This window comes from Marinomonas sp. GJ51-14, assembly GCF_055808695.1.
The window spans coordinates 172808-230478 of sequence record NZ_CM147879.1 but is presented as its reverse complement, the minus strand read 5'-3'; the positions used below and the strand labels follow the sequence as shown (position 1 = coordinate 230478).

57 protein-coding genes, 1 other RNA gene and 4 pseudogenes (2 of these 62 running past the window's edge) are annotated in these 57671 nt (G+C 40.2%); 43 read left to right on the top strand and 19 right to left on the bottom strand.

Features of this window, described 5'->3' with window-relative positions:
- The 7 genes and pseudogenes from rpoE to AC0L3Y_RS01105 form a co-directional block, all read left to right on the top strand.
- A protein-coding gene (gene rpoE / locus AC0L3Y_RS01135; RefSeq protein WP_473467746.1) for an RNA polymerase sigma factor RpoE crosses the window boundary here: on the top strand, positions 1–213 show its 3' end. It extends 375 nt beyond the left edge of the window; only the last 213 of its 588 coding nucleotides appear in the window; its start codon lies off the left edge, out of view; the stop codon is at positions 211–213.
- A 2-nt stretch (positions 214–215) separates the two neighbouring features.
- Positions 216–839, top strand: coding sequence for a sigma-E factor negative regulatory protein (locus tag AC0L3Y_RS01130; protein ID WP_473467744.1), 624 nt, complete (start codon positions 216–218; stop codon positions 837–839).
- 3 nt (positions 840–842) lie between these two features.
- Positions 843–1396, top strand: a pseudogene (locus AC0L3Y_RS01125) (sigma-E factor regulatory protein RseB domain-containing protein); the annotation flags it as partial.
- The gene (locus AC0L3Y_RS01120; RefSeq protein ID WP_473470570.1) at positions 1388–1813 is read left to right on the top strand and encodes a MucB/RseB C-terminal domain-containing protein; all 426 of its coding nucleotides are present in this window, start codon (positions 1388–1390) and stop codon (positions 1811–1813) included. The pseudogene AC0L3Y_RS01125 and the gene AC0L3Y_RS01120, both read left to right, overlap by 9 nt.
- A complete protein-coding gene (locus tag AC0L3Y_RS01115) occupies positions 1806–2126 on the top strand; it encodes a SoxR reducing system RseC family protein (protein ID WP_473467741.1) in 321 nt (106 codons plus the stop codon). Before AC0L3Y_RS01120 ends, AC0L3Y_RS01115 begins: the two co-directional genes overlap by 8 nt.
- A gap of 2 nt (positions 2127–2128) precedes the next feature.
- Entirely contained in the window at positions 2129–2269 is a 141-nt protein-coding gene (locus AC0L3Y_RS01110; RefSeq protein WP_473467740.1) for a hypothetical protein, read from the top strand.
- A 61-nt stretch (positions 2270–2330) separates the two neighbouring features.
- Positions 2331–3740 (top strand): DegQ family serine endoprotease, encoded by a 1410-nt coding sequence (locus AC0L3Y_RS01105; protein WP_473467738.1) that lies wholly within the window; start codon positions 2331–2333, stop codon positions 3738–3740.
- 89 nt (positions 3741–3829) lie between these two features.
- Here the strand turns inward: AC0L3Y_RS01105 and argA are convergent, their stop codons facing one another.
- Together argA and argE are read right to left on the bottom strand one after the other, a co-directional pair.
- Positions 3830–5140 (bottom strand): amino-acid N-acetyltransferase, encoded by a 1311-nt coding sequence (argA, locus tag AC0L3Y_RS01100; protein ID WP_473467736.1) that lies wholly within the window; start codon positions 5138–5140, stop codon positions 3830–3832.
- Between the two features lie 15 nt (positions 5141–5155).
- Positions 5156–6316, bottom strand: a complete 1161-nt coding sequence (gene argE, locus AC0L3Y_RS01095) for an acetylornithine deacetylase (protein WP_473467733.1) — start codon at positions 6314–6316, stop codon at positions 5156–5158.
- Between the two features lie 177 nt (positions 6317–6493).
- On the opposite strand from argE, the gene AC0L3Y_RS01090 reads away from it, so the two are divergent.
- The 3 genes from AC0L3Y_RS01090 to AC0L3Y_RS01080 all read left to right on the top strand — a co-directional run bounded on the left by AC0L3Y_RS01090 (position 6494) and on the right by AC0L3Y_RS01080 (position 10832).
- Complete coding sequence (locus AC0L3Y_RS01090) at positions 6494–7441, top strand: CYTH domain-containing protein (RefSeq protein WP_473467731.1); 948 nt, start codon at positions 6494–6496, stop codon at positions 7439–7441.
- A gap of 45 nt (positions 7442–7486) precedes the next feature.
- Positions 7487–10420: a bifunctional [glutamate--ammonia ligase]-adenylyl-L-tyrosine phosphorylase/[glutamate--ammonia-ligase] adenylyltransferase gene (gene glnE, locus AC0L3Y_RS01085; protein ID WP_473467730.1), complete on the top strand. Its 2934-nt coding sequence runs from the start codon at positions 7487–7489 to the stop codon at positions 10418–10420.
- A 202-nt stretch (positions 10421–10622) separates the two neighbouring features.
- A complete protein-coding gene (locus AC0L3Y_RS01080) occupies positions 10623–10832 on the top strand; it encodes a hypothetical protein (RefSeq protein ID WP_473467728.1) in 210 nt (69 codons plus the stop codon).
- Positions 10833–10931: 99 nt separating this feature from the next.
- Here the strand turns inward: AC0L3Y_RS01080 and sbmA are convergent, their stop codons facing one another.
- The 3 genes and pseudogenes from sbmA to AC0L3Y_RS01065 form a co-directional block, all read right to left on the bottom strand.
- Complete coding sequence (gene sbmA, locus AC0L3Y_RS01075) at positions 10932–12197, bottom strand: peptide antibiotic transporter SbmA (RefSeq protein ID WP_473467726.1); 1266 nt, start codon at positions 12195–12197, stop codon at positions 10932–10934.
- Between the two features lie 244 nt (positions 12198–12441).
- Positions 12442–13625: pseudogene (locus AC0L3Y_RS01070) on the bottom strand (aspartate aminotransferase family protein).
- 91 nt (positions 13626–13716) lie between these two features.
- Entirely contained in the window at positions 13717–18534 is a 4818-nt protein-coding gene (locus AC0L3Y_RS01065) for an NAD-glutamate dehydrogenase (protein ID WP_473467724.1), read from the bottom strand.
- Between the two features lie 295 nt (positions 18535–18829).
- On the opposite strand from AC0L3Y_RS01065, the gene AC0L3Y_RS01060 reads away from it, so the two are divergent.
- The 5 genes from AC0L3Y_RS01060 (at position 18830) to AC0L3Y_RS01040 (ending at position 23052) form a co-directional block, all read left to right on the top strand.
- A complete protein-coding gene (locus AC0L3Y_RS01060; RefSeq protein ID WP_473467721.1) occupies positions 18830–19849 on the top strand; it encodes a GlxA family transcriptional regulator in 1020 nt (339 codons plus the stop codon).
- 212 nt (positions 19850–20061) lie between these two features.
- Entirely contained in the window at positions 20062–20829 is a 768-nt protein-coding gene (locus AC0L3Y_RS01055) for an ABC transporter ATP-binding protein (RefSeq protein WP_473467719.1), read from the top strand.
- A 72-nt stretch (positions 20830–20901) separates the two neighbouring features.
- Complete coding sequence (locus AC0L3Y_RS01050) at positions 20902–21660, top strand: transporter substrate-binding domain-containing protein (protein ID WP_473467717.1); 759 nt, start codon at positions 20902–20904, stop codon at positions 21658–21660.
- Between the two features lie 75 nt (positions 21661–21735).
- Positions 21736–22425: an ABC transporter permease gene (locus AC0L3Y_RS01045; RefSeq protein ID WP_473467714.1), complete on the top strand. Its 690-nt coding sequence runs from the start codon at positions 21736–21738 to the stop codon at positions 22423–22425.
- Positions 22426–22428: 3 nt separating this feature from the next.
- On the top strand, positions 22429–23052 hold the full coding sequence (locus AC0L3Y_RS01040) for an ABC transporter permease (RefSeq protein WP_473467712.1): 624 nt from the start codon (positions 22429–22431) through the stop codon (positions 23050–23052).
- A 153-nt stretch (positions 23053–23205) separates the two neighbouring features.
- Here AC0L3Y_RS01040 and AC0L3Y_RS01035 read toward each other — a convergent pair whose 3' ends face one another.
- A complete protein-coding gene (locus AC0L3Y_RS01035) occupies positions 23206–23544 on the bottom strand; it encodes a P-II family nitrogen regulator (RefSeq protein WP_473467709.1) in 339 nt (112 codons plus the stop codon).
- 145 nt (positions 23545–23689) lie between these two features.
- On the opposite strand from AC0L3Y_RS01035, the gene AC0L3Y_RS01030 reads away from it, so the two are divergent.
- Positions 23690–24091, top strand: a complete 402-nt coding sequence (locus AC0L3Y_RS01030) for a hypothetical protein (protein WP_473467707.1) — start codon at positions 23690–23692, stop codon at positions 24089–24091.
- A 42-nt stretch (positions 24092–24133) separates the two neighbouring features.
- On the opposite strand, the gene hemE is transcribed toward AC0L3Y_RS01030, so the two are convergent.
- The 3 genes and pseudogenes from hemE to AC0L3Y_RS01015 all read right to left on the bottom strand — a co-directional run bounded on the left by hemE (position 24134) and on the right by AC0L3Y_RS01015 (position 26690).
- Entirely contained in the window at positions 24134–25234 is a 1101-nt protein-coding gene (gene hemE / locus AC0L3Y_RS01025; protein ID WP_473467705.1) for a uroporphyrinogen decarboxylase, read from the bottom strand.
- Between the two features lie 154 nt (positions 25235–25388).
- Positions 25389–26167: pseudogene (locus AC0L3Y_RS01020) on the bottom strand (DUF2927 domain-containing protein).
- Positions 26154–26690: an NUDIX hydrolase gene (locus tag AC0L3Y_RS01015; protein WP_473467702.1), complete on the bottom strand. Its 537-nt coding sequence runs from the start codon at positions 26688–26690 to the stop codon at positions 26154–26156. The pseudogene AC0L3Y_RS01020 and the gene AC0L3Y_RS01015 overlap by 14 nt, the downstream one beginning before the upstream one ends.
- A 252-nt stretch (positions 26691–26942) precedes the next feature.
- On the opposite strand from AC0L3Y_RS01015, the gene astE reads away from it, so the two are divergent.
- The 9 genes from astE (at position 26943) to traF (AC0L3Y_RS00970) (ending at position 35893) form a co-directional block, all read left to right on the top strand.
- Complete coding sequence (astE, locus tag AC0L3Y_RS01010; protein ID WP_473467698.1) at positions 26943–27959, top strand: succinylglutamate desuccinylase; 1017 nt, start codon at positions 26943–26945, stop codon at positions 27957–27959.
- A 119-nt stretch (positions 27960–28078) separates the two neighbouring features.
- Positions 28079–29125, top strand: coding sequence for a zinc ABC transporter substrate-binding protein (locus AC0L3Y_RS01005; RefSeq protein ID WP_473467695.1), 1047 nt, complete (start codon positions 28079–28081; stop codon positions 29123–29125).
- A gap of 116 nt (positions 29126–29241) precedes the next feature.
- Positions 29242–30219 carry a KpsF/GutQ family sugar-phosphate isomerase gene (locus tag AC0L3Y_RS01000; RefSeq protein ID WP_473467691.1) on the top strand — a complete coding sequence of 326 codons (978 nt, stop codon included), beginning with the start codon at positions 29242–29244 and terminating at the stop codon, positions 30217–30219.
- A gap of 68 nt (positions 30220–30287) precedes the next feature.
- Positions 30288–31160 (top strand): 3-deoxy-8-phosphooctulonate synthase, encoded by an 873-nt coding sequence (kdsA, locus tag AC0L3Y_RS00995; RefSeq protein WP_473467688.1) that lies wholly within the window; start codon positions 30288–30290, stop codon positions 31158–31160.
- Positions 31161–31163: 3 nt separating this feature from the next.
- Positions 31164–31748: a KdsC family phosphatase gene (locus AC0L3Y_RS00990; RefSeq protein WP_473467686.1), complete on the top strand. Its 585-nt coding sequence runs from the start codon at positions 31164–31166 to the stop codon at positions 31746–31748.
- A complete protein-coding gene (gene kdsB / locus AC0L3Y_RS00985) occupies positions 31745–32551 on the top strand; it encodes a 3-deoxy-manno-octulosonate cytidylyltransferase (RefSeq protein WP_473467680.1) in 807 nt (268 codons plus the stop codon). Before AC0L3Y_RS00990 ends, kdsB begins: the two co-directional genes overlap by 4 nt.
- Before the next feature lie 323 nt (positions 32552–32874).
- Positions 32875–34332, top strand: coding sequence for a conjugal transfer protein TraF (traF, locus tag AC0L3Y_RS00980; RefSeq protein ID WP_473467677.1), 1458 nt, complete (start codon positions 32875–32877; stop codon positions 34330–34332).
- Between the two features lie 107 nt (positions 34333–34439).
- Complete coding sequence (locus AC0L3Y_RS00975) at positions 34440–34682, top strand: hypothetical protein (RefSeq protein ID WP_473467674.1); 243 nt, start codon at positions 34440–34442, stop codon at positions 34680–34682.
- Positions 34679–35893 carry a conjugal transfer protein TraF gene (gene traF / locus AC0L3Y_RS00970; protein WP_473470569.1) on the top strand — a complete coding sequence of 405 codons (1215 nt, stop codon included), beginning with the start codon at positions 34679–34681 and terminating at the stop codon, positions 35891–35893. The genes AC0L3Y_RS00975 and traF (AC0L3Y_RS00970) overlap by 4 nt, the downstream gene beginning before the upstream one ends.
- A 15-nt stretch (positions 35894–35908) precedes the next feature.
- On the opposite strand, the pseudogene AC0L3Y_RS00965 reads toward traF (AC0L3Y_RS00970), so the two are convergent.
- From AC0L3Y_RS00965 to AC0L3Y_RS00955, 3 genes and pseudogenes are all read right to left on the bottom strand, one after another.
- Positions 35909–36501, bottom strand: a pseudogene (locus AC0L3Y_RS00965) (5-formyltetrahydrofolate cyclo-ligase).
- A gap of 4 nt (positions 36502–36505) precedes the next feature.
- Positions 36506–36683, bottom strand: a non-coding RNA gene (gene ssrS, locus AC0L3Y_RS00960) — 6S RNA.
- Between the two features lie 129 nt (positions 36684–36812).
- On the bottom strand, positions 36813–37112 hold the full coding sequence (locus AC0L3Y_RS00955) for a cell division protein ZapA (protein WP_473467671.1): 300 nt from the start codon (positions 37110–37112) through the stop codon (positions 36813–36815).
- 144 nt (positions 37113–37256) lie between these two features.
- Between AC0L3Y_RS00955 and prfB the strand changes: the two genes are divergently transcribed.
- The 3 genes from prfB to hisC all read left to right on the top strand — a co-directional run bounded on the left by prfB (position 37257) and on the right by hisC (position 41136).
- Positions 37257–38352, top strand: a protein-coding gene (prfB, locus tag AC0L3Y_RS00950) for a peptide chain release factor 2 (RefSeq protein ID WP_473467667.1) whose coding sequence is annotated in 2 segments (ribosomal slippage) — positions 37257–37328 and positions 37330–38352 — 1095 coding nt in all. Because the reading frame shifts where the segments join, the coding sequence is not laid out codon by codon here.
- A 48-nt stretch (positions 38353–38400) separates the two neighbouring features.
- Entirely contained in the window at positions 38401–39900 is a 1500-nt protein-coding gene (gene lysS / locus AC0L3Y_RS00945) for a lysine--tRNA ligase (protein WP_473467664.1), read from the top strand.
- A gap of 168 nt (positions 39901–40068) precedes the next feature.
- Positions 40069–41136: a histidinol-phosphate transaminase gene (gene hisC / locus AC0L3Y_RS00940; protein WP_473467660.1), complete on the top strand. Its 1068-nt coding sequence runs from the start codon at positions 40069–40071 to the stop codon at positions 41134–41136.
- Between the two features lie 83 nt (positions 41137–41219).
- Here hisC and AC0L3Y_RS00935 read toward each other — a convergent pair whose 3' ends face one another.
- The 3 genes from AC0L3Y_RS00935 to AC0L3Y_RS00925 are packed head-to-tail and all read right to left on the bottom strand — an operon-like array spanning position 41220 to position 43486.
- Entirely contained in the window at positions 41220–41990 is a 771-nt protein-coding gene (locus AC0L3Y_RS00935; protein WP_473467657.1) for an endonuclease/exonuclease/phosphatase family protein, read from the bottom strand.
- A 42-nt stretch (positions 41991–42032) separates the two neighbouring features.
- The gene (locus AC0L3Y_RS00930; RefSeq protein ID WP_473467655.1) at positions 42033–42353 is read right to left on the bottom strand and encodes a phospholipase D-like domain-containing protein; all 321 of its coding nucleotides are present in this window, start codon (positions 42351–42353) and stop codon (positions 42033–42035) included.
- Between the two features lie 8 nt (positions 42354–42361).
- The gene (locus AC0L3Y_RS00925; protein WP_473467653.1) at positions 42362–43486 is read right to left on the bottom strand and encodes a phospholipase D-like domain-containing protein; all 1125 of its coding nucleotides are present in this window, start codon (positions 43484–43486) and stop codon (positions 42362–42364) included.
- 224 nt (positions 43487–43710) lie between these two features.
- On the opposite strand from AC0L3Y_RS00925, the gene AC0L3Y_RS00920 reads away from it, so the two are divergent.
- The 11 genes from AC0L3Y_RS00920 to AC0L3Y_RS00870 all read left to right on the top strand — a co-directional run bounded on the left by AC0L3Y_RS00920 (position 43711) and on the right by AC0L3Y_RS00870 (position 50490).
- Positions 43711–45333: a methyl-accepting chemotaxis protein gene (locus tag AC0L3Y_RS00920; RefSeq protein ID WP_473467649.1), complete on the top strand. Its 1623-nt coding sequence runs from the start codon at positions 43711–43713 to the stop codon at positions 45331–45333.
- Positions 45334–45465: 132 nt separating this feature from the next.
- Positions 45466–45876: a hypothetical protein gene (locus AC0L3Y_RS00915; protein ID WP_473467647.1), complete on the top strand. Its 411-nt coding sequence runs from the start codon at positions 45466–45468 to the stop codon at positions 45874–45876.
- 101 nt (positions 45877–45977) lie between these two features.
- On the top strand, positions 45978–46343 hold the full coding sequence (locus AC0L3Y_RS00910) for a DoxX family protein (RefSeq protein WP_473467644.1): 366 nt from the start codon (positions 45978–45980) through the stop codon (positions 46341–46343).
- Positions 46344–46432: 89 nt separating this feature from the next.
- A complete protein-coding gene (locus AC0L3Y_RS00905) occupies positions 46433–46885 on the top strand; it encodes a DUF302 domain-containing protein (RefSeq protein WP_473467642.1) in 453 nt (150 codons plus the stop codon).
- 79 nt (positions 46886–46964) lie between these two features.
- Complete coding sequence (locus AC0L3Y_RS00900; RefSeq protein ID WP_473467638.1) at positions 46965–47534, top strand: DUF6151 family protein; 570 nt, start codon at positions 46965–46967, stop codon at positions 47532–47534.
- Positions 47535–47644: 110 nt separating this feature from the next.
- Positions 47645–47896, top strand: coding sequence for a TIGR03643 family protein (locus tag AC0L3Y_RS00895; protein ID WP_473467634.1), 252 nt, complete (start codon positions 47645–47647; stop codon positions 47894–47896).
- Between the two features lie 43 nt (positions 47897–47939).
- Positions 47940–48185, top strand: a complete 246-nt coding sequence (locus AC0L3Y_RS00890) for a Rho-binding antiterminator (RefSeq protein ID WP_473467632.1) — start codon at positions 47940–47942, stop codon at positions 48183–48185.
- A 108-nt stretch (positions 48186–48293) separates the two neighbouring features.
- The gene (locus tag AC0L3Y_RS00885; RefSeq protein WP_473467629.1) at positions 48294–48626 is read left to right on the top strand and encodes a YnfA family protein; all 333 of its coding nucleotides are present in this window, start codon (positions 48294–48296) and stop codon (positions 48624–48626) included.
- A gap of 180 nt (positions 48627–48806) precedes the next feature.
- Entirely contained in the window at positions 48807–49130 is a 324-nt protein-coding gene (locus tag AC0L3Y_RS00880; RefSeq protein ID WP_473467625.1) for an EamA family transporter, read from the top strand.
- Between the two features lie 8 nt (positions 49131–49138).
- The gene (locus AC0L3Y_RS00875; protein WP_473467621.1) at positions 49139–49696 is read left to right on the top strand and encodes a DMT family transporter; all 558 of its coding nucleotides are present in this window, start codon (positions 49139–49141) and stop codon (positions 49694–49696) included.
- 53 nt (positions 49697–49749) lie between these two features.
- Positions 49750–50490, top strand: coding sequence for a DUF1499 domain-containing protein (locus AC0L3Y_RS00870; protein ID WP_473467617.1), 741 nt, complete (start codon positions 49750–49752; stop codon positions 50488–50490).
- A 63-nt stretch (positions 50491–50553) separates the two neighbouring features.
- Here AC0L3Y_RS00870 and AC0L3Y_RS00865 read toward each other — a convergent pair whose 3' ends face one another.
- Entirely contained in the window at positions 50554–51054 is a 501-nt protein-coding gene (locus AC0L3Y_RS00865) for a lactoylglutathione lyase family protein (RefSeq protein WP_473467613.1), read from the bottom strand.
- Between the two features lie 90 nt (positions 51055–51144).
- Between AC0L3Y_RS00865 and AC0L3Y_RS00860 the strand changes: the two genes are divergently transcribed.
- Positions 51145–52017: a LysR family transcriptional regulator gene (locus AC0L3Y_RS00860; protein WP_473467609.1), complete on the top strand. Its 873-nt coding sequence runs from the start codon at positions 51145–51147 to the stop codon at positions 52015–52017.
- Between the two features lie 81 nt (positions 52018–52098).
- Here the strand turns inward: AC0L3Y_RS00860 and dxs are convergent, their stop codons facing one another.
- The 3 genes from dxs to AC0L3Y_RS00845 all read right to left on the bottom strand — a co-directional run bounded on the left by dxs (position 52099) and on the right by AC0L3Y_RS00845 (position 55203).
- Entirely contained in the window at positions 52099–53985 is a 1887-nt protein-coding gene (dxs, locus tag AC0L3Y_RS00855) for a 1-deoxy-D-xylulose-5-phosphate synthase (protein WP_473470567.1), read from the bottom strand.
- A gap of 97 nt (positions 53986–54082) precedes the next feature.
- A complete protein-coding gene (locus AC0L3Y_RS00850; protein ID WP_473467607.1) occupies positions 54083–54964 on the bottom strand; it encodes a polyprenyl synthetase family protein in 882 nt (293 codons plus the stop codon).
- Positions 54961–55203: an exodeoxyribonuclease VII small subunit gene (locus tag AC0L3Y_RS00845; protein ID WP_473467604.1), complete on the bottom strand. Its 243-nt coding sequence runs from the start codon at positions 55201–55203 to the stop codon at positions 54961–54963. Before AC0L3Y_RS00845 ends, AC0L3Y_RS00850 begins: the two co-directional genes overlap by 4 nt.
- A 173-nt stretch (positions 55204–55376) precedes the next feature.
- On the opposite strand from AC0L3Y_RS00845, the gene pomA reads away from it, so the two are divergent.
- The 3 genes from pomA to dapB all read left to right on the top strand — a co-directional run.
- On the top strand, positions 55377–56132 hold the full coding sequence (pomA, locus tag AC0L3Y_RS00840; RefSeq protein WP_473467600.1) for a flagellar motor protein PomA: 756 nt from the start codon (positions 55377–55379) through the stop codon (positions 56130–56132).
- A 40-nt stretch (positions 56133–56172) separates the two neighbouring features.
- Positions 56173–57165: a flagellar motor protein MotB gene (locus AC0L3Y_RS00835; protein ID WP_473467597.1), complete on the top strand. Its 993-nt coding sequence runs from the start codon at positions 56173–56175 to the stop codon at positions 57163–57165.
- Between the two features lie 174 nt (positions 57166–57339).
- Positions 57340–57671: the start of a 4-hydroxy-tetrahydrodipicolinate reductase gene (gene dapB / locus AC0L3Y_RS00830; RefSeq protein WP_473467595.1), read on the top strand. Its footprint extends 469 nt past the window's final position; the window shows 332 of its 801 coding nt (coding positions 1–332); its start codon is at positions 57340–57342; its stop codon lies off the right edge, out of view.

Genomic DNA, 57671 nt, shown 5'->3' with positions numbered 1-57671 from the left:
AGTGACCGGCTTGAAGAGGCGATTAATCAGGCAATCAAGAGTTTGCCTGAAGAGTTACGAAGTGCATTAACTTTACGTGAATTTGATGGCTTAAGTTACGAAGATATTTCTTTAATTATGGACTGTCCTGTTGGGACAGTTAGGTCGCGAATTTTTCGAGCTCGAGAAGCGATAGAAAAGCAAATACATCCGTTAATGGATGCAGGAGAGTAATCATGGCTGCTTTAAACGATCATCCCCTAGATAAACGTTCTAGTTTATCCGCGATGTTTGATGGCGAAGCGACTGATAAAGATGTGGAATGTTTATTAAACGCGGATAGTGGCGAGCTTAGTCGTCAGTTAGAAAGCTTTCACTTAATACAGCAAACACTACATAAAGATTCAAAAGTAGCGGTAGGGCTTGAAGACAGTTTGCTCTTGAGTATCCGTGCACAAATTGACGCGGAAGATCTAGTTGCTGAAAATTCTGAGGCTGATAAGAAGCTTATTCCTTTTGCTTTACAGTCTGAAAAAGCGAATGTGAAGGCATCTAAATCTGCTTGGAAAGTAATGTTTTCCAGTGTAGCTGTCGCTGCGAGTGTTACTTTTATTGTGATTTTCGGTGGTGGCGAATTATTAACATCAGACACTGAAAAGCTTAATTTAACTGCAGAAATTCAGCCTTTCGTTAAAAACAATACGGTTACATCATTAGCAGAATTAAATAAAGATGGGCTGCAGGTAGATAATATTCGATTGCAAAATTACCTACGTCAGCATGCTGAACAAGCATCAATGACTGTAGGTCAAGGCATGATACCTATGGCCCGTGTCGTTAGTTATCCAGTGAAAGAGTAGTTTATGGCATTGTTCTTACCGTTACGCATTTTTGTTGTTGCATTAAGTTTTGTTATTGCTGGAAACGCTGCAGCAAGTAGCTCTACGTCAGAAGCACTGCAATTACTGCGTAATATGACTCAATCATTTTCTACTTTAAGTTATGACGGCGTGTTTGTTCATTCTGAATCAATGCATATGAACAGCATGCGAGTTCGTCGTGATTCAATGGGTGGTATTGAGTATGAAAGCCTGGTGGATTTGGACGGCGATAAAATTGAAGTGTTGCGTATAGACGATAAAATTATTTGCGTTTATCCCAATGAGTTAGTGGCCAATATGCAAGCGCCATTGAAACCACCTTTTAAGCGATTCAAAGAGGTTGAAAGCGATCGCTTGATGAAGGGGTATGAAATGCAGGTTGATTCACACGGAAGTCGTATCGCAGGACGTGACGCAACGGTGATAAGACTTATTCCAAAAGATGTTTATCGTTATGGACATGAATTTTGGTTAGATAAAAAAATCACTTTTTGTTGAAACATGACATGATTCAAACGGATGGGAAGTTGCTTGAGCGTATTCAATTTACCTCTGTTAATTTCTCTCCTGACTTGAAACACGATGATTTTGTCCCCAAAAAAGGGAGTTATTTAGAGCCTCTTGTTGAATCTCAACCAAGACGAATTAAAAATTTGTGGCAATTTGACTGGTTACCTGAAGGTTTCTCTCTTGTTTGGCCGGAAGCTCGTTCCTTGAATCATGGCACCAGTATGCTGTTGTTATCGGATGGAATGGCAACCGTATCTGTTTTTGTCGAGCCGACCTTACAGGCTCAAGCTATGTCTATGTTAAGTATGGGGGCAACCACCGCAGGAGAGCGTAGTTTTAAAGTAGATGGTCAATACTACTTACTAACTATGGTAGGTGAAGTGCCAAAGATTACTATAGAAAAATTGATGACGGTGTTGATGCCAAGGTTAGATAATGATTGAAGAAACAGGAAGAGTATTATCGATTGAAGAGGGTTTTGCTGACGTAGAAACAATACGTACGAGCAGTTGCACTTCTTGTCGTGCTCGTCATGGGTGTGGTCATCATGCTATCGCACAAGTTTCTTCTGCTAATCGTATGCGAATGCGAGCAATTGACCCTTTAACGGTTGAAGTTGGGCAGAAAGTTGTTGTTGGTATTCCTGAAGATACTCTATTGCAAGCTTCGGTGTGGATGTACCTGGTCCCACTACTGGGCTTGGTTGGCGGTGCTGTTGTTCCTTCATTATGGGGGGCGGATCTGGTATCGCAGTGATTATGTCTATTATTGGTTTTGCCGGTGGTTTATTACTGGCGCGAAATAAGTCTAAACAAGAGATGAATAACTTAGATTATTACCCAAAAATTTTAAGAATTGAGGCTAAAGATAGTCAAATACCTCTGGTATTTACATCTTAGGCCTCTGATTATCTTCACCTGGCACTGTAATCAACTTGGTACGTTTTAAGGAGACCAATTAATGAACAGACTGCTTAAACAAATGAGCATGCTTGCTATTAGTACTTTTATGATGGCTTCAATGCTTTCCCATGCGGCTGCACTTCCTGACTTTACAGAGTTAGTGGATAAAGCCTATCCCGCTGTTGTAAACATTAGTACGGAACAAACGATTACCACGAAGACCTCCAGTGATGGTGGTCGACAATTAGGGCCGAACAGTGAAGAGCTTAATGAGTTCTTTAAACACTTTTTTGGTCAGCAACCTTTTGGACAATCAGAGCCAAAACAAGGGTCTCAACGAAGCTCATTAGGGTCTGGTTTTATCATTTCTCATGATGGTTATGTATTAACTAATAATCACGTTATTGCCGAAGCAGATGTTATTCATGTGCGTTTAAGCGACCGGCGTGAGTATGTGGCAACATTGGTTGGTACAGACCCTAGAACAGATTTAGCTTTGTTGAAAATTGATGCTGAAGATTTGCCAATTGTTAAAATGGGTGAATCAGACAAACTAAAACCAGGGCAATGGGTGTTAGCAATTGGTTCGCCATTTGGTTTTGACTACACAGTGACGGCGGGTATTGTCAGTGCGACAGGACGGAATTTACCTTCTGATAGTTATGTTCCGTTTATTCAAACAGATGTAGCAATTAACCCAGGTAACTCCGGTGGTCCTTTGTTTAACCTAGATGGTGAGGTTGTGGGAATTAACTCACAAATCTACACTCGTTCAGGTGGATTTATGGGGGTGTCTTTTGCGATACCGTCTAAAGTAGCCATGTCTGTTGTGGATCAGCTGAAACAAGACGGTAAAGTATCTAGAGCTTGGCTAGGTGTTTTAATTCAGGATGTAAACAACGAACTTGCTGAATCCTTTGGTTTAGATCGTCCAAGTGGTGCGTTAATTAGTCGTGTGTTACCAGACTCACCTGCTGAAAAAGCAGGTTTGAAATCAGGCGATATCATCATGGCCTTTAACGGTGAAGATATCGAGCATTCAGGTGAATTGCCATATGTTGTTGGGCAGCTTAAAGCAGGTGAAAAAGTTGAGTCGAAAGTCTATCGCGACGGAAAAGAACAAACAATTTCTGTGTTGCTAGAATCAAGACCAAATGATCCTAAAGTATTGGCTAAAGCTCAACAAGATCAAAACCGTTTAGGCATGATAGTGGGTGAAATACCAGAAGAAATGGCGAAACGTTTTGACATTGAAAGTGGTGTTGTGATCGAGCAGATTATTGGTGGAACCGCTGCCCGTAATGGCCTTCAGCAAGGCGATGTGATTACTATGTTGAACGGTAAACGTATTCAAGGTGTTGCTGATTTTACTTCCATTGCCAAAGACATTCCGAGTGGTCGTTCTGTACCGATGCGAGTGATTAGACAAGGTTATCCGATGTTTATTCCGTTTAAAATTATGGAATAAAGATAACTGGAAAATAAAAAGGCGGTCCTATCGGATCGCCTTTTTTGTATGTTTTTTGAAGCTGAAACCGTATTGCAGTTTAGAGTGGCTTAAAGTGCTTTAGAGAAAATTTTCGAATTACGTTGATAATTATAAAGAGCTTGTTTCTTGCTTGGTAAACTATCCAGTGTTGTTTCACTAAAACCGCGTTCGATAAACCAGTGCGCCGTTCTTGTTGTTAACAAGAATAGAGTGGACAGGTTTAATACTTTTGCAGCTTGCTCTATGCCTTTCAATAATCGTTCACCACGGTTTGAGCCTCGATAGTCCGGTGAAACGGCTAAGCAAGCAAGCTCGCCTGAGTGTTCTTGTTCAAAAGGGTAAAGCGCAGCACAAGCGACAATGGCGCCATCTCTTTCGATAACGATAAAACGGTCGACTTCGTTTTCAAGTAATTCCCGCGATCGTCTGACTAAGACTCCTTTTTCTTCTAATGGCGTTAATAGTGCCATCATGCCGCCAACATCATCGATGTGAGCAGGGCGCAATTGCTCATAACTGTCTTCATCTATCATTGTGCCAGAGCCTTCACGGGTGAAGAGTTCTCTCAATAGACCGCCGTTTTCATTATAAGAAATCAAATGTGCTCTTGGTACCCCTTGGCGAACGGCTTGAACACAGGCGTCTAACGCGGCGTGTGTGATACTAGAGAGTTGCTTCTCTTTTAAAATGACTTCTGCATCTTTAGTTAATAACTCAGAATAAAGTTCTCCATTGCTTTTAAATACGCCTTCCTCTTCTGAATAGATAACCAGCTTGTCTGCTTTTAACTGAATGGCAGCTTGGAGCGCAACATCTTCACTTTTAAGGTTGAAAACTTCGCCTGTTGGAGAGAAGCCAAGGTGAGGAAGTAAAACCATATTATCGTCTTCAAGAAGACGAAAAATAGCCTCTGAGTCGATGCGACGAACTTCACCTGTATGTCCGTAATCAATGCCATCCACAACCCCTAATGGTCTTGCGATGACATAATTACCGCTACATACTTTTAAGCGAGCACCATCCATCGGTGTGTTTGAAAGTCCCATAGAAAGTTGTGCTTCAAGCTGTACTCGAACAGCGGCAGATGCCTGAATAATATCTAGCAGCTGATCTTGTGGTGTGACGCGATAATCGTCTTCTACTCGACTAGGTAGACGTCGATTCGATAAAATACGGCCAATTTGCGGGCGTGCACCTTGAACTAAAACTAAGCGAATGCCTAGCGAATCAAGCAAAGCAAGGTCGTGAATGATACTTGAAAAGTGAGTGCATTCGATGGCCTCACCGGGAATCAAGATAACAAAGGTTTTTCCCCTGTGAGCATTTATATAGGGTGAAGAATGGCGGAACCAGTCTACATAATTGAGTTCGTCAGGCACGCTGATCCTCGTCTTCTATTCGGTTATTTGAAGGCAAAAACGCTTGATTAAACCGCGTATTACCTCTTGCATAGGCTGAATTTGGTCCAGCGCCATAAATTCATTTGGCTGGTGGGCTTGGTCAATTGAACCTGGCCCCAATATTAAGGTTTCCATTCCCATTTGGTTTAGAAAAGGACCTTCTGTTGCAAACGCTACCGTACTAGCTTTGCGTTTGGTTAATGTTTCACACGCTTTTATGATATCCGATTCGATAGGGGTATAAAAAGACGGAATATCAGGAAATAGGCTGTTAAGTTGTATTTTTGTTCCTGTTTTTTCTTCAATACTTGGTAGCAACTGAGCAATTTCTGCCATTAAGGCTTGGTTGCTCATACCGGGCAAAGCTCTTAAATCAAACTCTAATTCACATCGTCCACAAATTCGGTTTGGGTTGTCACCGCCATGGATGCAACCAAAGTTCATGGTTGGGTAATCAATAACAAAATTAGCATCACGGTACTGGCTCTTAAGTTGTTTACGAAAGATCATGAGCTCTGACATGACGGAGTGCATTGCATCCATTGCATTATTACCTAACACTGGATTAGAAGAGTGTCCCGATTGCCCCGTCACTTTAATTCGTTCCATCATGATGCCTTTGTGAGCATAAATTGGCGTCAATGACGTTGGTTCGCCAATCAAAGCATATCTTGCTTTTAAGGAACCTTGCTCCACTAAAGCTCGGGCGCCGGACATAGAGCTTTCTTCGTCAGCGGTGGCAAGAATAATAAGCGGCTGCTTTACATTAGAAAGCTGCATTTGTTGAACGGTATCAATGACAATAGCAAAGAAGCCTTTCATATCACAGCTGCCAAGACCGTAAAGCTTGTGGTCCCTTTCTTCTAGACTAAATGGATCTGACTTCCAGCGATCTTCATCATAGGGAACAGTATCAGTATGCCCGGAAAGTACTAAGCCACCGTCACCACTACCAAGAGTCGCAATTAAGTTGAATTTATTAGGTTGGCCCGGTAGAGGCATGATTTCACATTGAAAGCCTTGAGAGCTTAACCAACTTTCAAGTAATTGAATCACACCCTTGTTGGATTGATCCCAGTGTGCCTGACTACAGCTAATAGAGGGGGAGGCGATCAGCTGCGTCATCATATTAATGAGCGACGGAATTGCGGGCATATGAATGCTCCTTGAATCCTAATGTTACTAAGAGATCTTTCCATTACCCATAAGTAATATTGAGTAAAGGCCATGCCTAATATTACTACTGTAAGGGAGGCATCTGGTACACTTACTCTAACAATATTTTTTCTTTGTTGTTTGCTCAACAGCAAAGGTTTTAGAGGTTTGCATATTATGGCGATCGAGCTAGAGCTTAAGTTAATGCTTCATCCTGAATATCTCAAGTCTGCCAGTGACTTTCTTGATGAAATTTGTTCTTTGTCTGAGATAGATAACCAGTCTCGTCAGCCTACGCTGTCTTTGATGAATGCGTATTTTGATACAGAAGAGTCCAGTTTAATGCAGGGTGGAGTGGCATTACGCATTCGTGCGGTGAATGGAGCCTTTATACAAACAGTAAAAACGCGAGGTAGCAATCGGATTGGTATGCATGCTCGTGGAGAATGGGAATGGTTTTTACCTAATGATCAGCTGGACTTGTCATTACTGGAAGATGTTCCATTGCCTGAACCTTTACTGGATATGTCATGGCGTTCTGAATTGATTGAAGTTTATCGTACAGACTTTGAAAGACAGGTTTGGAACGTCGAGTCACAAGGCACAAAAATTGAGGCGGTTTGCGATAAAGGATTAGTCACATCACCTTACGGCGAAGATTCAATTTGTGAATTGGAGCTGGAATTAAAAAAAGGTGATGAAGCCGGCTTATATGATTTTGCTTTGCAATTGGCTGAACAGGTGCCAGTACAAGTCAGTGTAGTGTCGAAAGCTCAGAAAGGCGTTCGATTAAAATATGGTCGAATAGAGCTACCGGATGAACCTATTAATTTATCAAATGAATCCGAGCTGGCTGCGTATTGGTATGAAGTATGGCTAGTGCATTGGGAAGCTATGAATTTTATGAGAGATGAAGTTTTAATGCAGCCAATTCGGCACTCTATGTATCAACTTAAAAACTATCTGCCTAATGACCTTGTGCAAGCCCTAGAAAGTCTAGATGACGATTTTGATCAGTGTTTGATGGAAGGTGAAGAACTAATACTAAACAGGTTAGCTGGCATGAAACAAACAGGTTTAGTTATGTTAAATATTGGACAATGGTTGAATAAGCAAACGGCATAATATAATCGTGTTCTTTATAAGAATAAAATTGTAGATAAGGAAGGAATGTTGACGCCACCTAATTTAAATCCAAGTTACGCCTCTTTTTGTGAACAATCTAGTTCACGTTCCTTACTTTTAGAGCAGATTCAAGAAGCCCGAGAAAGGCATAGTTTAGTTGAGCTAAGCGATGAACAAATAGGTACTTTGGAACCGCTTTGGATCTTAAGTGATTACTTACATCAACAACTGGTACGTTTTCCTCATTGGCTTGATGACCTTCTTGTATTAGAGCACTTACCCGAGAAACCATCTCAAGAAGCATTGATTGCAGGTGAAGCATTTTTTTCTAATGACGCCGAAGGCTGCTCCCAAGAGGCTTTGCTAGAGCTTGATGAAGCCGCTTTCATTAAACGTCTTCGTATCTATCGTCAATGGTGGATGGTGCGTTTAATCGCTTTAGATATTCAGCAAAAAATGTCATTAACGGAATTAACGAGTCGTCTTAGCGGTTTAGCAGATGCTTGTGTCAACGCTAGTTTACAATGGTCTGAACAGCATTATCTTAACCTATATGGGCAGGCATTAGACTGCCAAGGTGTGCCGCAATCAATGATTGTTATTGGCATGGGAAAATTAGGCGGTAATGAACTTAACTTATCGTCGGATATTGATTTAATTTTCGCGTTCCGTGAACACGGCGATACTCAAGGCGGTAAAAAAAGTCTTTCCCATCAAGAATATTTTACCAAACTCGGTCAAAAACTGATTCAGCATTTGGATCAAGTTACCGCGGATGGTTTTGTGTTTCGAGTAGACATGCGCTTGCGTCCTTTTGGTCAATCTGGCGCACTTGTTCTGAACATGGATTCTTTAGAAAACTATTACCAAGATCAAGGTCGAGATTGGGAAAGATATGCCATGATCAAGGCTCGAGTGATGTCTGGTAGTGAATTAGATATTTGCGAATTTGAAGCCTTACGCAAACCATTTGTTTACCGAAAATATCTTGATTTTGGCGCTATAGGCGCACTGCGTGATTTGAAACAAATGATCGCCAAAGAAGTTCGTCGTAAAGGTATAGAGCATAATATCAAGCTTGGTGAAGGAGGCATTCGTGAAGTTGAGTTTATTGCTCAAGCTTTGCAAATACTGCATGGCGGTCGAAATCAAAGCCTACAGACACCAGCCTTACTCAAAGTACTTCCTTATCTTGCGCAGCAAGATTACCTTTCTTTTGATGAGGTGAAAGAGCTGCGAGATGCGTATTTATTATTAAGACGAACAGAGCATGCACTACAAGCTGTTAATGACGAGCAAACTCAGCTTTTACCTGAAGATGATGGTGCGCGTCAGCGTATTGCCCTAATAGTTGGTTTTACTTCTTGGGATGAGTTGAATAGTCGTTTATGGGAAGTGCGTAAGAATGTCCATCGCCATTTTATTTCACTTATTGATGATGGCGAAGAAAGCAGTGAAGAGGTTAAAGATCAAGAAACGTGGCGTTTACTAATCAAACATCCAGAAGATGAAAACGCCATAGTTGATGCCATTGAGCCTATTAAGTGGCAAGACCAAAAGGCCGTAGTTACACGAATCACTCAGTTGCTTAGCTCTCGAACAGTGGTATTTATGCAACCGATTGGGCACGAAAGATTGGCTGTGTTTTTAGCCGCATTTATGTCGAAGCTAAGTGAAGAGGGAAACCCTGATTTAGTACTAGAGCGTGTCTTTCCTATATTGGAAGCTGTGTTACGTCGTACTGCGTATTTGGTTCTCTTGTGTGAAAACCAAACGGCGATGACTCACCTTATTCGTTTATGTCGAGAAAGTGCTTGGTTTACCGAAGCGATTTCTACGACGCCTGCTTTACTTGATGAATTGTTAGATGCGAATACGTTGTTTTCTCCACCAGACAAAATCATGCTGAAAGAGGAGCTGCAGCAGATTTTGCTGCGTTTACCTGAAGAAGATGAAGAGGCGCAAATGGACGCTATGCGTCGATTTAGACGCTCCATTCTTCTGCGTATTGCTGCTTGTGATATCACCGAGATACTACCTATCATGAGAGTTAGTGATCACTTAACTTGGTTGGCTGAAGTACTACTCGATCAGGTGTTACAGCAGTCTTGGTTTTATTTAACGAAAAAACATGGCTTTCCGGTCAGTCAAGGCCAAGCTGCCTATACACCTCAGCTGGCTATTATTGGCTATGGAAAATCGGGTGGTTGGGAGCTGGGGTACGACTCGGACTTGGATTTAGTTTTTATCCATGGTGCGCAGTCTACTGGCAGTACGGATGGTGATCGAAGTATTGATAATCTGACCTTTTATACTCGCCTTGGTCAGCGCCTAATTCATATGATTACCAGTTTTACAGCAGCAGGACGTTTATATGAGGTTGACATGCGTTTGCGACCTTCCGGTAATTCTGGATTACTGGTATCGACATTAGATGCATTTCGAGATTATCAGCAAAAAGAAGCTTGGGTTTGGGAGCATCAAGCCTTAACTCGTGCTCGTGGTTTAGCCGGTGAGTCTACATTATTAGCTCAATTTGAAGCTTGCCGTAAAACGATTATTTCTTCCGTTCGAGATCATGATGAATTGAAAGCTGAAGTGATTAAAATGCGTGAGAAAATGCGCACTCATTTGGATACTGGTGGTAAGGAGAAAGGCTTCGATTTGAAACAGGGGGCTGGTGGCATTATTGATATTGAATTTATGGTTCAATATTTGGTGCTAGCTTGGTCTCATAAATATCCAGAACTCATGCGTTTTTCTGACAATGTGCGTCAATTAGAGGCTGCTGCATTAGTAGGTTTATTAGAAAAAGAAAAAGCTGAAAAAATGATTGAGACTTATACATTATATCGAGCACGAGCTCATAGATTAAATTTACAGCAGCAAGGGAGGGTGATTCAAGATGATACTTTTGTGAATAATCAAAACTTGATGAGTCAATATTGGGAATCTTTTGTTAATAACGACAATATTTAAAAAACTTTATTGTTTATTGGCTGCGTTAGCAATCTTGATTGTGTAAATACGATTACGCTGTCACTCCTTTATGTTACAAAAAGGTGGTCGTAAATTAATCAAATCGCAGTTATACTATATTTTATTGATGTATTTTTGATCAGTAAGTATTATTGATCACTTAATTGAGCTTATCCATCATTTTGAATTTATAGGAGGATAAATGCCTGATGTTAACGGTCTAAGTAGTCCTGGAATGGACTATGCGAACGAAGTATACAAGGCGAGCTTGGCAAAATCCGCTCAGCAGCAAGAAGGGCAGCAGGATCTTGAGCTATTAGCGCGAGCTGTAGAAAGTATTACTCCAGCAGCTAGCAGTGGTTCACACGCTACCACAGATAACCTTGGACAGAATATTAATATCAACGTTTGATACTTTTTTAAGTGCGTTTACCAATATCAACGTGATTTTAAAAGCCCTACAATGGTCATTGTGGGGCTTTTTAGTCTTTGTAAGGTTAGCTAAATCGGGTTATTTATTGATGACTTCATCTTGTGTTGAAAGGTTCGTGATAGCTGATTCAAACGCTTTTAGACGTTTGTAGATAGAAAGTAACTCAACAATAGTAGTCCAAGAGTTAATTAAGTATTGGAATGAATTTTCAACCTGATTGAACGCATTCATTACTCGTTGCATTACACCCAGCGTAAAAGCTCCCGCAATAATAGATGGCGCTAATACAATAAATGGAACGAACTGACCTACGTTTAAATAGCCATAACGTACAATGTTGAAATATAAGTAATGTGTGTATAAACGGAAATAGTTTTTACGGACATTGTCAAAAAGTTCATTAAGCGTCATTGGGTCAGCTCTATCTATATGATCTTCACCATATACTAATTCTTTTCGATAGGCCGCTTCGACACGTTGGTTTTTAAACTCTAACCCTGGAAGTTTAATACCTGCTAAAGCAAGCAGTAATGTTCCGAAAATTGACCACATAATTGCAGTAAAAACTAAAGCTTGAGGAACTTCACCAATTAATGGTAATTCTTTTACGTAGCCTGATAGACCCCACAAAATAGGTAAGAAAGCAATCAAGGTCATCACGGATCTTAATAAGCTTACGCCTAACCCTTCAACAATAGATGCAAAGCGCATAGTGTCTTCTTGAATACGTTGTGAAGCACCTTCGATGTGACGTACTTGATTCCATTTGGACGAATAATAACTCGTCATAGCAGAACGCCAACGAAAAACATAATGGCTTATAAAGAAATTGCTTAATACAGATACCGTAATTGCTACTAAGATGATGACTGCTACTGTTGATAATTCAGCGTAATAATCTTTAAGCTCTATGCTATTTGGGCTTGCCAGTGCTTTTTGAATAAGGTCATAAAAACTGCCATACCATTCATTAAGCATGACGCTAACTTGTACTTGGAACCAGGTGATAAAGACAATTAAAGCAGAACCAAGAACAGACCATTTAGCCCATTTTTGACCGCCATAAGCAACCCACGCACCAACGAACAAGGCATAGCAAAGAATCATATATTGATATAGCCAAATATCTAATGCTGTTTTTTGTGTACTAGCAAAGGCGGCTTGAGCTGCTGCGTCTGCACCTTCTGCCAGAGCATCAGGGAAATATACACCAAACAATGACCCTAAACTTAAAGTTGCGCCAAAATCTTGAACGACAAAATACCAGCCAAGGACGCAGGCAATTGCCCAGAGGGCAAAACTTATAAAAAAGAGCTTAGGGTTGGGAAAGAAAGATTGAAACACAGTTTAGTTTCTCTATATCGGTGAATGACACATAAGCCATTGATTTACTCAAGGATATATAATGGCGCTTGATAGGAGCTTAAACCAGTCATCAGATAAGCACAATCAAACAACTTTTAAGGAATCTGCAAGAAAGACGATAATCTTAAGAAGATTTACGTATTTCTATTATTAAAACACAAAAAAATCGGACCTAGGCCCGATTTTTAGAGGATCTTTTTTTGTTGTAATTTACTTTATAAGGTTAAGCTGCTTTTGCGTCTGCTACCACTTTAGCAATGGCTTTTTCTAGACGAGCTAGACCTTCAGAGATTTCTTCTTTTGTAATGATTAAAGATGGAGCTAAACGTAAGACATTAGGTCCAGCCACCAATACAAATAAACCTTCTTCTGCTGCCGCCGGGATGAAAGAGGCAGCTTTTCCAGCAAGAGAGTCAACCACTTCTGCGCCAATTAAAAGACCCATGCCACGAATATCTTTAAATACATGATGTTTTGCATTGATGGCTTCTAAACCTGCAACGAAAATATCATGGCGCTCTTTTACCCCAGAAAGAACTTCAGGAGTATCAATAATATCAATCACAGCTTCGGCAATCGCACAAGCCATTGGGTTGCCACCGTACGTACTACCATGAGTACCAAATGCTAAGCTTTTTGCAGCTTTTTCTGTTGCTAGCATCGCGCTGACAGGAAAACCATTACCTAATGCTTTGGCTGTAGTAAGTACATCCGGGGTAACCCCTAACTGCTCGTAAGCATACAAAGTACCAGTACGACCAACACCTGATTGCACTTCATCATAAACAAGCAGGGCATTGTATTGGTTACACAACTCACGTACTTGTTTTGCAAACTCTTTATCTGCAGGAATGACGCCGCCTTCACCTTGAATTGGCTCCATAACTACAGCGCAGGTTTTATCACTAATGATGGCTTTTAACTGCTCAATATCATTGTAATCACAGTGTTGAATGCCACCTGGCGTTGGTTCAAATCCTTCTTTATATTTCGCTTGTCCACCTACGGAAACAGTAAACAAAGTACGGCCATGGAAGGATTTATTAAATGCAATGATCTCATTTTTTTCTGGACCAAAGTGATCAAATGCATAACGACGAGCCAGCTTAAAAGCTGCTTCATTTGCTTCTGCACCACTGTTTGCAAAAAAACACGATCTGCAAATGTTTTTTCCGTTAACTTTTTAGCCAATCGTAATGCTGGCTCGTTGGTCATTACGTTGGCTAAATGCCAAAGTTGTCCAGCTTGCTCGCGCATGACGTTGACTAGAGTTGGATGGGAATGACCTAATGCAGTAACCGCGATGCCGGCTGCAAAATCGATATATTCTTTACCTTCTTTGTCCCATACGCGAGAGCCTTCGCCACGCACTGGAATAATTGCAGAAGGTGCGTAGTTAGGAACCATGACTTCATCAAAGGTTGCTCTCGTTACTTGTAGTGTCACTTGTATATCCTCTTTAAAAAATGGGTGGCCGAGGTAACGGCCACCTTTGGATTTATATCAGATTTCTCAACTCACGAATAGCGACAGTTACCATTGCCAGTGTTAATTCACTTTCCGCTTTTATTTCACCAAAAGTGGTTCGGTAATGATTAATACTGTCACTGTTAGACTCACGCCAATGGGTTAGCCGCTCTTCCAGTTTTTTAATATCAACACTGGATTGAATCACTTCCTGTGTAAGCGTACGCAAGCTGTTGTCGACTTCATCGCCTAAACCTGCTTTCGCACGTCTTTGCCACATATCGTCAGCAGATAACTCGCTGGCTTTATGGCGTAGCCAATGCAGCTCTAGATCCATTTCAAGCGCAAAGTAGGTTTGTGCAACATCCAATACTTCTGTGTCTGTATTGGTAGCAACACGGATAATGTCCAGACCATAAAATAGATAATGAAGAGACGATAACCTTTCGGCTACTTCAACTGGAATGTTTTTCTCAACCAGATCTGCGGCAATATCTGCCAAATGAGCTTGGCTCGGTTCGGTTAAAATAGCTTGCATATTGGCGCGGATAATATCGACGCCAGGCTTGTAGGTATCTTTTAAGCGTTGGATCGATAGACTTTCACGAGTATTACGTAAAAGCCAAAGTGTTGTACGTTCAAGGAGTCCTTGGATACGTATTAATAATCCGTTCAACACCGCGTTAGAAACAGTGAAATCGAGTTGGTTAATCGCATCCCAAAGTGTTGGGATTCCAAAGATTTCTTCTGCAGCCATATAAGCACGCACTACATTTAAAGAAGACGCACCGGTTTCTTCTTGCATGTAGGTGGTGAATGTTGGCCCCATACGGTTACCAAGATTGTTCGTCACATGGCCAGCAATGATTTCTTGAATCAGTGGGTGCGATGACATTTGGTCGCCAAAATGTTTGGTTAATTGCGTAGGAAAATATTCATTGATTTGAGGTGTCAAATCCGCATCTTCACCTATGCCATCCGCAACAAGTTGTTCAGATAATTTGATTTTCGAATATGCCAACAAAACGGATATTTCAGGTCGAGTTAAACCAAGGCCTTTATTTAAACGTTGTTTAATTTGCGCATCACTAGGCAAAAATTCGATTTCACGGTTTAGGCGACCCTCACGTACAAGTGATTGAATTAAGCGCCAGTGATCTGCTAGGCGCTCAGGAGCTTGCGCATTAGCCAAAGATAAAACATGGCTTTGACCAAGGTTATGGCGTAGCACCAAACTACCAACTTCATCGGTCATTTCAGCCAACAAACTATTACGTTGTTTCTCGGTCATGTCACCGTTTTCAACAACGCTATTAAGCAAGATTTTGATGTTGACTTCATGATCTGAGCTGTCTACACCTGCAGAGTTGTCGATCGCGTCTGTACTGATTAAACCGCCTTTTTGAGCGAACTCAATACGACCCAATTGAGTAAGACCTAAGTTACCGCCTTCACCAACAATTTTACAGCGTAGTTCTTTACCGTTTACACGTAAGCCATTGTTTGCGTTATCACCTGCATCTGCATGGGATTCTTTTTCAGATTTTACATAGGTGCCAATGCCGCCATTCCAAAGAAGGTCGACTGGTGCTTTTAAAATGGTATTGATCAGGTCAATGGGCGCCATGGATTTAATATTGCCCTCAATGCCTAATGCTTTTCGTATATCAGTATTGATAGGAATGGATTTCGCAGAACGGTTGAAGATGCCACCGCCTTTTGAAATCAATTCTTTGTTGTAATCTTCCCAAGATGAACGAGGTAGCTTAAACATGCGCTCACGCTCAGCAAATGATGTTGCAGCGTCAGGTGTTGGGTCAATGAAGATATGCATATGGTTAAATGCAGCAATTAAACAGGTGTGTTTTGATAGCAGCATACCATTACCAAATACATCACCAGCCATGTCGCCAATACCCACAGCTGTAAAATCAGTAGTCTGACAATCAATGCCAATCTCTTTTAATTGACGCTTAACCGATTCCCATGCACCACGAGCAGTGATGCCCATTTTCTTATGGTCGTAACCATTTGAGCCGCCGGAAGCAAAAGCATCACCTAACCAGAAACCGTATTTTGCTGAAATACTGTTTGCCAAATCAGAGAAGGTTGCTGTTCCCTTATCCGCTGCGACCACTAAATATGGATCATCTTCGTCATAGCGAAGTACGGACTCTGGAGCAATAACTTCGTTTTGAATGAGGTTGTCAGTAATATCTAGCAAGCCACTGATAAAAGTGGTGTAACAATGAATAACTTCAGCTTGGACTTCTTCACGTGACGCATTTTTTTTAAGTTGTTTCGCGACGAAGCCGCCTTTTGCTCCTGAGGGAACAATAACGGCATTTTTTACCATTTGAGCTTTAACTAAACCAAGCACCTCGGTACGGAAATCTTCCATACGATCAGACCAACGGAGTCCACCACGGGCAACTTTACCACCGCGCATGTGTACGCCTTCTACCCAAGGGGCGTAGACAAAGATCTCGAATTTTGGTCGTGGTAAAGGTACTGCAGGAATAAGCGATGGATCCAATTTGAAGGAGACATAATCTTTAATATCACCTGTTTCGCTCGCTTGATAAAAGTTCGTACGCAACATGGCTTGAATGACAGACAAGTAGTGCTTCAAGATGCGGTCTTCGTCTAAGTTCGCAACTTGGTCCAGCTCTAGGTCAATTTTTTCAAGTAGTTTTTGTACTTTTTCATCACGCTTTGCTGTTTGGCTAGGATCGAAACGTTGTTCGAACAGTTGTACAAGCAGGCGCGTGATATTGGCATTCTTCTCTAGTGTTTGTTGCATGTACTGCCCAGAGAAAGGCACTTGAAGCTGCATTAAGTATTTTGTTAATGCGCGCAACATGGTTATCTGACGCCAAGTTAATGAAGCGTTTAAAACCAAAGCATTGAAACGATCATTTTCAACTCGGCGAGTGAACACTTGGTTGAAAGCATCTTGGAAAGCTTCTCGTTGAGTGTTCTTCTCAAGGTTTACATCGTCATCAACACTGATCGCAAATTCAACAACCCAGGTGTTAGCTTTGCCATCACCATTTTGATCAAATTCATATGGGCGAGCTTCTAATACTCTTAACCCCATACATTCAAGGATTGGTAATACATCCGACAAAATAAGCGTGGTGCCAGCACCGTATACTTTAAAGTAGTAATTATTCTTTGCTTGACCTACTTGGCGATAAATGTGTGTTGAAATATCTCCTTCACCAGCAAGTAAGCTTAATCGTTCGATATCGATAACCGCAGCATTAGGTGAGAAATCTTCCTGATACGCTGCTGGTAAATACGGCATATAATCATTGAAAAGAAGATTTCCGCTTTCTTCTCCATGACTCTTATGTAATGCATTTAGTAATTTGTCTTCCCATGAACTCATCGCATCTTGCATCTTACGCTGAATGTCTTCTGCATCGATGGTTGGACTTTGTTTTGGATCCGCAATTTGAATTGTGAAGTTAACGCGGGCTAGCACAAGCTGAGAGAACTGCACATTAAATTCAGAGCTGGTTCCATTGCACGCTGTCATTAAGATGTCTTCCATCTTCATGCGTAATTCCGTGTTGTAACGATCTCTTGGCACATAAACTAATGCGTTTAAGAAGCGGCCATAAATATCTTTACGTAGAAACACGCGTAGTTGGCGGCGTTCCTGAATGGCAAGGATGCTTTCGATTGTGCCGAAAAGCTCTTCCACTGGTGCTTGCAACATTTCATCGCGAGGATAACTGTTTAATATGTGTTTTAGGTTTTTGCCCTTGTGGCTGTTTGGATCTACATTTGCCTGTTCTAAAATGACATTAAGCTTTTTACGTAACAGAGGGATGTCTTGCAGGCGAGCAATATAAGCCGTAGATGAATACAAGCCAAAGAAACGCCATTCACCGATAACCTTGCCTTTCTTATCAAAGCGCTTAATGCCTAAGTAATCAAGGTGAACAGGGCGATGAACGGTTGAGATTGCTGTTGATTTTGTCAAAATTAGAATGTTACTACTGTCGACGGCCAACTGAGCAAGGTTGTCATGTAAAACGATATCTCGTTTTACTTTCTTATCATTAATGTCACGGAAGGTGCCTAATCCAGAACCTTCGACTAATTTGAGGTGTGTCTCGCTGCCTTCAATAACGAGGTCGTAAGCACGGAAACCAATAAAGGTAAAATGATCGTTGGCGATCCAGCGTATAAAATCCAGGATTTCTTGGTGTTCTTCGTTGGCTTTTAGGTGCTCAAGCTGTTCTGATTCGCTAATGATTTCACTTAGTTTTGTTTTCATTGCTGGCCAATCAGCAACAGTTTTATTAACGTCAGTTAAGCTTTTAAGTAGCTCTTCTTTAATCTTGTCTAACAAGTTAATGTCAGATAAACGATCTATTTCAAATCGTATTAAGGCTTCTTGAGATTTGGCTGCTGGGTTTATGCTTTGTAGCTCGCCTCTTTTATCTCGTTCAACCGGAACGACTGGATGAGCCGTCATGTGTATTGTATGACCAAGGCGAACAAGAGCCATATTGAAAGAAGACACAAGGAAAGGCATGTCTTCAGTAAGAATTTCGATCACAGTATGAGTTGACTGCCAGCTATGTTCTTCAAAGTTTGGATTATAAACACGAACTTTTGGCTGGTTTGATTTACGCTGTTGTAAGAAATCCCATAAGCACACAATGGTGCCATATAAGTTTTCTATCGACTCACTGGCTAAATCTTCCGTAAGAGAATCTTGGAAGTATAGGTGAGTAAGTTGTACCAAATTTTTGGCTTCTTCAGCGCTAAAGTTATCGTTTATTTCTACTTCAACGCGTTCAATTAATTCATTTTTCTTGTAATCAGTCATTAGAACTCATACCTCATGAATGGTGTTCTTAATAAAACTAGTCGTAAAGGTAATTTTTCGAAAGTATTTAATATGAACTCTGCATAAGATTATTATGAAAAAAACACGCCTTTGATAGTTGTTAACTTATCTAATTGCGACATATTGTTTCCATGCTTGGTTAATTAGAGTAAAAAAACCTTGTCTCATGTGAAAAAAACCTTTGTTATCCATTTTAAACGAAATAAACTTCTTTTTTGCCTATAGTTCGCAGGATAATATTTTGTACAAGAGTGAATTCGCATCAAGAGAAATCATGCAGGCGAGCAAAAAGCCCCAAAAATATGGCTTTTTGCTCTTACCTAATTATTCCATGTTAGGTTTTTCTTCTGCCATAGAGACATTGCATATGGCGAATTGGGTGACGGGAAAAGAGCTTTATTCCTTCTGCACTATTAGTAGTGATGAGAGAGAAGTTCTTTCTAATACAGGGCTTACAACGGTATCCGACTATCTGACTAATGAAGCTCCTACTGATTTAGATGCTATTTTCGTATGTGGGGCATCTCCAGTGTCAAAAAACGAAAATCAAACTTTAGAAAATTGGTTGAGGAAGCAGGCAAAAAAACATGTTGGTTTAGGTGGTTTGTGCACAGGTAGTTATTTATTGGCCAAATCTGGCTTGTTGGATGGATATCGAGCCACTATTCATTGGTGGAGTATTGCTAATCTACGAGATGAATTTCCTCAGACGATTGTTTCGAATCATTTGTTTGAGGTCGATCGAGACCGCTACACATGCAGTGGTGGTACTGCAGCGATGGATATGATGCTTTTTTTGATTGGTAAGCAGCATGGTATGACATTAGCGAGTAGTATTTCGGAGCAATTTGTCTGTGAGCGTATTCGTACTCATGATGACCCCCAAAGAATTCCTTTACAGGCTCGTATTGGTACTGGTCAGCCAAAATTGGTTGAAGCTGTGCAATTAATGGAAGCTAATATTCAGGAGCCCTTGTCTTCTGATGACATCGCTTATCATGTTGGTGTCTCTAGACGACATTTGGAGCGATTATTTAAAAGTAACTTGGATATTGTGCCTTCACGCTATTATTTAGAGTTGAGGTTGCAGCATGCGAAGCAATTGCTAATACAAACCGATAAGGCTATTACGAATGTTGGAAGTGAGTGCGGATTTGGTTCTGCGCCCCATTTTAGTACGACTTATAAAGGTTTTTTTGGTATCACTCCTAGAGAAGAGCGAAATAAAATACATAATAAAGTTTCCGTTCCATTACAAAGTGATAGGAAAAAAAGGCAACTTTGGAAAAAATAATTTAAACTATCTGCTAGATTATTTTTTGGCGTGATTTTTGTATTCTGTCTTTAGATGGCTTGAGCTGAATCGATCTTACGAACGGTAGCCTTGATAAACGTTGTGGTAAAAAATAATAGGCTCATAGATACCTCTATACTATTTTTAGCAAAGCATTAGATTGCACTCTAAATAGTGAGACGGTCTCTCATAATAAAAGAAGGTAAAAAAATATGTCGAAAACCCCAGCGTTAGAGCTCATTGATATTCATAAAACATTTGGTGATGTTGAAGTATTGAAAGGTATTTCTATGAAAGCTTATGATGGGGATGTCATTTCGATTCTTGGCTCTAGTGGTTCAGGTAAAAGTACTTTCTTACGCTGTATTAATCTGCTTGAGAATCCAACTCAGGGAGACATTCTTTTTAATGGTAATAAATTGGATTTAATACAGGGTGAATCAGACCTTGTTGCGAATAATATGAAACAGCTTACCCAAATGCGTCAGCAAATTGGGTTTGTATTTCAAAGCTTTAACTTATGGCCTCATATGACCATTCTCCAAAATGTGATGGAAGGCCCTCTTAATGTGCTAAAGCGTCCTAAGCAGGAAGTTCTTGAATACGCCGAGCATTTACTACATAAAGTAGGCATTGCAGAGAAGAAGCATATGTATCCAAATCAGCTATCAGGCGGTCAACAGCAACGTGTTGCTATTGCTCGGACTTTGGCAATGGATCCACAAGTTATTTTGTTCGATGAACCAACTTCTGCACTTGATCCTGAGCTGGTTGGTGAGGTGTTAGGTGTTATGCGGAATTTAGCAGAAGAAGGCCGTACTATGCTTATCGTGACTCATGAAATGAACTTTGCCCGTGAAGTTTCCAGTGAAGTTGTTTTTTTACATAAAGGTGTTGTTGAAGAGAAAGGCACGCCAGATCAAGTTTTTGGCTCGCCAAAATCTGAGCGTTGTAAGGAATTTTTATCAAGTACATTCTAAGCGAAAGTGGGAAAGGAGCTCTAACTATCAGCGTAGATAATAAATAATTAAATAATCAAAAAAGGTGTTTTTATGAAACTTAAGAAAATCGTATTGGGCTCAGCTATTTTGCTGACAGCTGCTGTTTCTTCTATTTCTGTGCAAGCAGCAGATAAAGTTCGCTTTGTAACCGAAGGTGCTTGGGCTCCTTTTAACTTTATTGACTCTGCTGGCATGCCACAAGGCTTTGATGTCGATATTGCTCGTGCATTGTGTTCACGTATGGAAGCGGATTGCGAAATTCTAACTCAGGATTGGGATGGTCTTATTCCTGGTTTGAAAGTTCGTAAATTCGATGCCATCATCGCATCTATGTCTATCACCGCAGAACGCTTGAAAGTCGTTGATTTCACTAACAAATACTACTCCGGTGGCTTACGTTTCATGGGGCGTGTTGGTGAGAAATTTGATTTAAGTGATTTAGCTGGAAAAACCATTGGTGCGCAGCGTTCAACATTGGGTGCGCAGTACCTAGAAGATAACTTCACAGGTAAAGCAGATCTAAAATTCTATGATAACCAAGATAACGTTTATTTAGATCTTCTTTCTGGTCGTTTAGACATTGTTCTATCTGATGAACTACCAACTTATAACTGGTTGAAAACAGCAGAAGGCGCGTCTAAGTTTGAGTTTAAAGGTAACTCTTTCATGAAAAATGACGAAATTGGTATCGCTGTTCGTAAGGGCGACACCAAGTTAAAAGAAAAATTGAATAAAGCGCTTGATGAAATAATTGCTGATGGAACTTATCAGAAAATCAATGCTCGTTACTTCCCGTTCTCTATCTACTAAGTGTAGATATATCTATAAGTTTCTCGGTGCTTATGCACCGAGAAACCTCTTTTCAGCTTACTCTGAGAAAATACTATGATTGATCTTCATGGATTCGGTGATCAGCTTCTACAAGGTGCTGTGGTTACCCTAGAGCTAGCGCTGTCTTCTCTGTTGGTGGGATTGGTGTTGGGATTGCTAGGCGCGTCTGCCAAGTTGTCTTCTATCGCTGCCATTCGATGGATTGCTCATGGTTACACTACGTTAATTCGTGGTATTCCTGAGCTTTTAACAGTTCTTATTATTTATTTCGGCGCAACCAGTGTTTTGATGGCGATTGCCAGTTTGTTTGGTTATGAAGAATATATTGAAGTTGGTGCTTTTGCCGCAGGTGTGACTGCGTTGGGCTTAACTTTTGGGGCTTATGCGACGGAGGTTTTCCGTGGTGCACTGCAGTCTATTCCTAAGGGGCAGCATGAAGCCGCTGTAGCTTTAGGAATGGGTCCTGTACGTAAGTTTTATCGTATCATTTTACCGCAAGTTTGGCGTATTGCTTTACCAGGGCTTGGAAATTTATTTCTAGTTTTACTCAAAGATACCGCGTTAGTTTCTGTTGTCGGCTTGGATGATATTATGCGTAAAGCCAATATTGCAGTTAGCAGTACGAAAGAAGCATTTTTGTTCTATTTAGTTGCTGCTTTTATGTATTTGGCTTTAACCATTGTTTCTATGGTGCTGGTCTCTTATATGGAAAAACGAGCAAGCCGCGGCTTAGCAAGGGGATAATGAATGGATTTTTCTGTTGTTGTTGAATATTTTCCTCGTTTGTTAGATGGCGCTTGGGTAAGTCTTCAATTAGTTGTTTTGTCTGTTGTATTAGGTGGAGTGTTTGCTTTACCTATTGCGTTGGCAAGAATTTCACCGATAGCTTGGATTAGAGCCGTTCCTTTTGCTTATATCTTTTTCTTTCGGGGTACGCCTTTACTCGTTCAGATATTTTTAGTCTATTACGGGGCCTCGCAATTTGATGCTGTACGAGAAAGTGTATTGTGGCCAATACTGAAAGAACCTTTTTGGTGTGCCATTATTGCTTTTACGCTAAATACATCGGCTTATACTGCTGAGATCTTCCGTGGTGCGATTCAAGCTATTCCTGAAGGGGAAGTTGAAGCATGTAAGGTTGTGGGCATGTCAAAGGCTCAGATGTATCGTCGTGTCTTGTTGCCTCGCGCTTTTGGTATTGTGTTACCCGCTTATGGTAATGAAATTATCTTAATGCTGAAGGGGAGCGCGCTTGCAAGTACGATTACCATTTTAGATCTAACTGGAATGGCGAGAACTATTATTGCTCGAACCTATACGCCGATTGAAATTTTTCTAGCGGCGGGGGGATTTATTTGGCAATTAGTATAGTGGTTATTGCTTTATTCCGACAAATAGAACTTCGTCAGAATCGTTATTTGGGGACCTTGTCTATTAAGGTGCCTGATAAGGGTTAGTGATTAGTTTGTGAAACAAAAAAAGAGGCTTAGGCCTCTTTTTTTATCTTAATAAAGCGCTAATTAATTAGATAGCTTCAGCACCTGTTTCACCAGTTCGAATACGAATGATTTGCTCAAGAGCGGTAACAAAGATTTTACCGTCACCAATCTTCCCTGTGTTTGCGCTGTGCTGTATTGCTTCAATAGCACGCTCTACTTGGTCGGTTTCTACGGCAAGCTCAAGTTTTACCTTAGGTAGAAAATCAACCACATACTCAGCACCGCGATAAAGCTCTGTATGGCCTCGTTGACGACCAAAACCTTTTACTTCAGTAACAGTAATACCATTAATCCCCATATCAGAAAGTGCCTCGCGGACTTCATCTAATTTGAAAGGTTTAATAATGGCCGTAATTAATTTCATTTGTTTTCTCCTAGGAATAACACTTGTTATACCTAAAAATACCATTCTCTTAGTAAAGTCGCTACAAGCCTGACGATAATGATCTACATTTAATGCAAATAAAAAAAACAATCATGCAATATAGCAAGTAGGTTTAGGGGGATATATGAGCAAAATTAAGCCAAATGCGCGTTTTCTAGTTGGCTTGGAATCTTTTGTCGATAATTTGGCAAGTTCATTAGAAAATCGTATAGGAGCGAAAGCGATAAAAGTGTCAGCTCCCCAGTGTTTGATGTGTTATCGCATTGATGGTATCGATATGAGTTTACGACTTAGGTTAGTGGTTATTCCTTTTAGAAATGGGGACTTACTTGGGCGATTGTCTTGGTTGGACCAACGCGGTGATGATCACATCTGTTGTTATATTAACAAAGCCTTCCATTGTGTTGTTGTGGAGTCTAATGAAGGTTGTTTTAAGGAGGGTGAAAGTGTGGAGCAGCTTTGTTTTCAGGAATTTGAATTTTTGACAAAAACTAAATGGGAGCCCGTAAGCTCCCATTTCAAGTAGATAACTAATTTATCTTTTTAATTACGAAAAACGTAAAATGATTTATAGGCCATTTAACGAATCCAGATCATCAAACTTAGGGTCGTGGTATTTTTCGCCTAGTTTGTGAACAGCATCAATTAAATATTTTGGTCGATCAGGGTTCACATACTGATGGATTCCATGACCAAGATTAAAAACGTGTCCACTACCATGACCGTATCCAGATAAAACGTTTTCAACTTCACGTTCTATTACGTCTTTTTTGGCATATAAGACGCAAGGGTCAATGTTACCTTGAAGTGCGACTTTATTTCCAACACGAGCACGGGCTTCAGCAATGTCTGTCGTCCAATCTAAGCCTAGTGCATCAGCACCTATTGCTGCCATGTTTTCTAGCCACTGACCGCCATTTTTTGTGAACACAATAACGGGAATTTTCTGTCCTTCGTGTTCAGTAATTAGACCATCCATGATTTCTTTCATATAAAGTAAAGAGAACTGCTGATACATAGGGCCGCTTAATATACCGCCCCAGGTATCGAAAATTTGCAGTGCTTGAGCGCCAGCCAAGATTTGACCATTCAAGTAGGTGATAACAGATTTAGCTAATTTACTGAGTAATGCATGTAAAGTTTCTGGAGACTGATACATCATCGCTTTGATATGGCGGAAATCTTTACTAGAGCCACCTTCGACCATGTAAGTGGCAAGAGTCCAAGGACTACCAGAGAAACCAATAAGAGGGACATCTCCATTTAATGCATGACGAATTGTCGTAACAGCTTTCATCACATAATCGAGGTCGTTCGCAGTAGTAATAGGTAATGCTTCAACGTCGGCTTTGCTGCGAATCATGTGTTTGAACTTAGGGCCTTCGCCTGTTTCAAAATATAAACCTAAACCCATCGCATCAGGAATAGTAAGAATGTCCGAAAATAGAATGGCGGCATCTAGATCGTAACGTTTAAGTGGCTGTAAGGTAACTTCACAAGCAAAAGCGTCATTCTTGCAAAGGCTCAAAAAATCTCCTGCTGTCGCACGACTTGCTCTATATTCTGGTAAATAACGTCCAGCTTGTCTCATCATCCATACAGGGGTTGTATCGACTGGCTGTTTGAGCAATGCACGCAAGAAACGGTCATTTTTGAGTTCAGGAAACATTAATACTCTCCGGTGTAAATTTTCAATTTGGCGCATTTTACCTAACTTGTCAGGGAAAAGCAGAGCGAATAAGTACAATTTATGAGAAGAGGATAGAAAAGGCTAATAATATTGATCTATAACAGGGTTTGTTAATAGCTATTTATTAAACGAATCAATCACCTAGGTAGACCTTTAAGCTGTGCTGTTGTACTTGTTGTGCTGCGTTCTCTATATTCTTGTTAATGTGTAATTCTTTTAAGACATTAGGAAAAGCGGCTTTGGTTTGTGTTACATCCATACCAGGCTTTAAAGTTGAAGAATAAAGCGCTTTAAGTAAAACGTAATCTAGAGGGCTTAAATAGGTATCAATACTGATGTCATTAAATACAGATGGAAAGACATCATTCGAGTCGTTAGGTAATCCAAGTAACTGTGTGATTTCTTCAACCACACAATCTAATAAACGTGCTTTTTCACGAGCATAGTCTACTGGAATAATAATGCTCCCTTTTATTATCTCGTAACGGGAGTTACGACTGAATGTACCTAAGCAAATAGCTTCATCTAACGCAGTGCGAATTTTTTCAGGATCTCCTATGTATTGCTGTACTTTTTTTTCCATATTTTTATAGGTAGTAAAAATAGCGAAGATATTGGCTTTTTTTGGATCGTCAGTAAATTCAATAGAAAGGCCTGTTATATAAGAAAGGTGTTTCGCATGGACACTGAGTAACTCTTTTTGTAGGTTAGCATCGCCACTCTCACTTTCAAAAAAAGCGTGATAGGACGGTTCCAGCGAATGAGTTTTGGGTGTTTTGTTTCGTTATATTCACGTTCTAACGCAATTTTTATAAAGCTATCTTGAATGTATTGATCACTTTGCCAACGCTCTTCTGCAATGCATTGTGTCGTGATAACAGAAATTAGCAGGCAAAAACTAAAGCGGATCATTGGGTTTTGCTTGTGTAAGATTGTTTGAATAATGGCGTAGAGCATCTAAAGAATCTGGAGTGAAAGGGAGGTCGTGAGGATTTTTCAAGATACTATCGATGCTCATTTCATGAACGGAAGCAACTTCTTTAGGTTGTAAGATCAGCTCGCCTTGCAGTGCGGGATCATAATGGCAGGTGTAAATCTTTCCCCATATTCTAAAGCCTTCACCTTCAGTAAAAAAAATGCCTTGGCTTTCTAGTGGCGCATCAAACCCTAATTCTTCCTGCAGTTCTCGATGGGCCGAGTCAATATAGGACTCACCTTTTTCAACTACACCACCTGTTGTAACGCCATAATAACCTGGGCAAAATGCTTTATTATCAGTGCGTTTTTGGATGATTAAATTCCCCATGGAATTGAATACTAAAATATAGGTAACTCGATGATAGTCTCTGCCAAAGTTCATTAAGCGTCGTGGAACGTCGCCAATTACGTTGTTGTGCTTGTCGACTAATATAATGACTTCGTCATTCACGGGCATAAAGTACTCAATTGGAAAGAGGATCTATTGGAATGGGGAAAGGGTATCGACATTTTACGTTAAAGAAAAGGCTTCTCCTGTTTTGTCCTCATTATTAGTATTCAAAAGTATTTGAATTTAAGAATGTAATCCAGAATATAGAGAAAGCGACCTGATTTTTTGTTTTAAAAACGGGTCGAAATAATGCGAATCAAATTTTTCCGAAAAACGATATGATAGATACTTGTTTTGATTTTTCTTAGGCGAAGAGTAATGACTATTTTGAACAATGATTTCTTAGCGTTAACATTAGCTAATCAAGACCAACTTGCGCCTTTTCAATTTTCATTTCCTAGCGGTACAGGTTTTGTTGAAGATACAGGAATTCTGAGGCTTGAACCTAAAAGTGAATCATCCATTAACCTTGTTTTATCGGTTGGTATTCATGGTAATGAAACTGGTCCAATTGAGCTACTAAATAAGCTTGTTACATCGATTTTAAATGGACAGCTAGCATTAAATATTCGTCTTTTGGTTATCATAGGTAATCCTGTCGCTGCTAATTTAGCGAAGCGTTTTTGTGACGTGAATTTAAACAGATTGTTCAGCGGTGCTTGGCAAAACTATGAAGGCTTTGAAGCAAAAAGAGCAAAAAGACTTGAATCAGCTGTGAGTGACTTTTATTCGGCTGCGAGTAATAGTACTGAGCAAACACGTTTACACTATGATTTGCATACTGCCATTCGTGGCTCTGTCTATGAAAAATTTGCTGTTTATCCATTTGTAAAGAACGCGATTTATAGTAAAACTCAGTTAGGTTTTTTAGCGTCTAGCGGAATAGAGGCGGTGTTGTTATCTCATCAGCCAACCACCACGTTTTCTTATTACAGCCATGCTGTTCATGACGCTCACTCATACACGGTGGAACTTGGTAAAGTGTACCCGTTTGGACAGAATGATTTATCGCGGTTTGCCGACCTAGAAAAAAACCTAATTGTGCTAATTCAAGATTCTGTGTTGTCTCAAAAATCTTTATCTGAAGTGAATATTTTTTCAGTATTAAGTGCTTTAGTAAAAGATGATGAAAGCTATGAACTAAACATAACTGAAGATGTGAAAAACTTTACCTCATTCGAAGAGGGTTATGTTTTGGCTTGCTCGGAAAAGAGCCAATATAAAGTTGAAAGAACTGGAGATGCTATCGTTTTTCCTAATATTAATTTACCTGTTGGGCAAAGAGCGGGTTTGATGGTAAGGCCGGCTGAACTGGAAGAGCGACAACTAATGTAATCACTGTGTGGGTTAACGCTTAAGTATTGCTTATTTGTAAGGGATTTTAGTCAAATGACTTGAATCTCTTTTTTTAATATCGTATCGTTATGTTATAACATCTTAATTGGTATTTAATCATGAATAAACTCTTTTTTGCATTAGGCGTTTCTGCCTTATCTCCTTTAGCTTTGGCAAAACCAACAATTGTTACAAGTATCAGTCCTGTTTCCATGATCGTGGCTGCTATTGCTGGTGATAAAGCGGAAATACAACAAATCGTGACAAGCACGGCGTCTCCACATGACTTTGCACTCCGTCCTTCTGACTTAAGAAAAATATCCAACGCTGATGCGGTTGTTTGGGTAGGTGAATCACTAGAAAATTTCTTGGAGAAACCACTTAAAAATGCAGGTAAGGAGGAATCATCTATTGAGTGGCTTGCTTTGAAAGGTATGGCGCTTCATTCCTTTGGAGAAGACGAACACGAAGGGCATGACCATGACGAGCACGAAGGGCATGACCATGACGAGCACGAAGGGCATGACCATGACGAGCACGAAGGGCATGACCATGACGAGCACGAAGGGCATGACCATGACGAGCACGAAGGGCATGACCATGACGAGCACGAAGAGCATGACCATGACGGACACGAAGGCCATAATCATGACGGTGTTGACCCACACGTTTGGTTGTCGCCTGATAATGCGAGAATACTAGCAGAAGCTGTGACTATGCGTTTGGTGTACCTAGACTCAACAAACGCAGAATACTATAAAGGCAATTTTGCTGAGTTTGATAAAGGTTTAACGATCAAAGATGCTGAAATACGCCATTCGTTAAATAAGGTTGCTGAAGTTCCTTATATTGTTTTCCATGATGGTTACACTTATTTCGAAGAGCATTATGGTTTGAACCATGCTGGTGAAGTGGCTGTGAGCCCTGAGCGTAAACCAGGTGCAAAAAAAGTAGCAGAACTGCGACATGAAATTGAAGAGAATCAAATTCAATGTGTTTTCAGTGAACCTCAATTTAGTCCTGCGATTATAGAGAGTTTGCTTGAAGGTACAAATGTGAAATCGGGTGTTCTAGATCCATTAGGAAGCGACATTAAGATCAACAAAGATGCGTACTTTTCTTTTTTAAGTATGTTAAGCGGCCAATTTATTAGCTGCCTAGGTTAATTTTATTTGCCTACCAAAGGGTAAGTTATGAATATTTTTCTCTTTGGTAGGCGCTTCGCTTTCTACTCTGTATAATAATGCGACTTTACGTTCATTATGGGGAGCAGAGAGGCTTTATGAGCGATTCAACTATTACAACAAGCATCCACTCAGATGTCCTTATTGAGAGTGCTCGACGTACCTTATCTATTCAAGCCCAAGCTCTTGCCAATCTATCTAATCAAGTCACTGAAGAATTTGCCAAAGCAGTACGAATGATTCTCGCCAGTAAAGGTCGAACCATCATCTGTGGTATGGGGAAATCCGGTTTGATTGGAAAAAAGATTGCTGCAACATTAGCATCGACCGGAACACCAAGCTTTTTTCTTCATCCCGGTGAGGCATTCCATGGTGATCTAGGTATGATTCAAGCAGAAGACACTCTTCTTCTGATTAGCTACTCTGGTGAAACGGAAGAGTTAATGCGTTTGCTTCCTTCTCTCAAAAGCTTTGGAAATCCGAGTATTGCACTGGTTGGTAACATGGGCTCTACGCTTGCCAAGCATTGTGACTGCGTCTTGGATATTTCGGTCGACAGAGAAACTTGCCCGAATAACTTAGCTCCAACCACGTCAACAACCATGACAACAGCAATGGGCGATGCCTTAGCGGTTGCTTTGATGGAATGTCGTAACTTTCAGCCACAAGATTTCGCACGTTTCCATCCTGGTGGAAGCTTAGGTCGAAAACTGTTAACTCGAGTTAAGGATCTGATGCATAAAGACGATCTTCCTATCTGTACTTCAGATACCAGTCTAAAGGATGCCATTTCTGTGATGACTCGCGGGCGGATGGGGGTAGTCTTAATTCAAGATGGGAGTAAGTTGCTGGGGATTTTTACCGATGGTGATTTGCGTCGTGCCATGTTGAAAGAAAGCGAAGGTATGATACACAAAACCATGTCGACACTCATGACACCAAATCCGAAAACGATCAATGAAAATACCATGATTGTGCAGGCTGAAGAGCAAATGTTACGGGACAAAATTACTTTATTAATTGTTGTTGACGATGCTCAGAATGTAACTGGTATTTTAGAAATTTACGATCGATAAGCAACAGTCTTTATTTTGCTACTCTGTTTTTATTGGAGTGAGCTAACTGAAATTTAAACGGAGCGACTATGTCTCAAGAATTAACGTCCCAAGAATCAAAAATTATTAAAATTGGCAATAACGTAGAAGTTGCTAATCACCTTCCTTTTGTTTTGTTTAGTGGTGTTAACGTACTGGAATCTCGTGATTTGGCTATGCGAGTGGCAGAAGAGCATGTAAAAGTAACGGAAGCTTTGGGGATCCCTTATGTATTCAAAGGCTCTTTTGATAAAGCAAACCGTTCTTCTATTAATTCTTTCCGTGGCCCAGGTATGGAAGAAGGTCTAAAAATTCTACAAGAAATTAAAGATACCTTTGGTGTGCCTGTAATCACGGATGTGCATGAAGAATATCAATGTGCTCCAGTGGCTGAAGTAGCCGATGTGATTCAGCTACCTGCCTTTTTATCTCGTCAAACTGATCTTGTTGTGGCTATGGCGAAAACGGGCGCAGTAATTAACATCAAAAAAGCGCAATTTCTAGCGCCCCATGAAATGAAGCACATTCTGACTAAATGTGAAGAAGCGGGAAACAGTAATCTGATGCTGTGTGAGCGTGGAACCATGATGGGATACAACAACTTAGTTGTAGATATGCTTGGCTTTGGCGAAATGAAAAAAATGGGATACCCAGTCATGTTTGACGTGACGCATTCCTTACAGCGTCCGGGTGGCCGTGAAGATTCTGCTGATGGTCGTCGTGCACAAGTGACTGAATTGGCTCGTGCTGGTATGTCCTTAGGTTTGTCTAGTTTGTTTCTGGAAACACACCCAACGCCAGATAATGCAAAATGTGATGGTCCATGTGCTTTACCATTGAGTAAGTTGGCGCCTTTCCTTAAGCAGATGAAACAGCTTGATGAATTGGTTAAAACATTTGAAGTCTTAGATACGAGTGCTTAATAAATGGATTCGGCTTTTCTTTCTTCTTACCCTACATTATTGAATGACAAATATTTGATGTCTAAATTACAGGCACTCAAGCTAATTGTTTTTGATGTTGATGGTGTCCTTACTGACGGGCGGTTGCTTTATACCGAGCAAGGCGAAAGCATTAAATGCTTCAATGTAAAAGACGGTGTAGCAATGAAGTTACTTCCTAAATGGGGGGTTCAGGTTGCCGTCATTACAGCAAAAGATTCAGCGCCTTTAAGACTTAGAATGAAAGACCTTAATGTTGAGCATTTCTATCCAGGTTGTCATAACAAAGCGGAAGCATTTGATGAGTTAGTGTCTCGTCTTGGGATTGAGCCTAACGAAGCCGCTTATGTTGGAGATGATGTGATTGATCTTCAGGTTATGCCAAAAGTGGGCGTGGCATTGTGTCCTGCTGATGCGCATATTTTGTTGCAACGTTATTGTGCGATTACGCTTACCAAATCCGCTGGAGAAGGTGTCGCAAGAGAAGTGGCGGATATGGTGCTCGCATCGCGAATGTCACTAGAGGATGCATACCAATTGGCTCAGAAACCGGAGTTTGAAAAACAATGACAGCACGAGAAAGTACACAGGCTTTACCCACTTTTCATATTGTCATTCCTGCTCGTTATGCGTCGCAGCGTTTTCCTCAAAAACTCATGGCGGATCTAGGTGGTAAACCTGTTTTGCAATGGGTTTATGAATTGTCACTCAAAGCCGGTGCGGAATCCGTCACTGTGGCAACAGACCATGATGTTATTTATCAAGCCGCATTGGCGTTTGGTGCTTCAGTGGTAATGACTCGTGATGATCATGAAAATGGCACAGAACGCCTTGCTGAAGTTTCAGATAAAATGGGCTGGAAAACAGACGAAATTATTGTCAACGTACAAGGCGATGAACCATTCTTACCTGTAGCCTTGATTCATTCTTGTGTGGCTGCATTAAACAGGGATAAAGAAGCTGAAATGGCTACGGTGGCTTGTGCGATTGATGATGCCGCCGATTTTTTTAACCCTAATGTTGTTAAAGTGGTTTGTGATGAAATGCAGCGTGCGCTCTATTTTAGTCGTGCTCCCATGCCTTGGGATAGGGATGGTTTTGCTAACCTTGAAGAAAAAGCAGGTGATTTACCGGCCGATTTTCCAGCCTTACGTCATATTGGTTTGTACGTGTATCGAGCAAGCCTGTTGGCAAAATACGCAGATTTACCCATGTCACCATTAGAGCGTTGGGAAAAATTAGAGCAATTAAGATTCCTGCATCAAGGGATTAAGGTGCAAGTGGCATTGGCAGAAGGGTTACCGACTCATGGTGTGGATACACCGGAAGATTTAGAGAAACTACGACACCAATTGACCCTAGGTAATGTTTAGTGGCTTAATTTTCTGAAGAATTAAGTGTTTAAAGTTTATAAATTAGTAATTTTCTATTTTTATGAAAAACCGCAAATCATTCATATGGTTTTGCGGTTTTTTTGTGTCTGAAAATGCCATGTTTTTTTAAGTTTTCTATCATTGATGCCTATCAATGAAAATTTGTACCAATACTTTCTTATTTTTAGATGTTAAAAAAATGTGTAAAATGCGTGCTTTTTGTGTAGAAATTGTAAAGAATGGGTCTATAATTTGTTGAAGTATACATATTTTTATCAGTGTTAAGACTGTTTTAATTAATTACGGAAGGGAAGGACTAGATCATGAAAAAGCTTTTATTTATTTCCACGAGTTTATTAAGCTCCGCTGTTATGGCTGCTATGCCAGTTAACCAGCCTGTAGGATCTAGCTTTACTTTAAGTAGCGCGCCAAACCAGAGAGCTTTAACAACGTCACTTGGTAACCCTGCGGCACCATTTATAATGGTCAATCAACAAGATAATGATAATTTTCGTTTTGGTATTGTTGGTCCTATCGGGGTTGGTGTTGAGTTTGGCGATGTAAGTGATTTGGACGATCGAGTTGAAAAAGTACAAGACCTTGTTGATGAATTAGATGCAACCGACGTAAATGATATTGCTACAGTTCTTGCGAGTAACACTGTGTTGGCAGGATATGTGAATGACATTAATAATGCTACGACACAAGAACAGCTGGAAGAAATCATTCAAAAGGCAAAAGATGCAGCAGATGCTCAAGCTGCAAATATTGAGAGCGCAATTGAAGATGCAATTAATGATAAATTAAAAGAGGTTGCTGCTGATGCGAATAAAATACTTGATGGGTTGAGTGAATCTGCCTACCTTAAAACCATGGTAAGTGCGCAAGTGCCGTTTATGCCTGTTATTTATAAGACGGATAGCAAGGGGGCTTTCACTATAGATTCAAGTATTTCCGCTGTTTTGAAAGGAAACCTAACCGAAGGTACTATTCAGGTTGGTGATGATGACACTGAGATCAGTTCTGATATTTCGTTTTACTCTCAGGTAGCAACAGATTTTAACATCGGTTTCGGTTATAGCCACTCACTGTGGGAAAACTCAAATGGTATGTTAGTTGGTGGTGCTAAAGCTAATGTACATAAATTGACTTCAGGTCGAGCTTTGGTTGCGTTGACTGATGATGATGCAGATGTTGGTGACGCTGTTTCTGACTCTCTAGAAGATGATGCTGTTAGTTCAACAACAGGGGTTGGTGTTGATTTAGGGGTTATTTGGGTTTCTCATTATTATCAAGTAGGTGTTACTTTAGCGAATATTAATGAACCAGAGTTTGACCGCGCGGTTATTGATAGCACTTGTGGAAGTGAAAGTTGTTCTGCCGCTTCATCATTGTCTACTTCAGGTGCATTAAAACTTACTGATACCTATACAATGGAAATGCAAACTACTTTAGATTTCGCTATATCAACGCCAGGTAAGCAGGTTACATTGGGCCTATCTTATGATATTAATCCAGTTGAAGATGCTGTAGGTGATGAATACCAATGGGCTGTTGCATCAGTATCTTATTACGGAGATTCTCACTTTATTCCAGGGCTGCGAGCAGGCTTGCGTCAAAATATGGCTGGAACAGAGTTGAGTTATGCTACAGCGGGTTTAACTTTGTTTAAACGTTTGAACCTAGATGTTGCTGTTGCTCTAGAAACAGTTGAAGATGATGAAGGTAATTCGGCACCACGTAGTGCCTACATTTCATTAGGTTACGATACCGCATTTTAAAGTTGGTAAAGGTTTTGTAAAAATAGCCGATAATCTTATAGATTGTCGGCTTTTTTATTTAGATAGAAAAAGTTAGGTGAAAGAAACTCGAGAGAAATGATAAAAGTATGAAGAAGTATTTGGTGATGATGGGGGTTAGTATATTTAGCTCGACAGCGATGTCGTCTATGTATATCTATCAACCTATCGGTTCCAGTATTAACTTAGGAGGGTATGGAAACCGTCATGCTTTATCTACTGCATCTGGCAACCCTGCTTCTACTTATCTGATGGCGAATCTTGAAGGCTTTAGAGTTGGCTTTGCTGGTCCTCTTGGTCTTGCTTTAGAGGGGGTGGTGTTAGTACGCTGAATGACAAAATAGATGACCTTAATGATATATTTGATGCAGACTTTACCGATAGCATTGATGTTGATGCGATAAAAACTGGCGCTGAAGCAGCAGCTCAAGCTGAAGTGGACTCTGGTGGAAGCGTTGCAGATGCCGAGGCGGCTGCAGAGGCTTATGTACTATCATCAATCGATGATATAGAAGTTGACATTAATGATCGTTTAGGTCGCGCGAGTGATGTGATGTCCGATATCAGTGAGACTGTCTATGCTAAGTTTGCAACTACCCTTCAGGCACCTTTTTTACCTATAATTTATAAAACCAGGCGACGTAATGTTTTCACTATTGATGCCAGCGCATCTATTGTGGGTAGGGCGAGCTTATTAACTGATAACTTAGTGTTAACAGGTTTAGATGATTTTTATAATGCGGGCACAATAACTGAGCTAGAGAATGCAGATATTAGTAATGTTGACTTGGAAACAAACAGTGCAGCTTATATCAAAAGAGCATCAGATTATCGTTTCAGCTTAGGGTACAGCACAATGTATTCGAGAACGCCTTATGAGGCCGTAATTCTTGGGGGGCGTTTAAATTTTCATAAGCTAGCATTAGGTCAAAAACTGACAGTACTGACAGAAGAAGATGATCCATCTGTATCCTACAGCGATTTCTTTATAAGTAGAGATAATGTGTCTACAGGAGTTTCGTTGGACTTAGGTGCTTTGTTAGTAAAGCGTAACTTTCAGTTAGGAATGACCATTTCTAATGTGAATGAACCTACTTTTGATTATGAAGCGATAGGGAACTGTTCTGGTTTGACTGGCGCAGACTTAACCAATTGTAATGCAGCGGTAAGTTTTGCTGCCGATGGCGATATTTCTTTGAATGAAACCTACAAGATGGAAGCACAAATGACCATCGATGCCGCCATAAAAAGTAAGGACCAACATTTTTCCTTAGGGGGGTCTTACGATGTAAACCCAATAACAGATCCTTTGGGTGATGAATATCAATGGAGTGTGGTATCTCTTTCCTTTTTTAGTGACTACTTACTTATTCCCGGTATACGGGTAGGTCTAAGGAAAAACCTTGTAGGTAATGAGTTAAGCTACTATACCGCAGGAGTAACTCTATCTAGACGTTTAGATATAGATCTTGCTTATGCGCCAGAAAATGATATTGGTAATAGTGGTTTCTTTTTCTCCATGGGTTATAGCTTCGTTTTCTGATTTTTAGATGATGATTTATATTTTGATCACTTTTGTTGGTGTGATGAAGGCCTGCAATGGCACATCCCACCCTTCAACGGGTAATGACTTAACCTGTTGGCAGTCGTGTGCCAAACCAATAAGTAATGGAGCTTGGCTAGTTTTTTTCCTGCAAAGGTTCTATCATAAAAACCACCTCCCATACCAAGGCGACCGCCTTTTACATCAAAGCCGACCAAAGGTAGGAAGACAATGTCTAAGGCTTCTTTAGGAAGGTAGCTCTTAGCCTTAGGTTCTTTTATGCCATAGATGTTTTCTTGCCAAACGGTTTGTTCTGAATACAAAGCAAACACTAGCTGTTTATCTTGGATAACTGGAAGGTAGGTTTTAACATCTTGTTGCCAGAAATATTGACATAATAAATGAGGTGAAATCTCACCATCATTAGCTAAATATAAGGCAACACTTTTGATTGATGTTTTGTTCGAATTGTCGGCGTCTAAAAAATGCTGTTGAAAACAAGTGAGTAAGTTTCTTGCGGCAATTTGTTGCTCATCAGCAGATAAATTTCTTCTGGCTTGGCGTAGTTGACGACGAAGTGTTTGTCTAGGATCTAGGTGAGAAGGCATAAAGGAGTTTCCCAAGTTGCCGTTTCGGCTATTGGCCTTGAACCCAGTGGTTCAAGGTGGAAAGAACTGTGATTCTTTAGGCTTTCCGACGCACGGACATGCACACCAAACCAACAGGCTCTTTCCGGGGTATTACTCATAGGCTCAAGGGCGTTAAGCCGCTTCGAACAACCCAGGAAACAGATTGGAGTATAGAGTAATTAATTTTAGAAATCACTTAGCGCTCCAATTCGTTTTTTGAGCTGTATGAAGAAAATTCGTGTTCTGCGCTTGCAATCAAAAAAGTAGATCAAGGAATAAACGATAGATGATTATTCATTAACCAGTTTTGTTTGATGCGTTAAAGCGTTATCAAGCTGTGATGTTAGCTCTCGCAATTGTTGTTCATTCGCGCGCGCATATTTTTTGCTCGAAAGCATATCGTGAGTAATATTCAATGCCGCTAGTACAGCGAGTTTTTCAAGAGGGATGTTTTTCCCCCCAGATTGGATATCATTCATTTGATCGTTTAAATATTGAGCAGATTCTTTCAAATCCGCTTCGTGCCCTTTAGGGCAATTTATTTTATAAGTTTGTCCCAGAATGACTACTGACACGGTTGGCTTATCCATATAGACTCCATTTGATAGCAAGGCCCACAAAAAATGGTCTGTTTTTCCATCATTGAGTAGCGAATGGCATTTTATGCTGCGAGTAAATTCGTTACAATTCAGAATTCACTTTATCCACACTGTTTATAGCAAATTGACGCCAATATGGAAATAAACCCGATACTTTCAAAGATAAAAGACCTTTCTGCCCGTGCTTTAACCCTACGGGGGTATCTTTGACTACGATTCAAAGAAAGAGCGCTTAGAAGAAGTAAACCGAGAACTTGAAGATCCAGATGTTTGGAACGATGCAGAATACGCTCAAAAGCTAGGCAAAGAGCGAGCTTCATTAGAAGCTGTTGTAGAAACATTAGACAGTTTAGAATCTGGTGTTAGTGATTCAAAGGAATTACTTGATATCGCCGTTGAAGATAATGACGAAGACTCAGTCGAAGCGGTTCAGCTTGAGCTTGAAGAGCTAGATACTCTGTTAGCTAAGTTAGAGTTTCGCCGCATGTTTTCCAAAGACATGGATGAAAGCAGCGCTTTCTTAGATATTCAGTCTGGCTCTGGTGGTACAGAAGCCCAAGATTGGGCCAACATTCTATTGCGTATGTATTTACGCTGGGGTGAAGATAAAGGCTTTAAAGTTGAGCTTATGGAAGTATCCGCAGGCGATGTGGCAGGTATCAAATCCGCTACGATTCGTTTTGAAGGGGAATATGCCTTTGGCTGGTTACGAACTGAAACAGGTGTACATCGCTTAGTGCGTAAATCGCCTTTTGATTCAGGTAACCGTCGACATACTTCTTTCGCATCTGTGTTTGTTTCTCCAGAGATTGATGACAATGTTGAAATTGAAATCAACCCAGCTGACATTAGAACCGATACATATCGTTCATCAGGTGCCGGTGGACAGCATGTAAACACCACGGATTCTGCGGTACGTATTACTCACATACCGACGAACATTGTTGTGCAGTGTCAAAACCAGCGTTCTCAACACGCTAACCGTGACTTTGCGATGAAGCAACTTCGTGCCAAGTTATATGAGTTTGAAATGATGAAACGCAATGAAGCTGCTCAAGCGGTAGAAGATAATAAATCTGATATTGGTTGGGGTAGTCAGATTCGCTCTTACGTACTGGATGCGTCGCGTATCAAAGATTTGCGTACTGGAGTCGAAAGCTCCAACACTGGTGCCGTGCTTGATGGCAACTTAGACCAGTTTATTGTTGCAAGTTTAAAGCAGGGCCTATAAAGCGCCGTTCCCATTTAGAAAAAATCATTAAGAGTAGATAGCAAAATCATGGCTAACGAAAATAACACAGAATCAACACAATCTGATGACAACCGATTAGTAGCGGAACGTCGTGCAAAATTAGCTTCCATTCGTGAAGAACGTAATGCGTACCCGAATGATTTCCGTCCAAATGCTTACGCTGCAGACTTACAAGCTGAGTTTGGTGAAATTGAAAAACCAGATTTAGAAGAGAAAGATCATAAAGTCAGTATTGCGGGTCGTATCGTACGTAATCGTGGTGCTTTCATGTTACTACAAGACATGACAGGACAAATTCAGGCTTACGTAAACCGTAAAGCCTTGTCTCCTGAATTACTTGCAGATCAAAAAACATGGGATTTAGGTGATATCATTGGTATTTCTGGTCCTGTGCATAAATCAGGTAAAGGTGACTTGTATATTGATATGCAAGAAGCGCAACTACTGACGAAGTCGTTGCGTCCATTACCTGATAAACATCATGGTTTGTCTGATATGGAAATGCGTTATCGTCAGCGTTATGTCGATTTAATTGTGAATGATGAGTCTCGTAACACGTTTCAAACGCGTTCTAAGATCATCTCTACGATTCGTCGTTTCTTAGAAGACCGTCGTTTCATGGAAGTAGAAACGCCAATGTTGCAAACCATTCCAGGTGGTGCAACAGCGCGTCCTTTCATTACTCATCACAATGCAATGGACATGAGCATGTACTTGCGAATTGCTCCTGAGCTATATTTGAAGCGTTTGGTTGTTGGTGGCTTCGAACGAGTATTCGAAATTAACCGTAACTTCCGTAATGAAGGGACGTCAACGCGTCATAACCCAGAATTCACTATGATTGAATTCTACCAAGCGTACGCGGACTATAAAGACCTTATGGACTTAACTGAAGCCATGTTGCGTGATGTGGCAGAGAAAGTGTTAGGTACAACAACAGTGACTTACCAAGGTTCTGAATATGATTTTGGTGCGCCATTTGTTCGTATGACTATGCTTGAGTCCATTTTGCACTACAATCCAGAGCTGACTGCGAAAGATTTGGAAACAATCGAAAGTGCAACGGTTGTTGCGAAGAACCTAAAAATCGATGTGAAGCCGATTTGGGGCTTGGGTAAGTTGTGGACTGAAATCTTTGAAGAAACAGCGGAACATAAATTAGATCAGCCTACTTTTATTACAGAATATCCAGCAGAAGTGTCGCCTTTGGCACGTCGTAATGATCATGACGATTTCATCACAGATCGTTTTGAATTCTTTGTTGGTGGTCGTGAAATTGCGAATGGCTTCTCGGAGTTAAATGACCCAGAAGATCAAGCGGAGCGTTTCAAGCGTCAAGTCGCTGAAAAAGACGCCGGTGACGATGAAGCCATGCATTACGATGCAGATTACATCAATGCACTAGAGTACGGTTTACCACCGACAGCAGGTGAAGGTATTGGTATTGATCGCTTGGTGATGCTGTTTACTGACGCGCCATCAATTCGTGATGTTTTATTGTTCCCACATATGAAACCTCAAGATTAACTCTGGCCTGCTCATAGTGTGTGAATTAATCAATAAGGCCTCAGATGAGGCCTTATTTTGTGGTGCTTAAAGGGGTCAGAGCCCTTTAACTTAACAATATTTGCTTTATTTAATATTTACTTTTTTAAAAGAGCTCTGACCCCTTTATGAAAGATAATGGAGTATTCCATGAGTCGTTTTTGGACAGATAAAATTGCCTCTCTTGACCCTTATGTGCCAGGCGAGCAACCGCAAGATAAAAAATACATAAAGTTAAATACTAACGAAAGCCCATACGCACCTTCTCCAAAAGCTTTGTTAGCTATGGCAGCAGAAGTGAGTGAGAGTCTGCGTCTTTACCCAGATCCAAATTGCATCACTCTTAAAAATGCCTTGGCGAAAAGTTACTCTTTGAATGCAGATCAAGTCTTCGTTGGTAATGGCTCGGACGAAGTTCTCGCATTGGCGTTTATGGGTTACTTTGCTGGCGGTAAGCCATTGGCTTTTGCTGATATTACGTACAGTTTTTATAAAGTGTATGCGGGCTTGTATGGCATTGATCCACAGTTGATTCCTCTTGATGAGAGCTTTGATATTGTTCCAACGGATTATCAAAATTTAGACGTTTCTGGTGTTGTGGTGACCAATCCAAATGCTCCGACAGGCAAAGCTTTACCATTAACAGACATCGAATATATCTTAAAAGCCAATCCAAATGTTGTGGTGCTGGTGGATGAAGCTTATGTAGACTTTGGTGCACAAAGTGCAGCGTCTTTAGTTAATCAATATCCAAACTTATTGGTTGTTCAGACCTTGTCTAAATCTCGAGCTTTGGCTGGTATTCGTGTGGGTTATGCATTAGGTAATCCTGAGCTGATTGAAGGTTTAGAGCGTTTGAAAAACTCTTTCAACTCTTATCCGATTGATCGTATTGCACTTGCTGGTGCGACAGCAGCAGTGGAAGACGAAACCTACTTGCAAGAAATTTGCGAGAAAACCATAGCAACTCGTGAAGAGTCGGTTAAATATCTCGAAGCTCTTGGTTTTCACATTGTTCCTTCTGCCACAAATTTCGTTTTTGCTACTCACCCAGATAAAGACGCGGAAGCCATTTATCTTGCATTGAAAGAGCAGGGGATATTGGTTCGTTACTTTGGTAAAAAACCAAGAATTGGCAATCACCTTCGTATTACGATCGGTACCGACGAAGAAATGGCTGCGTTAACTACGGCATTAAAAAGTGTGCTGGAAGGTTAATTCAAATACTCATAATTGAAATGCTTTCTTTACTATGTTTTCGAGAAGAGAGATGTTTTCAGACAGATAAAAACAGGGTGTTTTTATCTGTCTGCTGAATGTAAAGTGCGCAGTGATAAGCTGATGGGATAGTGATCAGAAGAGTGAATATGAGTATGTACCTGTACATCAACCACATCTAATCCACGACAGTAGATATGGTCAAGATGCCGATATAGATGATTCAATCTTGGTTGGCGTGTCATTTCTACTTCTGCCAACGCAAACGATTTTGCGAGTTGATTAAAATAATTGAGTCGCTTTCCACTCCATGTGTTGAAATCCCCCGCTAATAATATAGGTCCATTATGATGCTCTAGTGTTGTTGCTATTTGTTCGAGATGCGATCTAAATTTTTCGAAAGATACAAAGTTAATAATATGAGCGTTTATTACCAGTAATGATTGTCCTAACTTGCCTAATGGATACTCAGTTGCTAACAACATTTTTTTTGTTTTTGTTATAGGTTCACCATGAATGGATGCTGAAAAATAATGCTTGTCTGCGACAACCCTTGATCCAGTTTTAACTCCAGTTTCTATATGGGTTTTTAGGTTCATGAAGCTGCTGGCCATAATCCATTGATGCTGTAATGATTTATTGAAGAGGCTATCAAAAGTTGAGTTTAAAATCGCTTCCTGTAAAAGGATTAGATCTTTGTTATGGATGAGGGTTGTGAAATCCGTTTGCCAGCCCTTTTTTTTGCATTTGAAAACATTCCATACCAATATCTCAATGCTTGGTCCCAGTACTTGATTCGGAGCCTTGCCCATAAATTTTAGGGCTTCAATTTTGCTATAACGACTTTTAAGCATGAAATATTGGCCTGTTCAGTTGCTTGTTATTGCCTGATCACATTATAGATATGGCGAAAACAAACGGAAAAAGTGATTACGAATTTTTTTATAGATAGGTAAAGCATCAATTTCATCCTTAATAACCTGCTCTGAGTTCTGTTTTTTTAAGGCAAATAAGTTTGTTAGCTCTGTATTAAGTTTACTATCAAAGCACTCTAAGTTGATTTCAAAATTAAACTCTAAGCTTCTTGCGTCCCAGTTGCTAGAGCCTATAAAGGACCAAATGTCATCTACAATGACAATTTTACTATGGTCAAATGGTCGTTTGTTCTTGTAGATCTGTATACCATTGGCCATTATTCTAGAAAAATTGGCTTCCATTACCCAGTCTAGAAAAAAATATTACTGTGCTTGGGCACAATAATTTCAACCGATACACCTCGTAATGCTGCTGCATGCAAATACGTCATTAATGTTTGATCTGGAATGAAATAGGGCGTTATGATTTTTACGCTGTTTTTTGCGCAAACTAATACGTTAATTAGTGTCCATCGTATTCTATTATGGAATTCATCAGGACCATCCTGAATGACTCGAGCGACAACTGAGTGGTCGTTTTTTTGACATATTTGGTGTGGGTCAAAGCGGGGGAATTGGATTAGTTCGCCTGTGGCAAAGAACCAATCTTCTACAAATACTTGGCTAATTTGATCAATCACTGAGCCTGTTACTTTAAAGTGAATATCATCAATAGGGCGATCTGCAGATTGTACTAGATTGTTTCTACTTATATTCATTCCTCCAATGTAGGCTACATTGCCATCGACACAGAGTATTTTTCTATGGTTTCTTAGATTGATAAAGCGAATACCAGTAAGTGAAATAGCGGGTAAGAAGCGAGCAGTGTGTACGCCACGTCTTTTTAATGCTAAATCTGATTTGTACCAACTATAGCCAATGCCAATGCCATCTAATAAAACGTTTACAATGACGCCTCGCTCATGTGCTTTTGCTAATGCATCCACAAACTGTTGTCCAAGTGAATCGTAATCAAATATGTAGCTTGATAAGACGATGTGATGCTTTGCGCAATGAATGGATTGAATCATCTCAGGATAAGCAGTATCTCCATTAATGAGAGGTTCAATACGATTTTTTACAACTAAGTTAACCGGGTGAATTGCGTACCCTGACATGATGACGGAATGCCAGTTTTGAGGGATATTGTGAAATTTAATGGCTTCCTGCTGATGTTGGAAGTCTTGTTTGAGAGCTTGAGGGTGTTTTCTTTGCGCTATACGCTTGATGCGATTTATTCCAAATAGCCAATAAAATAAACTTCCTATTACAGGTGAAAATATAACAAGGCCAATCCAAGCTAAAGAGGTATGTTCGTTTTCTTTGAACAGAAGAACATGTAGCGATGTCAGAATAGACAAACTAATATGTAATGTGACAATGATGGTAACCCAATGGATATTGATCCATTCAACTAGAGCTTCAATGATTGGCATACAATTAACCTAAATTTTGTCTTAGCTTGTAGATGAAATCGATTATTTATTTCTTCCATAGAATTAGTTTCCATGTCTTTAACTAAAAAACACAATAATTCGCTCTAAGAGCTCTGAATAACGCATAAAATAAGACTACTTAAAAGCACTCTTGAATTCGCTATTATCGCCTGCTCAATTCACATTGAGCTTCTCATATTAAAAATACCTATGGATTATAAATTATGACAATTAACCTGCGTTTAGCCATAGGATTTGGCAGTATTCTATTAATGATGCTGATTCTAACAAGTATCGGTATCCACCGTGTTAACTTCATTGATAATTCGATCACACAAATAAATGATGTTAATTCGGTGAAACAGCGTTACGCCATTAATTTTCGCGGCAGTGTTCATGACAGAGCAATTGCCATTCGAGATGTAGTTTTTTCCCGTAATCAACAAGAATTTAATGACACAGTAAGGGAAATTAGAGCGCTTGATAAATTCTATCAAGCTTCTGCTCAATTGCTTACACCAGAAAAAATATCCATGTCTGCTGAAGAAACTACTATCTACAATCAAATCAAAAGTATTGAACAGAAAACCTTGCCACTGATTGAGCAAATCATCAAATATCGAGAGTCCAATAACCTAGATGCTGCAACGCTGGTATTGTTGAATGATGCTAAGCCTGCGTTTATTACATGGCTTGCGACAATCAATCAGTTTATTGATTTAGAAGAAAAGAGTAATCAAGTCACCACTATTGAAGTACGTGAAGTCGCGAGTACTTTTGCTGGTTGGATGATTGCTTTAACCCTTATCGCTATTATTATCGGCTCTACACTTGCGTATTTTATCAGTACAAGAATTCGCAATGCTGTTGGTGGTGAGCCTCAGGAAGCCGCAAAAGTCATTGCGAAAATTGCTCAAGGCGATTTAACCGGAAAAATTGAGTCTTGTTGTGATAATAGCATGATGTCTTCAGTGCAGATCATGCAGGCAAAATTAGAAAAAACGGTTAATGGCATCATAAGTTCCTCGGAGGAATTATCACATCGCTCTTCTATTGTTGCTTCTGGCTCTCAGCAAGCCTTGGTGGCAGCTGAGACGCAAGTTGTTTATACCAGTTCAGCGGTGAGCAGCTTGACTGAAATGAGTCACAGTATTAATTCTGTGGCAGATACAGTACATCAAACAGAAAGTAACTCTAAAATAACAGCGGAACTGTCTTTAAAAGGGCGAACTGCAGTGCAGAAAGTGGCGAGTGAAATTGAAAAAATCTCGACGACGGTGAAAGCAACGGTTGAGCAGGTTAATATATTGCAAGAACGTACCAGTGAGATCGGCGATATCGTTAATGTTATTTACAGTATTTCTGATCAAACGAATCTACTTGCATTGAACGCAGCAATTGAAGCAGCACGAGCTGGTGAATATGGTCGAGGTTTCGCTGTGGTTGCTGATGAAGTAAGGCAGCTTGCTAAGCGAACGGGTGAAGCGACAGGCGATATTGAAAAAATGATCCAGCAGGTTCAAGAAGATACGCGTGCGTCTGTGAAAGCGATGGAAGCAACGGTACCTCAAGTGGAAAATGGGTTACTGCTAACTAATGAAGCGAATCAATTATTGAGTGATATTCAAACCCAAGCAAATGACTCATTGGAAAAAGTTCTGGAAGTGGTGCAAGCGACGTCTAGGCAAGTTGCTACTGTAGAAGAGATTACAAGAAGCGTTGAAGAAGTGGCGAACATGGCGAAAGAAAGTAGTCTTTCATTGAAGAGTAACTCTGAAGAAGCTGTTTCTCTTGAGCAATTGTCTGGTAAATTGAAACAGGATATTAATTACTTTGTTGTAAAATAATAAACCTGAATAAGGAAACAGAAAAGCACATCTAGAAGCTGTATTTTAGATGTGCTTTTTTATGTTTAGGGCGATAATTTTTACTCTATTAGATATTCTTGATTTATTTTTATAACTAAATGGAAGGCGGTTATGATTAAGTACTGGCTTATAACTATCTTATTTTCTTCAATGGCTTATGGCACTGACTCTTTTTCTGATTCGTTAGAATACGCCCAGGTGACTTATGTAAAAGCCACGCAGACCTCAAATGGAAGCTGGTGCTTCGATACGCAAGTTCGCCATAACGATGAGGGTTGGCAGCATTATGCAGATACTTGGCAGGTAGTGAGTCAACAGGGTGAGGTATTAGGGGAAAGAGTTTTGTTTCATCCCCATGAAAACGAGCAACCTTTTACTCGCCGTTTATGTGGTGTTCAAATTCCTAACGATGTGACTATGGTAACAGTGAGAGCTAAATGCAATGTCCATGGCTTTGGTGGGCAAACGGTTGTTATTGATCTTGGGTCTTCAAAAAGTGATAAATATTCGGTAACTCGTTAAATAAAAACACCGGCAGCCTATGAAGAATGTGGTAATCGATTTAAGCTGGCAGAGAATTTAAAAGACGTCTATACAAATAATAAATATTAGAAAGGTAAAAAATGAATACAATTATTTTGGTCGTATTGATCTTAGAGCTGACATTGTTTTTTATAGCTTCCAGCTGCATAAAAATTTTTGGTTGGCCAAAAACGAGATACAACGCACAACTGGCATTTTTTAGTCAATTTGGACTAAACCGAAATATGGTTACTGTTTTCGGAGCGTTTGAGTTATTTGGTGCGATTACTTTATGGCTCCCGAACTATGTTGGTGTAATAGGTGTTTGGGTTTTATGTGCTATTTCTGCAACCGTTATTTATGGACATATTCGTTTTGGTTCTTGGAAAAACGGCCTCTTATCGATGGCAATATTTGCTCTTTCAGGCTGGATTTTATACGTTAAATGCTTAGCGATATGGGCTTAGTTTTATTGACGTAGTTAGCGTTATTTTTATTCAAGGCATTTGAAAAAAATATCAATTCACCGTTCTACTAATAAAAAGGATGTATTTTTATGATTAAGTTAATCTCATTTGGCGCTGTGGTTTTATGCGCTTCTCTTTCTCTTAATGCAGCAGAAAGCCTGTTGAAATATGAAAGCCAATATTCGGTGCAAGAAACCGCTAATCGCTTTGAATCCATCGCGAAGAGCAAAGGGTTGAATGTCTTTGCTCGAGTTGATCATCAGAAAAATGCTCAGAGTGTTGGTTTAGAATTAAGACCGACCCAAGTGATTATTTTCGGTAATCCGAAAGTTGGAACACCGCTTATGCAATGTGCACAAGATGTTGCCATTGACCTTCCTCAAAAAGTACTAATCTCAGAGGATGCTAATCAAAAAGTATGGCTTTCTTATAACAATCAGCAATACCTTAAAGAACGCCATAATATCCAAGGTTGTGATGCCGTTATTGATAAGGTCTCAAATGTATTAAAGGCATTGTCTTCGGCTGCTGTTGCTAAGTAATTCATACTGTAAAAAAACAATTATATGCGGATAAGGCATTATTGATTTTCTTTTAATTTGACTGTAAGAGGCTAGTCAAATGGCTAAACTACAATTGGCTTGTTCATGTGGCACAGTTCGCGGCACAACAGTGAATATGAATGCAAAAACAGGAACAAGGATCATGTGTTGTTGCAATGATTGCCAATCCTTTGCTCAGTTTCTAAAGCAAGAAAATATAGTGCTAGATGACTATGGTGCAACGGAAATATTTCAAATTCCTGTATCTTACGTCAAAATTACAACAGGCAATGAGCACATCGCGTGTGTACGTTTGAGTGAAAAAGGCATGTATCGTTGGTACGCTAAATGTTGTAATACTCCAATTGGTAACACGATGAAAGCGGGTATTCCTTTTATCGGCTTGATTCACACTTTCGTGGATAAGGCGTCAATCGATGATGCTGAATTGAGTGAAAATCTAGGTTACCTTCAAACTAAATTTGCTAACAAAATTGTGCCTCTAGATCAACAAGCCTCGCAATTTGGTGTTATGTCTAAAATTGTTTTTAATTTGATTCATTGGAAAATCAAAGGCCTGCACAAACCGTCAGCCTTTTTCCACGACAATGGCAAACCTATCGTAGAACCTAAAGTGCTCAAGGTTTAAATCTAGTTTCTTGAACATCGACCTATTTGGGCTGAGCTATATTTAGATTGATCTAAAGTGAACATCTACACGTAATACTTCTGCGGCATGAACAAAATTGGAGAAGTAGTATGCAGTTTAATAGCCACGAGCAATCAAGAATCTTAGAAATGGCGTGGGAAGACAGAACACCCTTTGAAGCCATTGAATTGCAATTTGGTTTGAACGAGCAGGCGGTTATCAAACTGATGCGCCGAAGCCTGAAATCCAGTAGCTTTAGGTTATGGCGAGCACGGGCCAATGGTCGTAAAACCAAACACTTGATGCTTAGATCGCCTGATGTAATTAGAGGGTACTGTCCGACTCAATATAAACCGCGTTAGTGTTTTAGACGTTTTTTCTATTTTTAACCGATATGGTGAACCTTTGATTAGTTGTGCTCAATATGATGCGATTGAAATCGTGTGTATGTATTTTTATCCGATTAAGCTAACGTTCAAATCTGGAGAGGTACTCAACTGTAAAGCATTGGATACTCAGCGCAATGCGAATGGCGAAGAGTGTATCAAGGTGAAAACAGAAAGCTCTGATAGTTTGGTTGTACTGACTTCGATTTGGACACTAGAAATCTGTGTTGAAAACCCTCATTTTAAAATCATGTCTTTTATTTAGATCTACTCATCCCTTCCTTTTTAGATAAACCTCTTTTTATGATTACCATCATGTAGAATCTATTACATAGCTTAGTTTGCTTTTCGATAACCTTGATGGAGATGTGTCGTGCCTGAGATAAAGGTCATTGGTTTGTTCATGCTTACCGCAGTTACTGAAATACTGGGCTGCTATTTGCCTTATCTTTGGCTGCGTGAGGACAAATCTATTTGGTTGTTAGTACCAGCCTGTTTAAGTTTGATTGCATTTGCTTGGTTACTTACCTTACATCCAGCGGCAGCGGGAAGAGTCTATGCGGCCTACGGTGGTGTTTACATTTTTGTCGCAATAATGTGGTTGTGGTTAATCGATGGGATTCGTCCGAGTACTTGGGATCTTGTCGGCTCTGGCATCGCACTTGTAGGTATGGCAATAATCATGTTTGCACCACGGTCAGCTTAAGTTTATACAACAAAATTTTAACGATAGAGAGTGACATTGTGGTGTTGAGAGTGAAACAATAATGTCATTCTCTTTTTGTGAAAAAGGTTAGACTTTTTAGGTGATGTGGTTTTTCTAAATACTCGTCGGTATTTAAGTAAGATTTCTTTAAACAAGGGTTATTGGAAGCTGGAGAGTTAAGTGAAAACACTGCCATTAGTTTTGTTTTGGTTGTTGGGCATTATTTGGGGAAGTAACTTTATTTATATGAAGTGGGCTTCCGATTACATTACGACGCCTCAAATTGTTTTATTGCGTGTCTTTTTTGGTTTTGTCCCTGTTTTGTTTTATGCACTTTATAAAAAAGAGTTAAAACTTTCTCACTTTAGATTTTCGCTTCACTTTATTGTAATGGCACTTATCGCAACGGTTGTTTATTACTATGGTTTTGTAAAAGGCTCTTCATTATTGCCGTCTGCGATTGCGGGCGTATTGAGTGGTGCGATTCCTATTTTTCTTTTTTAGTTGCGCTTGTGTTGTTGCCAGATGAAAAGCCAACTTTGATTCGTGCGTTGGGTATTGCGATAGGGTTTGTTGGTATTTTATTGATAGCAAACCCTTTTTCAACCGATCTGGCATCGACTAATTTAATCGGTGTGTTTTACATGGTAATGGGATCATTAAGTGTGGGTGTTTCCTTTATTTATGCGAAGAAATTCATTTCTCCTTTACGCATTCCTTCTTCGGCGTTAACAACCTATCAGCTTGGTTTCGCCTTGTTGTTCATATTGAGTGTTACGGATATGAATGGTATTGAGCGAATTATGGAGTCCAGTCATGTTGCGTTTGGTGCTGTGGTTGGTTTGGGCATATTGGGCACAGGCTTGGCCTATTTAATTTATTATTATTTGATTGAAAACTTAGGCGCGGTTTCAGCATCGTCGGTGACCTATATACCGCCTATTGTCGCGCTTATTATTGGGGTATTGTTAATAGGTGAAAAAATGATTTTGCTTGATTACCTTGCTGTCGTACTGATTTTCATCGGTGTGTTGTTAGTTAATAAGAAAAACACAAAACCTGTTAAGTAAGGTTACTAATGATGTGTTTTTATAGGACCCATTAAGTAAAGGTTGGAATATACATGGAAAATAACAGATCTTCCCGTCTGGGAACGGCTTTACTTGTGATTGCTGTTATTGCAGTTGTGACTGTCGCGACAATGATGTTCGGTGCTAAGTTAGGTTTATGGCAGCCTATTATTGGTTTCGGTTTGGTTCGAAGCTATATGAACCCGATTGCTTATGGTCTGCTTGGTCTTGGTGTATTAGGTTTGATTCAGCAGAAAATAGCGAAAAATTCTTGTGGTGCCATTAAATCAGCATTAACCGCGTTGATTGGTTTGGCTATGTTGGCACCAACTTTATACGGCAAAGTTAATTCGCCAGTACGTCTTCCTCCTATCCATGATATTTCAACGAATACGATCACCCCGCCTGAATTTATTGTCTTAGACGATAATCGAGTCGGTGCTAGAAATACGCTCGTTTACGGCGGGCCAGAAGTCGCAGCCTTGCAGAAAAAAGCCTATTCAGATATCGCGCCAATTGAATCAGGTTTGTCTGCCGCTGAAGCCTTTAATGAAGCATTACGTGTCGCTGATGTTATGGGTTGGGAATTGGTTGCGCAGGATGTAGCCAGTTTGCGTTATGAAGCAACCGCTCGTACTTCTGTTTATGGTTTTGTTGATGATGTTGTCGTTGTCGTTACGCCAGTAGGCGATGCGAGTCGAATTGATGTTCGTAGCGTCTCACGTATTGGGCGAGGCGATCGTGGCGTAAATGCTGCTCGTGTTCGAACTTTTATTAAAACATTTGAAGAGTAAGTTCTAATAAAATAAAGCCCTGCTACTGATGAATTGGTAGGGCTTTATTGTTTTTGGTTCTAATTAGTAGGCGCCTTCTCCATAGACTAATTCATAGCTGTGGCTATAGATTTCTAAAATATTGCCAAATGGGTCTTCCATATAGATCATACGATAAGGTTTTTCGCCTGGATAATAGTAGCGTGGTTTTTCCATACGCTTTTTACCACCGGCCGCGACAATTTTTTCGGCTAACTCTTCTACATTTGGATCTTGTACACAGAAGTGAAAAATTCCTGTTTTCCAATATTCAAAGTTATTTTCTGGGTTTTGCTGACCTTTAAATTCAAATAGCTCAACACCAATACGATCACCTGTAGACAAGTGAGCAATTCGAAATTTGTCCCAACCTTGACCAAAGACATCGGTGCACATTTCACCAATAGCACTGTCATCTTCGATAATCTCAGTTGGCTTCATGATTAAGTACCAACCCATTACTTGGGTATAAAACTGCACAGCTTTTTCTAAATCTGGTACAGAAATACCAATATGTGAAAAGTTACGCGGATAAACATTATTCATAATTCTCTCCTGTATTTGATATTGGTAGATTACAAATCAGTCATGATTAAGTAAAATTATCATTTAAAATAATAATGAGTATATTTTGTAATGATTAATCCACTCTGGTTGCGTACATTCTGTACGCTTGTTGATATTGCACATTTCACACGCACGGCAGAGTATTTGAATATGACGCAATCAGGCGTAAGTCAGCAGGTTCGAAAGTTAGAGGAGCAGCTTGACCAAGAATTACTGATTCGGCAGGGGAAACAGTTTACGCTGACAGATGCAGGCGAACGTCTCTATAAAGAAGGTCGCGAGCTCCTTAGCCGTTTATCAGATCTCGAGATGAGTATTGGTGATGATCCTGCTTATGAAGGCACAGTGAAGGTAGTTTCGCCTGGTAGTGTGGGATTGAAGTTATACACACAGCTTTTATTGCTGCAACAAAAATACCCTAAGCTCATTATAGATTATCGGTTTGCACCTAATCATGAAGTAGAAAAGCTGGTATCAGAGAACAAAGTCGATTTAGGTTTTATGACTCGTCCATCGACAATGGGTGATGTGCATGTCAAGCCGATAGCAACAGAAGAACTATTACTTATTACTCCCCATAACGTTCAGGGTTCAAGTTGGGAGCAATTACAAGCATTAGGTTTTATTGATCACCCAGATGGTGCGCATCATGCTGCGTTATTATTAGGTGCTAATTATGCAGAATTCGAACAAGGTCAAATATTTAAACGCAGTGGGTTTTGTAATCAAATTGCTTTGATTTTAGAGCCTGTGGCATTAGGGCTTGGTTTTACGATCCTGCCGCGTCACGCTGTTGCTGCTTACGGCAAACCAGAAAAAATATTTGTTCATCAACTTACAACACCTGTGAACGAAACATTGTATCTCGCTAGGCTTCGGCATAGACGCTTAACCAATCGACAAAAAACAATCATTGAAGTGGCTGAGCAGTGTTTAATATGACGATATTATTGAACAATAAAAAAGCGAAACACCTTGGTATTTCGCTTTTTAAATGTCGTATGTGAGTTGTGTTTTAATGAATTACGACAACTCTAAAGACACTAACTTCTTTTGAATTGCAGATTGAATACCGTCTGCGTCCAGCCCTACACGTTTGAGCATAGAGCTATGGCTAGCGTGTTCTTCATATTGATCTGGTAAGCCAATATGTAAAACTGGAGTAGGAATATGGTTTGACTGTAAAAACTCACTGACAGCTGACCCTGCGCCGCCCATGATGGCATTCTCTTCGATTGTTACGATGAGTTTTGCTTCTCGTTGAGCCAATAGTGCCTTTTCATCAATGGGTTTAACAAATCGCATATCAAGGAGCGTAGCGTCGAAATGTTCAGCCGCTTGAAGTGCATCATAAGTTGGACGACCAAAGCCACAAATTACAATGCCGGATTGTCCGGCTCGCAAGGTGCGAGATTTACCTATTTCAAGCGTCGATAAAGCGGGATCAATGTCGATACCGCGTCCAGTTCCGCGTGGATAACGAACAGCGACAGGGCCTTTGTATTCGTATCCAGTTTGTAACATTTTTCGACATTCATTTTCATCAGATGGTGCCATAACCACCATGTTTGGTATGCAGCGCAAATAACTTAAATCATAAACACCTGCATGGGTTGGACCATCTTCACCAACCAAACCAGCGCGGTCAATGGCAAAAAGTACATCAAGATTTTGTAGCGCGACATCATGAATTAATTGATCATAGGCGCGTTGTAAGAAGGTTGAGTAAATCGCAACAACTGGTTTGATTCCGTCACAGGCCATACCCGCAGCTAATGTCACCGCATGCTGCTCAGCAATGGCAACATCGAAGTACCTTTTTGGAAAACGTTCTGCAAACTCAATCAGATCGGAACCTTCTTTCATGGCAGGAGTAATAGCTGCCAGCTTTTCATCTTGTTCGGCGGCATCGCATACCCATTTTCCAAAAATACTAGAATATTTTGGCAGTGTTTTTTGCGTGTCATTTGGTTGTGGGTCAGGTTCTATTTTATTGATGGCGTGATAGCCGATAGGGTCGCCTTCGGCTGGCTCAAAACCTTTGCCTTTCTTTGTTATAACATGAAGAAATTGAGGGCCTGAGCGATCTTTGAGGTTGGCTATGGTAGAAAGCAGGTGATCAATATCATGACCGTCAATTGGTCCAATATAATTGAAACCAAGCTCTTCAAACATCATGCCGGGCGACACCATGCCTTTCATGTGTTCTTCCGCTTTGCGGGCGAGTTCTAACGCTGAAGGTAATCCTGAGAAAACTTTTTGGCCACCTTTACGAATATGGTCGTAGGTTTTGCTGGCCCAAATTCGAGCAAAATAACTTGAAAGGGCACCCACCGGTTTTGAAATAGACATTTCATTGTCGTTTAAAATTACCAACATATCGGCTTTGACATCACCTGCGTGATTTAACGCTTCAAATGCCATACCTGCAGACATGGCGCCGTCACCAATTACGGCAACCGCCTTACGGCCGGTATTAAGTTGCTGAGCGGCTAATGACATGCCTAATGCTGCACCAATAGATGTACTGGAGTGACCAACACCAAAGGTATCGTATTCGCTTTCATCTCGCTTTGGAAAACCAGATATGCCGTTTTCTTGACGGATGTTCAATAACGCTTCACGACGGCCTGTGAGTATTTTGTGAGGGTAAGCTTGATGGCCAACATCCCAGACAATGCGATCTTCAGGCGTGTTGTATATGTAATGAAGGGCGATAGTAAGCTCAACAACGCCTAAACCTGCCCCAAAATGACCACCAGTTTGTCCAACGCTATAGAGCATGAATTCTCGCAATTCACGGACGAGTGTTGGTAACTGTTCTTTTTTTAAAGCGCGTAAATCTGCAGGAGAATTTACCTGATCTAGCAATTCTGTTATTGGTCGCGAGGTTGGTATCTCTTCAAATATTGGCACAGGTTTGGTCACATTCAGTTAATTTTTAAAAAAAGTATTTAGAGAAGCTAATATCTAAAAAAGCGAATATCAAAAAAAGTGGTTAAGTATATCAGTGGTTGCGACCAATAATATAGTTTGCAAGTTCAACTAAAGGTTGAGCAGCATCGCCAAAAGTTGAAATAGAATCAATTGCTTGGCCATGTAGACTTTGCGCGAGATCCTTTGCACCCTCTAAACCAAGCAATTTAGGATAGGTGGGTTTGTTGGCATCTTCGTCTGAAAATTGTGCTTTACCAAGAGTCGTTGTGTCACTAGTGATATCAATAATGTCGTCCTGCACTTGAAACGCTAAACCAATAGCATTGGCATAAGCGTCTAAGGCAGCAAAATCCTGTTTAGTATGAGCGCCAGTGCTGATGGCTCCCATACGAACGCTGGCACGAATTAAGGCGCCTGTTTTATGTTGATGCATTTGTTCTAGAACATGGATATCAATACTTTTACCAACATTAGCTAAGTCGATCATTTGTCCGGTAATCATCCCATGACGGCCAGAAGCTTGAACAAGTTCTTGAATAAGTTGTAATTGAGTGGCTGTTTGATCGTGTATTGATTGGCTTAATAGTTCAAAGGCAAAGGTCTGTAGTGCGTCTCCAGCAAGAATCGCCGTAGCTTCGTCATATTGTATATGATTGGTTGGTTTTCCTCGGCGTAAGTCGTCGTCATCCATTGCTGGAAGGTCATCATGGATCAAGGAGTAAGCATGGATTGACTCAATCGCAGCAGCACTGGCATCGGTTAGATTGTTAGCTTCACCAAACAAAGATGCAGCGGCATAAGTCAGCATTGGGCGAACACGTTTACCACCATTAAATAAACTATATGACATGGCATCTTGTAGATGCGTAGCTGGTTCGTATTGGCTTAAACTTTGCTTAAGATAATGGTCTACTCGACGACGAGCGTATTGAGAAAAGTCATCTAAAGTCACAAATTGGATTCCGGATCAAAGGTTTCTAAGTGCTCACCGTCTTGTTTTTCAAGTAGAATTTGAACTTTTTGTTCTGCTTGGGTGAGAACGGACTGGCATTCTTGACTTAGCTTAACACCTTTTTCAAATGCTTTTAGCGCTTCTTCAAGTGACAGTTGATTTGACTCAAGTTGAGTGACAATTGTGTCAAGTTCACTGAGGTTTTCTTCAAAATGACGAACACTAGTTTTTCGCGACATAATTGTTACTCTTATTGAAATGCACGTTTTTTAACAGAAAACGGCTCATTGTTCGAGAGCGTGTTAATGAAAATTACAAAAAATACGCAAGAAGATGTCATTCTTAGGCTTTCTTTCGTATAGAATCACATAGTATATCAGTTGCATTATAGCTTTTTTGTTAGGAGACGTGTGTGGATATCGCAACGTTAATAGGACTTGTTGGATCTTTTATAGTTGTTAGTGCTGCTATTGCTTTAGGTGGCGCAGCAGGGATGTTTGTTGATACTACGTCAATACTTATTGTTATTGTTGGCTCTACTTTTGTAGTTTTAATGCAGTACCCGTTAGGTCAGTTTCTCGGTGCTGGTAAAGTAGCAGCGAAAGCCTTTATGTTTAAAAGCATTCCTTTAGATACTTTAATCGATGAAATTTATGGCTTGTCAGATGAAGCTCGCAAAGGCGGGTTACTTTCTTTAGAAGGAAAGGAAGTGAGCCATCCTTTTTTATCATCAGGCATTCAAATGTTAGTGGATGGTCATGATGGAACAATTGTAAAAAGTCAGCTCAGTAAAGAAATGAACCAATCTTATATTCGTCATATTAAGGGTTCTAAAATATTTAAGGCTTTTGGTGATATAGCACCTGCGATGGGAATGATAGGAACCTTGGTTGGTTTGGTACAAATGTTGGCGAATCTATCTGATCCAAGTTCAATTGGTCCTGCCATGGCAATTGCTCTTTTGACAACGCTTTATGGTGCCATGCTTGCCAATATGGTGTGTTTACCTCTTCATGCTAAATTAAGCACCCGTGCAGATGAAGAGCTACTATGTCAGAAAATGATACTGGATGCCTTACTGGCGATACAAGCAGGTCAAAACCCTCGTATATTAGATGGTGCATTAAAGACTTATTTGGCAGAAAGTAAGCGAACTGAACGTGAATAGTATTGGTTGTAAATAATGTTAGTTGTAAACGGATTGCAGAATGAGTGATGAAGAAGAATCAGATTGCCCTGAATGTATAGAGGGCTTACCTGCCTACATGGGAACCTTTGCGGATCTCATGTCTTTATTGTTGTGTTTCTTTGTGCTTTTGTTGTCATTTGCGGAAATGGATGTCATCAAGTTTAAGCAATTAGCAGGCTCATTAAAAAATGCTTTTGGGGTTCAACGAGAAATTGAGGCTGATGCTATCCCTATGGGGACGTCAATTATTGCTCAAGAATTTAGCCCAGCTAGACCAGAACCAACGCCAATTAATGAAGTTAAACAAAAGGTTGATAGTACGCCGGAACATACCTTAGAAGTCCTGTGTAAACCAGATGATGCAGCATTAAAAGAGCGAGATAATTCGGGATCACCTTCGCCTGTTACTTTTGTTGATAAATCTAATGCAGATCTTGAAAGAGAGCAGAAGATTCAAGAAACCGAAGCGGATGCGCAGCAGATAGCATCGCTGCTACGAGAAGAAATTTCAAAAGGCACAGTAGAAATTGAAACACAAGAAGAAACCATTACCATCCGTATAAAGGATCAAGGTTCATTTGAGTCGGGCTCAGCAGAACTAAATTACGACTTCATCCCCGTCATTGATTTGATTCGTGATGTGCTTGTTGGTATTCAAGGGACAATTTCTGTGGAAGGTCATACTGATAATGTGCCTATTCGAAGTCGTCAATTCCGTTCAAATTGGCAATTATCTTCTGCTCGTTCTATTTCTGTTGCGGAAGAGTTATTCTCGACCGGACAGCTTGATCAAAGTCGCTTTTCAGTAACTGGTTATGCAGATACTCGACCACTTGTACCAAATAATAGTGTCAGTAATCGTGGGACGAATCGACGAGTCGAAATCGTAATAAAACAAAATGATATGTCACGTCCGGTAATGCGGGACAATTTGGATGAAATACCAAGTGATGGTGTAATCGAGTTTGATCTGTTTAGTGCTGAGGAGCTCGCACCAGATGAAATATTCTAGAATATAAAAATTAAGCTCATAGGATATTCTGCCAACAGATTATTGTAAGAAATCAAAATTAGGAGCTTCGGCTCCTTTTTTATGTCTTCTATTGTGGCTTATTTCGTTTTAGTGCTGAGATTATAAGTATTTTTTGTTATGGTTTGCCCGGACAATATTGAGGAAGTAAACAAAATGCGAGTAGCAGTTATTGGCGCATCAGGGCGCATGGGTAAATTTCTAATTACAGCTGTTCAGACGGCTGAAGGAGTTTCTTTAGGCGCAGCTATTTTAAAACCTGGAAGCAGTTTGATTGGTGCTGATGCTGGTGAAATTGCAGGCGTTGGAAAGCTAGGTGTTGCTGCTGTAGCAAGCTTAGAGGATTGTGTTAATGACTTTGATGTTTTGATTGATTTTACAACACCATCATTAACCCTAGAAAACGCAGCATTTTGTGCAAAGCATCAAAAAGCAATCGTAGTAGGTACAACAGGGCTGAATGATGACGAAAAAGCGTCTCTAAACCA

Excerpts from the sequence above, each read along its gene's own strand:
- AC0L3Y_RS01130 (WP_473467744.1), top strand. The coding sequence starts at position 216 with ATGGCTGCTTTAAACGATCATCCCCTAGATAAACGTTCTAGTTTATCC.
- AC0L3Y_RS01115 (WP_473467741.1), top strand. The coding sequence starts at position 1,806 with ATGATTGAAGAAACAGGAAGAGTATTATCGATTGAAGAGGGTTTTGCT.
- AC0L3Y_RS01110 (WP_473467740.1), top strand. The coding sequence starts at position 2,129 with ATGTCTATTATTGGTTTTGCCGGTGGTTTATTACTGGCGCGAAATAAG.
- AC0L3Y_RS01105 (WP_473467738.1), top strand. The coding sequence starts at position 2,331 with ATGAACAGACTGCTTAAACAAATGAGCATGCTTGCTATTAGTACTTTT.
- argE (WP_473467733.1), bottom strand. The coding sequence starts at position 6,316 with ATGCCCGCAATTCCGTCGCTCATTAATATGATGACGCAGCTGATCGCC.
- AC0L3Y_RS01090 (WP_473467731.1), top strand. The coding sequence starts at position 6,494 with ATGGCGATCGAGCTAGAGCTTAAGTTAATGCTTCATCCTGAATATCTC.
- glnE (WP_473467730.1), top strand. The coding sequence starts at position 7,487 with ATGTTGACGCCACCTAATTTAAATCCAAGTTACGCCTCTTTTTGTGAA.
- AC0L3Y_RS01080 (WP_473467728.1), top strand. The coding sequence starts at position 10,623 with ATGCCTGATGTTAACGGTCTAAGTAGTCCTGGAATGGACTATGCGAAC.
- AC0L3Y_RS01065 (WP_473467724.1), bottom strand. The coding sequence starts at position 18,534 with ATGACTGATTACAAGAAAAATGAATTAATTGAACGCGTTGAAGTAGAA.
- AC0L3Y_RS01060 (WP_473467721.1), top strand. The coding sequence starts at position 18,830 with ATGCAGGCGAGCAAAAAGCCCCAAAAATATGGCTTTTTGCTCTTACCT.
- AC0L3Y_RS01055 (WP_473467719.1), top strand. The coding sequence starts at position 20,062 with ATGTCGAAAACCCCAGCGTTAGAGCTCATTGATATTCATAAAACATTT.
- AC0L3Y_RS01050 (WP_473467717.1), top strand. The coding sequence starts at position 20,902 with ATGAAACTTAAGAAAATCGTATTGGGCTCAGCTATTTTGCTGACAGCT.
- AC0L3Y_RS01045 (WP_473467714.1), top strand. The coding sequence starts at position 21,736 with ATGATTGATCTTCATGGATTCGGTGATCAGCTTCTACAAGGTGCTGTG.
- AC0L3Y_RS01040 (WP_473467712.1), top strand. The coding sequence starts at position 22,429 with ATGGATTTTTCTGTTGTTGTTGAATATTTTCCTCGTTTGTTAGATGGC.
- AC0L3Y_RS01035 (WP_473467709.1), bottom strand. The coding sequence starts at position 23,544 with ATGAAATTAATTACGGCCATTATTAAACCTTTCAAATTAGATGAAGTC.
- AC0L3Y_RS01030 (WP_473467707.1), top strand. The coding sequence starts at position 23,690 with ATGAGCAAAATTAAGCCAAATGCGCGTTTTCTAGTTGGCTTGGAATCT.
- hemE (WP_473467705.1), bottom strand. The coding sequence starts at position 25,234 with ATGTTTCCTGAACTCAAAAATGACCGTTTCTTGCGTGCATTGCTCAAA.
- AC0L3Y_RS01015 (WP_473467702.1), bottom strand. The coding sequence starts at position 26,690 with ATGCCCGTGAATGACGAAGTCATTATATTAGTCGACAAGCACAACAAC.
- astE (WP_473467698.1), top strand. The coding sequence starts at position 26,943 with ATGACTATTTTGAACAATGATTTCTTAGCGTTAACATTAGCTAATCAA.
- AC0L3Y_RS01005 (WP_473467695.1), top strand. The coding sequence starts at position 28,079 with ATGAATAAACTCTTTTTTGCATTAGGCGTTTCTGCCTTATCTCCTTTA.
- AC0L3Y_RS01000 (WP_473467691.1), top strand. The coding sequence starts at position 29,242 with ATGAGCGATTCAACTATTACAACAAGCATCCACTCAGATGTCCTTATT.
- kdsA (WP_473467688.1), top strand. The coding sequence starts at position 30,288 with ATGTCTCAAGAATTAACGTCCCAAGAATCAAAAATTATTAAAATTGGC.
- AC0L3Y_RS00990 (WP_473467686.1), top strand. The coding sequence starts at position 31,164 with ATGGATTCGGCTTTTCTTTCTTCTTACCCTACATTATTGAATGACAAA.
- kdsB (WP_473467680.1), top strand. The coding sequence starts at position 31,745 with ATGACAGCACGAGAAAGTACACAGGCTTTACCCACTTTTCATATTGTC.
- traF (WP_473467677.1), top strand. The coding sequence starts at position 32,875 with ATGAAAAAGCTTTTATTTATTTCCACGAGTTTATTAAGCTCCGCTGTT.
- AC0L3Y_RS00975 (WP_473467674.1), top strand. The coding sequence starts at position 34,440 with ATGAAGAAGTATTTGGTGATGATGGGGGTTAGTATATTTAGCTCGACA.
- AC0L3Y_RS00955 (WP_473467671.1), bottom strand. The coding sequence starts at position 37,112 with ATGGATAAGCCAACCGTGTCAGTAGTCATTCTGGGACAAACTTATAAA.
- lysS (WP_473467664.1), top strand. The coding sequence starts at position 38,401 with ATGGCTAACGAAAATAACACAGAATCAACACAATCTGATGACAACCGA.
- hisC (WP_473467660.1), top strand. The coding sequence starts at position 40,069 with ATGAGTCGTTTTTGGACAGATAAAATTGCCTCTCTTGACCCTTATGTG.
- AC0L3Y_RS00935 (WP_473467657.1), bottom strand. The coding sequence starts at position 41,990 with ATGCTTAAAAGTCGTTATAGCAAAATTGAAGCCCTAAAATTTATGGGC.
- AC0L3Y_RS00930 (WP_473467655.1), bottom strand. The coding sequence starts at position 42,353 with ATGGAAGCCAATTTTTCTAGAATAATGGCCAATGGTATACAGATCTAC.
- AC0L3Y_RS00925 (WP_473467653.1), bottom strand. The coding sequence starts at position 43,486 with ATGCCAATCATTGAAGCTCTAGTTGAATGGATCAATATCCATTGGGTT.
- AC0L3Y_RS00920 (WP_473467649.1), top strand. The coding sequence starts at position 43,711 with ATGACAATTAACCTGCGTTTAGCCATAGGATTTGGCAGTATTCTATTA.
- AC0L3Y_RS00915 (WP_473467647.1), top strand. The coding sequence starts at position 45,466 with ATGATTAAGTACTGGCTTATAACTATCTTATTTTCTTCAATGGCTTAT.
- AC0L3Y_RS00910 (WP_473467644.1), top strand. The coding sequence starts at position 45,978 with ATGAATACAATTATTTTGGTCGTATTGATCTTAGAGCTGACATTGTTT.
- AC0L3Y_RS00905 (WP_473467642.1), top strand. The coding sequence starts at position 46,433 with ATGATTAAGTTAATCTCATTTGGCGCTGTGGTTTTATGCGCTTCTCTT.
- AC0L3Y_RS00900 (WP_473467638.1), top strand. The coding sequence starts at position 46,965 with ATGGCTAAACTACAATTGGCTTGTTCATGTGGCACAGTTCGCGGCACA.
- AC0L3Y_RS00895 (WP_473467634.1), top strand. The coding sequence starts at position 47,645 with ATGCAGTTTAATAGCCACGAGCAATCAAGAATCTTAGAAATGGCGTGG.
- AC0L3Y_RS00870 (WP_473467617.1), top strand. The coding sequence starts at position 49,750 with ATGGAAAATAACAGATCTTCCCGTCTGGGAACGGCTTTACTTGTGATT.
- AC0L3Y_RS00865 (WP_473467613.1), bottom strand. The coding sequence starts at position 51,054 with ATGAATAATGTTTATCCGCGTAACTTTTCACATATTGGTATTTCTGTA.
- AC0L3Y_RS00860 (WP_473467609.1), top strand. The coding sequence starts at position 51,145 with ATGATTAATCCACTCTGGTTGCGTACATTCTGTACGCTTGTTGATATT.
- AC0L3Y_RS00845 (WP_473467604.1), bottom strand. The coding sequence starts at position 55,203 with ATGTCGCGAAAAACTAGTGTTCGTCATTTTGAAGAAAACCTCAGTGAA.
- AC0L3Y_RS00835 (WP_473467597.1), top strand. The coding sequence starts at position 56,173 with ATGAGTGATGAAGAAGAATCAGATTGCCCTGAATGTATAGAGGGCTTA.